We start from the raw sequence: 57,671 nt of genomic DNA on the forward strand, positions 1-57,671 counted from the left end.
AAAAAAGCGATGAGCGCTGCGCACTCAAGCGGGAGCAAGCTCCCTCGCCACAAAAGCACATCCGACTGCCTGAAAAACCCATCCAAGGGAACATCAATCTGTCACGCCGGTCGGTTACATCATGAGCTGTCGCGGGCCGCACGACGGATGTGTGCAAAAACGCGACATTTTTAGTTGATCTCAGGCCCCTCACGCCCTAAAGTTCGCGCCGAACGTCCATGCTGGAAACGATCCATCCGGCTCAAGTACTGACGACGAGACAGCAAGGCCAAGGGAATCACGCATCCCGTGGCCTTTTTTGCTTTCGGCGACATGCCTTGGGAAGTAGGCGAACCAAAGTGGGGATACGGAGGACGTTCACGAGGGCTGCTTGCCCTCACACCCATTGATCCTGATGTTTGCCAGTAGGAGTCCCAAGTATGTCGATCCAGGTCGAAGATTATTTCGCGCGCGAAACTTTCCAGAAAATGAAAGCGTTCGCCGACAAGCAGGAAACCCCGTTCGTGGTGATCGACACCGCGATGATCGCCCAGGCCTATGATGACCTGCGCGCCGGTTTCGAATTCGCCAAGGTGTATTACGCCGTCAAGGCCAACCCGGCGGTGGAAATCATCGACCTGCTCAAGGATAAAGGCTCGAACTTCGACATCGCCTCGATCTATGAGCTGGATAAGGTCATGAGCCGTGGCGTCGGCCCGGACCAGATCAGCTACGGCAACACCATCAAGAAATCCCGCGACATTCGCTACTTCTACGAGAAGGGCGTGCGCCTGTATGCCACCGACTCCGAAGCCGACCTGCGCAACATCGCCAAGGCCGCGCCGGGCTCGAAAGTCTATGTACGGATCCTCACCGAAGGCTCGACCACCGCTGACTGGCCGTTGTCGCGCAAGTTCGGCTGCCAGACCGACATGGCCATGGACCTGCTGATCCTGGCCCGCGACCTGGGCCTGGTGCCGTACGGCATTTCGTTCCACGTCGGCTCGCAACAGCGCGACATCAGCGTTTGGGACGCGGCGATCGCCAAGGTCAAAGTGATCTTCGAGCGCCTGAAAGAAGAAGACGGCATCGTCCTGAAGCTGATCAACATGGGTGGCGGCTTCCCGGCCAACTACATCACCCGCACCAACAGCCTGGAAACCTACGCCGAGGAAATCATCCGTTTCCTCAAGGAAGACTTCGGCGACGACCTGCCGGAAATCATCCTGGAGCCGGGCCGTTCGTTGATCGCCAACGCCGGCATCCTGGTCAGCGAAGTGGTGCTGGTGGCGCGTAAATCGCGTACCGCCGTCGAGCGTTGGGTGTACACGGACGTGGGCAAGTTCTCCGGCCTGATCGAAACCATGGACGAAGCCATCAAGTTCCCGATCTGGACCGAGAAGAAAGGCGAGATGGAAGAAGTGGTCATCGCCGGCCCGACCTGCGACAGCGCCGACATCATGTATGAAAACTACAAGTATGGTTTGCCGTTGAACCTGGCTATTGGGGATCGCCTGTATTGGCTGTCGACCGGGGCCTATACCACTAGCTACAGCGCGGTGGAATTCAATGGTTTTCCGCCGCTGAAATCGTTCTACGTGTGATGTGTTCGGGCGCTTGAACGTCCATCGTTCCGGCCCTGTCGCGTAATAAAAAACGGCGTTTTCCAGAAATGGAAAGCGCCGTTTTTTTGTTTTTATTCTTGATAAGACCGAGTTCCCCCTGTGGGACTTTGCCGCTCACCTCATCACTGTTCGGCAACTTTTGGGTGTGTTTATGAATGCTTCTCGATAACACACGGCATAATGCACGCCTTGATGAACAGTAAATGAACAAGGCGAGCGACGTGTTGAAGAAAACCCTGTTCCAGTTGCACTGGTTTTTCGGCATCAGTGCCGGGCTGGTCCTGGCGTTGATGGGCGTTACCGGGGCGGTGGTGTCGTTCCAGGATGAAATCCTGCGGGCCTTGAACCCGCAAGTGCTGATGGTCGAGAAACAACCGGCCGGCGTCCTGCCGCCCGCCGAACTGGTGGAACAGATCGAGGCTGCCTCCGGCAAGACCGTCGCCATGCTCTGGGTCGAGACCGACAGCGGCAACGCCGCGCGGGTGATCTTCGCGGCGCCGCCTGGGGAAAAACGTGGCGCCATGCGCTATTTCAACCCTTACAACGGGCAGTTCATGGGCGATGTGACGGGCCAGGACTTCTTCGGCTTGATGCTCAGGTTGCACCGCGTCCTGACCCTGGATGATGTCGGTCGGCAAATCACTGGTGCCTGCACGCTGATCCTGGTGTTTTTCTGCCTGTCCGGGCTGTACCTGCGTTGGCCGCGCCAATGGAAAAGCTGGCGCGCCTGGCTGACCCTCGACTGGGGGAAAAAGGGCCGGAGCTTCAATTGGGACCTGCATTCGGTGGCGGGCACCTGGTGCCTGGCGTTCTATCTACTGGCGGCACTGACCGGGCTGACCTGGTCCTACGACTGGTACAACAAAGGCGTGACCCGCCTGCTTTCCGATTCACCGAAAGAGGAACGGGTGCGCAATCGCGGCCCGGCACCCAGCGGCCCATTGCCCGTGGCCGATTACCGGGCCATGTGGAGCAGCATCTACAGCGCCGCCGGCCCGGGCCTGTCCACCTACAACGTGCGCATGCCGCCCGTGGCCGGGCAGCCGGCGACCGTGTTCTACCTGCTGAAAAACTCACCTCACGACCGGGCGCTGAACCAGCTCATCCTCGACCCAGCCACCGGCGTCATCAGCCGGCATAGCCGCTACAGCGACAAGAGCCTCAAGGCGCAGTTGCTGACCAGTGTCTATGCCCTGCATATCGGCAGCTACTTCGGCCTGGTCGGGCGGATCCTGGTGACCGTCGCCGCGCTGGCCATGCCGCTGTTCTTCATCACCGGCTGGTTGCTGTACCTGGACCGCCGCCGCAAGAAACACCAGGCCAGAAACGCCCGCCAGGCCCTGAGCGCCAACCCGACCGATGCGCCGGCCTGGCTGATCGGCTTCGCCAGCCAAAGCGGTTTCGCCGAGCGACTGGCCTGGCAGACCGCCGGCCAACTCCAGGCCGCCGGCTTGCCGGTGAAGGTCCAGCCATTGGCCGGTGTGCGTGAGCAGGACCTGAACGACGCCACCCACGCGCTGTTTGTCGTCAGCACCTTTGGCGACGGCGAAGGGCCGGACAGTGCCCGCGGCTTCGAACGCAAGGTGCTGGGCCAGGCCTTGAGCCTGGAGCGCCTGCAGTATTCGGTGCTGGGCCTGGGTGACCGGCAATATGAACACTTCTGCGGTTTCGCCCGGCGCCTGCATGCCTGGCTGGCGGAACACGGCGGCAAGACACTGTTCGCGCCGGTGGAAGTCGACAGCGGCGACCCTTACGCCCTGCGTCACTGGCAACAACAATTGGCGGAGCTGACCGGCCAAGCCCCGTTGGACACTTGGCAGGCGCCAAGCTTCGAAAACTGGACGCTCAGCCAGCGCACCCTGCTCAACCCCGACAGCAGCGGCTCGGGGGTATACCTGCTGGGCTTCACCGCACCCGGCCCAAGCAGTTGGCTGGCCGGTGACCTGGTGGAAATCCTGCCGCGCAATGACCTGTCGGCCATCGAGCACTTCCTCGACGGGCTCGGCCTCTCCGGCCACGCGCGCGTGCAAATCGATGGCCTGTCCCAGAGCCTCGACCAGGCCCTGGCGACCCGCCAACTCCCGGAAAACCGCGCCCACCTGGTCGGCCTGCATGCCCAGGCACTGGTGGATGCCCTGGCACCGCTGGCGATACGCGAGTATTCCATCGCCTCGATACCGGCCGACGGTGTACTGGAACTGATCGTGCGTCAGGAACGTCACGCCGACGGCAACCTGGGCGTCGGTTCCGGCTGGCTGACCGAACACGCACCACTGGGCAGCGCCGTCAGCCTGCGGCTGCGCCGCAACAGCAGCTTCCACCTGCCGGCCCAGGGTGTGCCGCTGATCCTGCTGGGCAACGGCACCGGCCTGGCCGGCCTGCGCAGCCTGCTCAAGGCGCGCGTCACCGAGGGCATGCAGCGCAACTGGCTGCTGTTTGGCGAGCGCAACCGCGAACACGACTTCCACTGCCGCGATGACTTGCAGGAATGGGTGACCTCCGGCGACCTGGAACGCCTGGACCTGGCCTTCTCCCGGGATCAGAAGCAGAAAATCTACGTCCAGGACCGTCTGCTGGAATCGGCCGCGCTGCTCAAGCAATGGGTGGCCGACGGCGCGGCGATCTATGTTTGCGGCAGCTTGCAGGGCATGGCATCCGGGGTGGATCACGTGCTCAACAACGTGCTGGGGCGCGAGGAAGTGGAGCGCCTGATCGAGCAGGGGCGGTATCGGCGGGATGTCTACTGATCCTGACCGCAACATCAACCCTGTGGGAGCAAGCTCGCTCCCACATGGGTTTTGTGGCGGGCTTTAGATTCAAACCGGCTGCAACTTCTTCTCGAACACCGCCACCCCTTCCAGATCCCGCAACACCACACTCATCTCCCCGCTCGGTCCATCGATGTTCACCTCGCCAAAGAATTGATACCCGGCGAACGGCGAGGTGTTCTGGGTCGGGGGCGCTTTCTGGAACACCACCTCAGGACCGAAGGTCTTGTCCAGGGTGTTGGGCCCGAAGCTGCCGGCGTTCAATGGCCCGGCGACGAACTCCCAGAATGGTTCGAAATCCTGGAACGCGGCATGTTCGGGGTGGTAGTGATGAGCGGCGCAATAGTGGACGTCGGCGGTGAGCCAGACATAGTTGCGCACCTGATGCTTGCGCAGATAACCCAGCAATTCGGCGATCTCCACTTCCCGCCCCTGGGCAGCGCCCGGATCACCGTTGGCGACCGCTTCCCAACGCGGCACCCCGGGGCTGACCTCGCCATCCGGCACCCCCAGGCCGATGGGCATGTCGGCGGCGATGACTTTCCACTGGGCACGGGATTGCTTCAATTCGCGCTTGAGCCAATTCAACTGCTCACGCCCCAGGAACGGCTTGGCCGCGCCGAGATTGGCGTCGTTGGCTTCGCGGTAACTGCGCATGTCCAGCACGAACACATCCAGCAGCGGCCCATAACCGAGCTTGCGGTAGATCCGCCCGCCGCCGTCGGCTTTCTGCCGGCGCATCGGTGCGTATTCCAGCCAGGCCTGTCGCGCACGTCCCACGAGGCTGTGGATATCCTTGGTCTGGTAGCGCTCGTCCAGTTGCTTGCCCGGCGACCAGTTGTTGACCACCTCATGGTCGTCCCACTGCCAGATCTGCGGCACTTCGGCGTTGAAGCGGCGAACGTTTTCATCCATCAGGTTGTAGCGATAGTTGCCACGATACTCATCCAGGGTTTCGGCGACCTTGCTCTTGGCGTCTGTGGTGAGGTTGCGCCAGATGCGCCCACCCTCGACGGTGATTTGCGCCGGCACCGGGCCGTCGGCGTAGATGGTGTCGCCACTGTGGATAAAGAAATCCGGCAGGCGCAGGCGCATCGCTTCGTAGATGCGCATGCCGCCGATGTCCGGGTTGATGCCGAAGCCCTGGCCGACGGTGTCGCCGCTCCAGACAAAACGAATGTTGCGCTTGAACTGTGGCACGCTGCGCAGGTGACCCAGCCAAGGTTCGCTGGCAACCCCGCTTTGGGCGTCTTCGAAATGCACCCGGTAGAAAATCGCCTGGTCGCGGGGCAGCCCGGTGAGTTCGACCCGGGCGGTGAAATCGCTGCGAGCGTCGGCCAGGGGCGAGACGAAGCGGCGGGGATTGCTGAACTGGCTGCGAGTGTCCCACTCCACCACCATCCGCGCCGGACGGTCGCTGCGGCTCCAGATCATCGCCCGGTCGCCCTGCAAGTCGCCGGACTGCACACCGTCGGTGAGCACCGGACGATCCTTGACCGAAGCCATCACCGCCGGCGCCAGCCCCGGCAACAACAACCCCGCGCCCACGGCTTGCATCACACGACGACGGCCCAGGTCGAATTCGCTCATGGTGTTCTCCCTTGAAATGGGAAAACTTAAGCATGGCTGTGTGAAGTGGGTGTGACAGGGATCTTGTGCGCCCCCCCGCTCCCACAGGTAATGCTGTTCACTTAAGGCCATCGACAAACCCGTGGCGAGGGAGCTTGCTCCCGCTGGGCTGCGAAGCGGCCCCTAAACCCGCCAAACGCGCAGCATCAGACACACCGCACCCGCCGGTTTACGACTGCTTCGCAGCCCAGCGGTAGCAAGCTCCCTCGCCACAGGTCCACCATTTTCTCAAGTGAACAGCATTAGGCTCCCACTGGGGGATTTCATGGCTTCAAAGGAGTCTCAGGCCTTCGCCGGCTCCAACGCCATCTCCACCACCTCAGGCCGCTTGAGCAGCGCATACGCCACCCCCGTCAGCAGGCTCCCCGCCACGATCGCCAGCAAGTACAACAGCGCGTGGTTGATGGCGTTGGGAATCAGCATCACGAACAGGCCGCCGTGGGGGGCCATGAGCTTGCAACCGAAGTACATCGACAGCGCACCGGTCAGCGCGCCGCCGGCGATGCTCGCCGGGATCACCCGCAACGGATCCTTGGCGGCGAACGGAATCGCGCCTTCGGAAATGAAGCACAGCCCCAACACCAGCGCCGCTTTACCGGCCTCGCGCTCGGTCTGGGCGAATTTGCGCCGGGCGATGAAGGTGGCGATGCCCAGGCCAATCGGCGGCACCATACCGGCGGCCATGGTCGCGGCCATCGGTGCATAACTCTGGGAAGCCAGCAGCCCCACCGAAAACGCGTAGGCGGCCTTGTTGATCGGCCCACCGAGGTCGACGCACATCATCGCCCCCAGCAGCACGCCCAGCAGGATCGCGTTGGTGGTACCCATGCTGTCGAGGAAGTGGGTCAAGGCTTCGAGCATGCCCGCTACCGGCTTGCCGACGATGTAGATCATCACCAGGCCGGTAATCAGGCTCGCCAGCAGCGGGATGATCAGGATCGGCTTAAGCGCTTCCAGGCTCTGGGGCAGACGCGCGTAGCGGTTTATCGCCTTGGCCACGTAACCGGCCAGGAAACCAGCGATAATCCCGCCAATGAAGCCGGCGCCCAGGGTGCTCGCCAGCATCCCGCCGATCATCCCCGGCGCCAGGCCCGGACGGTCGGCGATGGAATAGGCGATGTAGCCGGCCAGCAGCGGCACCATCAATTTGAACGCGGTGTCGCCGCCGATCTGCATCAGCGCGGCCGCCAGCGTGCCGGGTTCCTTGAAGGCGGTGATGCCGAATACAAACGACAAGGCGATCAACAGACCACCGGCCACCACCATCGGCAGCATGAACGACACGCCCGTCAGCAGGTGCTTGTAGACGCCGGTCTTCTCCGACTTGGCCGGAGCGCTGGCACCGCTCGACGCGCTTTCCTGGCGACCTTCGACCAGTGCTTTGTTCAGTGTCGCTTCGGCCTGTTTCAAGGCGATGCCCGTGCTGCAGCGGTAGATCTTCTTGCCGGCAAAACGCTCGGTGGCGACTTCGATGTCAGTCGCCAGCAACACCACGTCTGCCTCGGCGATGGCCTCGGCGCTCAACGGATTGCGTGCACCGACCGAGCCCTGGGTTTCCACTTGCAGGTCGTAGCCGAGCTTCGTCGCCGCCTGCTGCAAGGCTTCGGCGGCCATGAAGGTGTGGGCAACGCCCGTTGGGCATGCGGTGATGGCAACCAGGCGCGGCGCACGGTCGGTCGACACCGCGGGGGCCTGCTCCACGACATCCGAGGCGAGAAAAACCTCGGCCTCTTCGGCGCCACGCCGCAGCACCGAATCGACGTCTTGCAGGGCCAGGGCCGGGGTGCTGCGGAACAGGCGTTTGCCGACGAACCGCGACATGTCCACCGGGCCGCTGGCAACCAGCAAGACCCACTCGGCTGCTTCGAGGGTCGCCGCCGACAACTGGCGTTCCGGATGGGCAGCGTCGTGGACTTCAACACTGGTGCTCCAACCCTGGCGCTGCGCCGCGGCGTCCAACAGGCGGGCGCACAACACACTGGTGACCATGCCGTTGGGGCAGGCCGTCACAATGGCTAGTTTCATTCTTGCTAACCCTCTTATTGTTCTGTCAGGGGGCGCACGCGCACGCCCTGTTCAAGCGACGCCAGCAACGCGGTGTCGTGGATGCCAAAACCGATCTGCGTGACCGCCATGGCAGCGATGGCCGTAGCAGTGCGCAGCGTCTGTTCCGGGGTGTCGGCGCTGAGCAGGCCGTGCAGCATGCCCGCCAGCAGCGAATCCCCGGCACCCACGGTGCTGGCGACGCTGACCTTGGGTGGCGAAGCATGCAGCGCCGCACCGACGCTGAACCAATTCACGCCATCGGCGCCGTGGGAAATCACCACATGTTCGACACCCTGGGCATGCAGGTGCTGCGCCGCTTGCGCCTGGGCCGCTTCGCTCACCACCTCGCAACCCAGCGCGTCGGCCAGCTCCTCGGTGTTCGGCTTGATCAGCCACGGCCCCGCCGCCAGGGCGACGCGCAAGGCTTCGCCACTGGTGTCGAGGGCCACGTTCAGACCGAGTGTTTTCAAGCGCGTGATCAACGCCTGCAACCACTGCGGGCTGACGCCCCGGGGCAAGCTGCCCGCCACCACAACCACGTCGTGACCGGGGGCGATTTGCTCAAGACGCGCCAGCAAAGCCTGCTGTGCGGCTTCATCAACCACCGGGCCCGGGCCGTTGAGGTCAGTGATGCGTCCGTCCTGCTCAGCCAGTTTGATATTGCTGCGAGTTTCGCCGGGAACACGGATAAAAGCATCGACAAATCCACGCTGGGCAAACAGCGTCTCGAACACCTGGGCATTGTCTTCGCCCAGAAAACCACTGACCGTCAGCGTATGGCCGAGATCGGCCAACACCTGAGCCACGTTCACGCCCTTGCCGGCGGCGTGGGCGTGCATGCCGTCGCTGCGGTTGACCTGGCCCGGCTCCAGGCGCGTCAACTCCACCGTGAGGTCGAGCGCCGGGTTGAGGGTCAGGGTAAGAATCTTCGCCATTACAGCGCCTCCACTAATGCGCGCACGTCATCGGCGCTGCCCACGGCCAAGGCCTCTTGGGCCAGGTTTTGTACTTGCGCCAGGCTCAGTTCGCGAACCCGCGCCTTGACCTCGGCGATGCTGCGGGCCGAGACACTCAGTTCGTCCACGCCCAGACCCACCAGCACCGGCACCGCCAGTGGGTCGGCCGCCAATTCACCACACACACCAACCCATTTGCCATGGGCATGGGCAGCGCGCACGGTGATGTCGATCAGTTGCAGCACCGCCGGGTGCAAGCCATCGGCCTGGGCCGAAAGGGTCGGGTGACCCCGGTCGATGGCCAGGGTGTATTGCGTCAGGTCGTTGGTGCCGACGCTGAAGAAGTCGACTTCCTTGGCCAGCACGGGCGCGAGCAACGCAGCGGACGGCACTTCGATCATGATCCCCAGTTGCAGGTCCGCCACGGGGATTTCCTGGCGCAGGCGCTCGGTCATGGCCCGGGCCTGGCGCCACTCATCGACACTGCCCACCATCGGGAACATGATCCGCAACGGACGGTTGTCCGCCGAACGCAACAGGGCACGCAGTTGCGCTTCCATGACCTGCGGGCGCTGCAAGGTCAGGCGAATGCCACGCACGCCGAGGAACGGGTTTTCTTCTTTCGCGATCGGCCAGTACGGCAGCGGCTTGTCGCCGCCGACATCGAGGGTGCGCACCACCAGCGGTCGACCGGCCAGGCCGTCGAGCACCTTGCGGTATTCGGCTTCCTGGGTCGCTTCGTCCGGCGCCTGGCTGTGGGCCATGAAAATCAGTTCGGTGCGCAACAGGCCGATGCCTTCGGCGCCCTGCTCCACCGCACCGGCGACACCGGCGCTTTCGCCAATGTTGGCAAACACTTCCACGGCATGACCGTCACGGGTCAGCGCCGGTTCGTGACGCTGCTCGGCGGCGACCTTGAGACGCTGTTCGCGGGTATCGCGTTCTTCCTTGGCACGCTGCAACGTGGCGGCGTCAGGGTCCACGTGCAGGCGACCGCGCTGGCCATCCAGCAGCAAGGACGTGCCCGGCGCCAGCAGCAACACCGCCGCACCGGCGCCCACCAGCGCCGGAATGCCCAAGGCCCGGGCGACGATGGCGCTGTGGGCAGTGGCGCCGCCACGGGCGGTGAGAATCCCCGCCACCCGGGTCGGGTCCAGGCGGGCCACGTCGGACGGGCCGACTTCGTCCATCACCAGGATGTAGGGTTGATCGGGTTCGTTCGGGGTTTCGACACCGCACAGTTGCGCCAGCACGCGACGGCCGACGTCTCGCAGATCGGCGGCACGTTCGGCCAGCAGGGCGTCCTGCAAGGCTTCCTGTTCTTTCGCGGCGGCTTCAACCACCCCCATCCAGGCCGCTTGCGCACTCTCGCCCAGCTTCAAGCGAGTGTCGACTTCGTCGCTCAGCTCCGGGTCGTCGAGCATTTCCTGGTGGGTGATGAAGATCTCGCGGATGGCCTTGGCCTTGGCGCGTTCAATCAAGCCTTGGATATCGCGGCGCACCTGGCTCAAGGCGTTTTGCAGGCGCTCGCGCTCGATGGCCGCCGATTCACCGCGCAACGGGTAGTCGATGGCCTGCAGTACCTGGATATGGGCCGGGCCGATGGCGATGCCCGGGGCGGCGGCGACAGCCTGGATCAGGCTGCCGGATTCGGGCGCCAGCATGACGGTCGCGACCTCGGCCATCACGGTTTCCCGTGGCGCACTCGGTGGCGGTAGCGGTTCGACCTCTTCGCCCAGGCCTTCTTCGATGGCAGCCAGCAATGCCGGCAACGCGTCGTTGGCAATGCTCGGTTCGGCAATGAACTCCAGGACCTGGCCGCGACGGGCACCCAGGCTCAACAGCTTGCTCAGGCTCTTGGCCGACACGGCGCTGTCCTGGCCGTCGACGATGCGCACACGGATTTCGCCTTCGAAGCTTTTCGCCAACTGGGCGAGGATCTTCGCCGGGCGTGCATGCAGGCCATGGGCATTGGCCAGGCCGATGCGCGCGCTGGGCCAGTCGGCGGGCAGTTCACCGCCGAGCACTTCCAGCACCTTGCGGCTGCTGGTGGCGCGACCGAGCTCGTGACCGCGGCCTTCGATCAGCAAGGCGCAGAGCCTTTCCAGCAGAGCCTGGTGAGCTTCGCCGAGGCTGGCGAGGCAGAACAGCCCGCTCAACGGTTGGCCCAGGTAACGGATGGGCTTGTCCGGGGTGACGAACGCCAGGCCCGGACGCTTGACGGTCTGTTCGCTGTGCAGCCACCACAAGCCATCGCCCAGGGGCAGCGCATCGACTTGCTGCAACACCCCGGCAAAGCCATTGCTCACGCAATCGGCTTGACGCAACAGCCGCGCGCCGCGCCATACCAGTTCTTCAAAGTCGTCAGCCGACACACCGAGGCCGATCATCTGGGCATCCAGGGCCAGTTCCTGCGGTGCGCCTTGCAGCAGCTTCAGCAACGCTTCGGCGGAACCGGCCCGGCGCAGAGCCTGGCCCAGGTCAGTCTCGCCGAGGGCGCGGGTCAGCAGTTGCAGCAAGCGCAGGTGTTCGTCGGACTTGGCCGCAATGCCGATCGCCAGGTAGACGATCTGACCATCGCCCCAATCCACGCCCTCAGGGAATTGCAGCAGGCGCACGCCGGTCGAATGCACCAGGTCGCGGGTCTGCGGGGTGCCGTGGGGGATGGCAATACCTTGGCCAAGAAAGGTCGAGCCCTGGGCTTCGCGAGCCTGCAAGCCGGCGAGGTAACCCTCAGCCACCAAGCCATCGGCCACCAGTTTGTCGGCGAGCAGTTGCAGTGCAGCGTCTTTATCCACAGCCGTCTGAGCCATGGATATCTGCTCTAGAGTGAGCTCGAGCATGCTTTCTCCTTTTTGGCGTCCGGTTGGCGCCAGGTATTGTTTTGAATGAATCAGCTTAGCGTTGCAGGATGATTTTTGGCGTGATCGCGGCAGAAGGGCCAAAAATCCTGCTAGCCTTGAAAATACGCTTGCTGAAACGTTTAATCTAGAAAGATTGGCACGTTACTCGATAATCTCTCATCCTTGAAGTGCAACTTGTCGTAAGCGCGTGGACGGTGACCGTCAGCTTGAATCGGGTAGGATGGCCCTTATCGTCGGGGCTAACTCGAAAAAACAAGGAAAACCGGGTTGAAACTCAGTGATATTGCCCAACTGGCCGGTGTGTCCGTGACCACCGCCAGCTATGTCATCAACGGCAAGGCCGAACAGCAACGCATCAGCAGCGCCACCGTCGAACGGGTGCGGGCGGTGGTCCAGGAACACGGCTTCACGCCCAATCCCCAGGCCGCCGGGCTGCGCAGCCGCCACACCCGTACCCTGGGCTTCATCCTGCCTGACCTGGAAAACCCCAGTTACGCACGCATCGCCAAGCTGCTGGAGCAGGGGGCGCGGGAACGGGGCTATCAGTTGCTGATCGCCAGTTCCGACGACGCACCTGACAGCGAACGGCAACTCCTGCAGTTGTTCCGCGCCCGGCGCTGCGATGCACTGATCGTCGCCAGTTGCCTGCCGGCCGGCGACGACAGCTACCTGCAGTTGCAGGCCAAGGGCATTCCGATCATCGCCATCGACCGGGTCATGGACCCTGCGCGGTTCTGCTCGGTGATCAGCGATGATCGCCAGGCCAGCCTGCAACTGACGCGCAGCCTGCTGGAAACCCATCCGCGACAAATCGCGCTGATCAGTGCCCGCCCCGAGCTGAGCATCAGCCAGGAACGGACCGCTGGTTTCAACGAGGCGTTGGCCGGTTTCGAAGGCCAGGTGCTGATCGAGCACGGCGAATCGTTCAGCCGTGAATGCGGCCGTCAATTGATGGATGAAATGCTCGCGCGCCTGGGGCACTTGCCCGATGCGTTGATCACTACCTCCTATGTACTGCTGCAAGGGGTGTTCGACGCCCTGCACGACTTCCCGCTCAAGTCGCGGCCGCTGCGCCTGGGCACGTTCGGTGACACGCAGTTGCTGGACTTCCTGCCGCTGCCGGTCAACGCCATGTCCCAACAACATCAACTGATCGCCGACAAGGCCTTGGAACTGGCGCTGGCAGCCATCGAAAACGATGATTACCAGCCAGGCGTGCAGGCCATCGCGCGGACGTTCAAGCAGCGTATTCACCAGAGCTGAAGCTTCTTCAGGATTGATGCATGGAGTTGATCGATACCCACACCCACCTGGATTTTCCAGATTTTGACGCGGACCGCCCGGCCCTGCTGGCCGAAAGCCGCGCCTTGGGCGTGCGGCAAATGGTGGTACTGGGCGTTTACCGGGACAACTGGCAGCGGGTCTGGGACCTGGTGCAAAGCGACCCGGACCTGCATGCCGCCCTGGGCCTGCACCCGGTGTATCTTGATCAGCACCGCCCCGACGACGTGGCGCTACTGCGCGAGTGGCTGAGCCGCCTGGCCGGGCATCGGCAATTGTGTGCCGTGGGGGAAATCGGCCTCGACTACTACATCGAAACCCTCGACCGTGAGCGCCAACAAACGCTGTTCGAGGCGCAACTACAGCTGGCCGCGGAATTCGAACTGCCGGCACTGATCCACGTGCGCCGCAGCCATGCCGCCGTGATCGCCACCCTCAAGCGCTTCGGCCTGAAACGCACGGGGATCATCCACGCGTTCGCCGGCAGCCTTGAGGAGGCCCGCGAGTACATCAAGCTCGGCTTCAAGCTCGGCCTGGGCGGCGCCGCGACCTGGCCCCAGGCCCTGCGCATGCACCGGGTGCTGGCGAAATTGCCGCTGGACGCGGTGGTGCTGGAAACCGATTCCCCGGACATGGCCCCGGCGATGTTCCCGGGCCAGCGCAACAGCCCGGCGCATTTACCGGCCATCTGCGAGGCACTGGCGCAGATCATGACCGTCAGACCAGAACAACTGGCTGAGGCCAGCACCACCAACGCCCGCGATTTGTTTGGTTGGTAGGATCATCTGCGGCGGACTTAGCAATCACACCCGAAACGCATTGATCAACTGCTTGAGCTGCACCACCTGGGCGGACAATTCGCGGCTGGCGTCTTCGGTCTGATGGGCACCTTCGGCGGTGCGTTCGCCGGCGCGGTTGATCTGGACGATGTTCTGGTCGATGTCATGGGCCACCGCCGTCTGCTGCTCTACCGCGGCGGCGATCTGCTGGTTCTGATCGACGATCATGCCGACGGCACCAAGGATATTTTCCAGGGCCTGCTGGACCTTTTCCGATTGGCTGACCGTGCCGTTGGCCATCTCATGGCTGGTGCCCATCGCCTTGACCGCAGCGCCGACACCACTGTGCAGGCGGGTGATCATCGCTTCGATTTCTTCGGTCGATTGCTGGGTTCGCTTGGCCAGGGTCCGCACTTCATCGGCCACCACCGCAAAACCGCGCCCCTGCTCACCGGCCCGGGCTGCTTCAATGGCGGCGTTGAGGGCCAGCAGGTTGGTCTGCTCGGCGATGCTCTTGATCACATCCAGCACACGACTGATGGCCTGGCTGTCGGTCGCCAATTGGTTGATCACCTGCACCGACTGATCGATCTCACTGGCCAAGCGGACGATGCTACCCTGCTGGGACTCCACCAGCCCACGCCCGCTGAGGGTCTCGTCGTTCACGCTGTGGGCACTGCTCACCGCTGCAGCGGCACTGCGGGCCACTTCCTGGGCCGTGGCCGACATCTGGTTCATCGCCGTCGCCACCAGTTCGATCTGGGTGCGCTGGCCGGCGACGGCCTGATTGCTCCGGGCCGATACCGTTTCCACCTGCCCGGCCTGGCGTTCGACCTCGGCAACAGTACGGCCGACCTGTTCGATCAGGTCATGGATCTTCGCCACCGTACCGTTGAACACTTCACCCAATTCGCCCAGCTCGTCCTTGCTGCGGGCAACAAAATTGACCGTCATGTCCCCCGCCGCCACCTTGTCCATCATCTGGCCCAGATGCTGGAGCGTGGTACGGGTCGAGGCGTAGAACCCGGCGTACAGGTAAAAAATCAACAGAAACACCAGCACCAGCGCCACGGCTTGCAGCACCATGTGGCTGCGGTTCTGCTCCAGACGCTGCTGCAACTGCACCCCCAGGAAGCCCTGGGTCGCCTCGTTCAGCCGGTAGGTCTGCTCCATCAGGCCACTGACGTGCTCATAAAATGCCGGCCATGGCGCATCGAGAGTGTCAGCCATCACCACCTGCTCTTCAATCAGTTCACTGGCCTTCTTGAGGGTGCTCTTGCTGCCATTGGCCTGATCGGCAAGGGCCTGCCCGGCGGCCTTGCTGGAGCCCAAGGCATCCTGCAGTTTCAAGTCATATTCACCCTGGAGCCTTTCGATCTGCGCCAGCAACTCGTCGAAGCGGGTGCTCGACGCTGAATTGAGAAACCCCAGCCCCAACGAGGATGCGCCCAGCGCCCGGCCTTCGCCGAGGATCTGGGTGACCTTGGGGGTCGTGCCGATAATCAACTCGCTGAGCTGGCGGATATCGCTCTGGTTATCGCGACTCAGCCCCGCCTGGCTGGCGATGATCTGGCTGAACACCTGGGCGCTGTTGAGCAACTTGCCGATCAGCGCACTTTTGCTCTGCAGGGAGCTTTCAGCCTGCTGGGTCTTGAAAGCACCGATCATTTCGTCGCGCTTGGCCTCGAAGGCACTGATCTGTTCAGGCTCGATGACCACGGGGGTCATGCCTTGCAGCCGCGCGAGGACCTGTTGTTCCAGGCTGCCGATCTTCGCTTCGACATCACCGGCCTTGCCGGACTGGCCCAGGCTGGCGTTGATCTGCACCAGGTTATTGAGGGTTTCCAGGTCCCGCCGCAGGACCAGGCTGCTGCCCAGCAGGTCGAGGCTTTGCAGCTCCACTTGCGTGCCCTGGAATTCCCGATAGGAATCGCGCACCAGAAAGAAGTTGGTCACCAGCATCGGCAGCAGGAACAGCACGCTGATCAGGCTGAACTTCATACCGAAGCTCAGGCGGTTCATCAGCGCGACGGCGGGCCAGAGCAAACTCTTCACAAGGAAGTCTCCCGGTAGGTTTTTATTTTTATAGGCAGGCGCACAGAGACAGCAGAAAGCCACTATTCGGGCGCTGCTCTTGTATAGCCTAAATCGGCGGGGAGATTTGTAACTTAAGGTTAACGAGCCTGGTCGTGACTCAGTCCCTTGTGGCGAGGGAGCTTGCTCCCGCTGGCCTGCGAAGCAGGCCTCCGAGAGCCTTCAGGAAAATCGCTTGCCCAGGTTTTCGGTTGCTGCGCAACCGAGCGGGAGCAAGCTCCCTCGCCACAAAAGCGCCTGGCCACAACCCTGCTTACGTTGATCAGGCCAACACCGTCCACAACGCAAACCCGGCATACCAGAGCACTGCCGCACGCAGCAGCAATTCCCAGAGACGGTCCAGGCTGTTGATGCCGTCCGGTCCGGCGACGGGCCGGGGGATCTCGCCTGCCACCAGGCCGACCTTGTCGATAAGGTCGGCGGCGCTGATGTTCCAGTTCAGCAGTTCATGCAACATGACCCGGCTGACCGCGACGAAATTCCCCACCAGGGCGAAGCTTGCCGCCAGCAACCGCACCGGCACCCAATCGAAGGCATGGCGCATTTGTGCGGCCCGCTCGGCCACACCGGGGTTCTGGCTGTTCTCGGCGGCCAGCGCCAGCAGCCGATAGCTCAAGGCCGCGACCGGGCCCAACACGAAGTACCAGAAAATCACCGCAAAGAAGCTCTGGTAGGCCTGCCACAACAAATGCCCCTGGACACGCTCCAGCAACTGCTCACCGTCATTGGCTTCAATGTCCAGGTCGCGCTTGGCGACATGGGCCGCCGCTTGCAGGTCTTCCCGACGCCACGCATCGCGAAACGGCCCGAGGCCGGCCAGCAGATCACCGCGCCCCAGGCTGTAAATCACCACCAGCAAATGCACTGGCAGCGCCAACAGACCGTAGGCCACCGGCTCCAGCACCCAGAGCAGCAACGCCAGCAGCGCCACGGGTAGCAAAACCATCACCGTCAGCACCAGCCAGGGTCGGTTGACCCAACGTGGGCTCGCCTCGAGCTTGTTCAGCTCGTGCAGCCAACCGCCGTCACGCTGGACCCGCTGGCGCAAGGCCGAGAACTTCTCGATCCAGACGGCCAGCAGCAACACCAGAAAACTCATTGTCCTTCCCCTTCTGTCAGGGCCGCGCGATAGCGCACCCAGTCGAATGCCGGTCCCGGATCGGTCTTGCGCCCCGGGGCGATGTCGCTGTGCCCGCAGATACGCTGCACAGTGATCGCCCTGAACGCCGCTTGCAACTGCCGGGTCAGGTCCACCAATGCGACATATTGCGCGTCGGTGAACGGCAGATCATCCGTGCCTTCGAGCTCGATGCCCAGGGAAAAATCATTACAGGCCTCACGCCCCTCGAAGCACGAGACCCCCGCATGCCACGCGCGATCCAGACAAGAGACAAATTGGGTCACGGCGCCGTCACGCTCGATCAGGAAATGCGCAGAAACCCGCAGATCGGCGATACCGACAAAGTAGGGATGTTCCGTGACATCCAGACGATTCTGGAAGAATTCCTGCACCTTGCCCGTGGCGAATTGTGCCGGTGGCAGGCTGATGTTGTGGATCACCAGCAGGGAGATTTCGCCCTCGGGGCGCGCATTGAAGTTGGGCGATGGGCAATGACGCACCCCCTCGCACCAACCGCTCGCGGAGTCCAACTGCATACAGGTTCCTTCGATGACGACGGTGAATGCCGCCAGTATGCCGTGATCGGACCGGGCCGCGCGATCACTTGCCGCGATTGAGCTGACGCAGATTGCCCAGCACCGACTCCAGCGCGCGGTCGAACAACAGGGTGTCGTCCAGCAGCCGCGCCGCGCCACGGCGAAACTCCAGGGCCAGGCTGGTGCGGCTGTGCTCCAATACCTTGAGGCCGGTGCGATTGACGAAGACGTATTTGCCGGTGGCCTCGATGATCGCCGCCAGCTTGCAACGCAGGGTGTTGTCATCGTCCTCCTGGAACTCGACCCAGCTTCCCAGGTGCAACTGGTCGACCTGCAGCAGACCCACGTCATCGGCCGGCAAATGCACCGCCACGCTCTCCCCCGCCGACTTTTGAGGGGGCCGCAAGACGATTTTCTCCAGCACCTCGACCATGACCGGTGAAGTGAACGACTCGGCCTGTTCCGTCGCTTGGCCGGTGCGCTCGAGCGCCTGCACATGCAGGGCTTCCAGCTCACTGAAAAATTCGCTGGTGGCGAACGGATCGAACGCCGAGCGACTCAAGCCTTCACGCAGGGCCTTGAGCAGTTCGGGCACTATCGCCAACAAACGCAGGCCGGCATCGGGTTCATCATGAGGCTGGACGCTCCAGATCAATTGCTCCAGGGTCAAGACGTCGGCCTGCCACTCGGCGGAATACTTGCCATGCTTGAAGCACGTCAGCAGCAACACCTGGCTCCAGGCGTGTTGCACGAACTCCACCACCGCTTGTGGCAGGACTTTGCCCAACATCACCTGGTTCAGCGCCCCTTCGACGCGCTGGCGCGCCAGTTCGGCCTTGGCCCGGCCCTCTTCGGCATCGCGGATGCGCTGTTCGAGCAGCTCACTGCGGCGCCGCTCGTCACTGGTGAAGGCCAGGAAGTCGGCCAGCAACTCGGAGAAAATCGCCGGGTCATCGACAAAATCATTCAATAAGCGCTGCACCACCTGCTCGATGCGCAGGTAGAGGCTGTCGCGCTGATGATCGTCGCAATCACCCCAGCCCATGGCCGCAGCCGCGATTTCGTTAAGCAGTCGCCGGGCCGGATGATTGCCGCGGCTGAAGAAACTCTTGTCCTGCACCGCGACCTTGAGCATCGGGATTTGCAGGCGGCCGATCAGGGCCTTGAAAGAGTCTGGCAGGTTGTGATCGTCGAGGATGAATTCGAACATCATCGAGATCAGGTTGATCACGTCCTCATCGGCACCTTCGACCACGCGAGACTTGCCACTCCTGACGCTGACCCGGGTCAACAGTTGTTCGAGCTGGCTACGCAAATCGAACTCGTCGTGAACGGCAGGCGCCGGCACGTATTGCTGTAAATGAGAGAGCAGCCGCAGCAGGTCACGGGTAGAAATCGGCTGGGGCGGCGCGCTGAGCTCCAAGGTCGGCGCCACAGTACCACGCACCTGCATCAACAGTTTCTGCAAGGCGGCAAACACTTCCTGCACGCTGTCATCCACCTCGGCATCGCTGGGCTTGGCAGCTATCTCGGCGTTGGGCCTGGGGTTATCCTCGGTGCGATCCGACGCCCGGCGCGCCAGCGTGACCTTGAGCTCTGGCAGGATGCCGGTGGCGGCCAGCAACTGGTTGGCCTCGGTATAGAGTTGGTCGCAATCGCTGAGCACATAACGCTCGAACAGCTTGAGCAGGATCAGCTTGACCTTGATTCCCACGCCCAGGTTGCGCCCGGCCTGCAGGAACTTCTCGCACAGCAATGCCGGGCTCAGGGGATTGTGCTGATTGGCCAGCGGTCGGGCCAGCAGCACACTGAGCCGGGCCGTCAGTTGTTCCAGCGACACGCCATCGCGCCTGAGCACCCGAGTGACCATCGCCTCGACCGCCAGATGCCGCTCCAGGTCGTCCTGGGAGCGCTGGATTTGGCTGTCTGGCGCCAGGCTGGCGTGAGTCAGGTCGTATTGGGCGAGGCTGACGAAGGTCTCGAAAAACTGCTCGATGAATTCACGCTCGATGCTTTTACGCTTCAGGCGCAAGTCCCGCATGGCCTCGAAGTACAGGTTCTGCTCGACGTCGTCGCGCGCCCGGTCGGCCATTTCAAACAAGGTGTCGTCGGCATTATCGAACAACCCTTGCAAGCCCAGGCGCAACTGCTGGGCGGCCTTGTCGCGAACCTGAAGCAGAATCACAGGCAGGCGGGCGAGCGGCGAGGGGCTCGCCTGATCGGTAGCGACCTTGTGCAAAGGCACTACATTCCCGTCGTTGTGCATCCTGGCCTCCTGAAACGGCTTTCTGCGGCTCGTAACGTCAAAGCTATGACGTCAATCGAAAGGCGGATTATCGGGTAAAACAGCCCTGTCGTACCAGCACACTCTGTGATCCATCTCGAAATACGGCGCAATAAGTGACCTGGGAAATAAGGAAATGTTGCGAGGACGCGACCAAATGCAGGTTTCGACACCCTATAATCAGGCCACTTTGTTTGTGGAGCCCGTTATGCCGAATCTACGCCTCGCCGATCTGACCGCCGAAATCGAAGCCAACGTGCGCCGTGCGTTGCTTGAAGACATCGGCAGCGGCGACATCACCGCGCAACTGATCCCCGCCGAACGCCTGGCCAAGGCCACCATCATCACCCGCGACGCGGCAATCATCAGTGGCACGGCCTGGGTCGATGCCGTGTTCCGGCAACTGGACCCGCGTGTCGCGGTACATTGGCAAGTGCACGACGGCGACCGGGTCAACCCCGATCAAGTGCTGTTCCACCTGGAAGGCCCGGCCCGCTCGCTGCTGACCGGCGAACGCAGCGCGCTGAACTTCCTGCAAATGCTCTCGGGCGTCGCCACGCGGGCCCGTTACCTGGCCGACTTTGTCGCAGGCACGCAGGTCAAGCTGCTGGACACCCGCAAGACCCTGCCCGGCCTGCGCCTGGCCCAGAAGTACGCGGTCACCTGCGGTGGCTGCCATAACCACCGCATCGGCCTGTACGATGCGTTCCTGATCAAGGAAAACCACATCGCTGCCTGCGGCGGGATCGCCCAGGCCATCGCTGCCGCCCACAAGATCGCACCGGGCAAACCGGTGGAAGTCGAAGTGGAAAGCCTGGCGGAATTGAAAGAAGCGCTTGCGGCCGACGCCGACATCATCATGCTCGACGAACTGAGCCTGGACGACATGCGTGAAGCCGTACGCCTCAATGGCGGCAAGGCGAAGCTGGAGGCCAGCGGCGGGATCAACGAAAGCACGTTGCGCCCGATTGCCGAGACTGGGGTGGACTACATCTCGATCGGCGCGATGACCAAGGATGTGAAGGCAGTGGATCTATCGATGCGGCTCAGTCTCTGAGCAGCTTCGAGCCGCAAGCTACAAGCTTCAAGCTGTTCCGCGCTTGTCTTGTAGCTTGTAGCTTGTAGCTGCCGTTAAACCACCAGATTGTTCATCTCGCAGTACTCATCCCACTCCACACCCAACACCTCGGCCGCTTCCTTGTGCAACGCAAGGCGCTGCGCCTCGAATTCCTCAGGCGTACTGGTGTACTTGAGCGTCAACTCCCAAGGCTGCAGCCCCTGGGCTTCGGCCTCGTCCTCGAATGCCCATTGGATCTGGTCTTTCTGATCGTCGGCGGGCAAGTCCTTGATCTCTTCCAGCAACTGGGGCGCGTCCAGTACGTATTTTTTCAGCGCTTCTTCGTGCCTGGCTTCTTGGGTCAATGCTTTAACGGTCATGGCGTTCTCGCTGATCTGGGGAATGGAAGATGGATCTGGATCATCAAGGATCTCTCTGACGCAAAAAACCGTGTGAAGCCCGGTTTATCTGGCCTTCAGAACCATTCGGGGATCATCTGAAAACAAAGGTGTTTGACTTTTTGGGACAAGGAATCCTAACAGAGACGCAAGCCAGTGCAACAACCGGAATCGAGTGGAGGAACGAGATATGCGTCCGGTTACAGTTTCTCGTTTCCATGGGCGGGGATTCAGCCCTTATAAATATTCCATTACTTCAGCACTGAGGCTCAATGACCAAAGCCTTCTCATTGACCGCCCTGACGCCTGCAACTATATTCAGTCGCAACGAAAAGCGCTTATGTCAAAAAATGAAAAAAACCTCGCAAAGCTGCTCAATGAACAAGGCTCATTTACTTGGCCGCAACTCATCACCCTATTACGTCGCCTGGGTTACTCCCAACTGGAAGGCTCTGGCAGTCGAGTTAAATTCGATAATGGCGACCCAGGTGCAATGATCAGCTTACACAAGCCGCATCCAGGTAATGAGCTCAAAATGTACGTAAGACGCCAGATTATTGAGCAATTGAAAACAGGAGGCCTGATCCCATGAGCACCCAGCTGCACTACAAGGGCTACGTCGGCTCGATTGAAGCGAGCACCGAAGATAAATGCCTGTTCGGAAAGCTCTTATTCATACAGGCGCTGGTGAGCTATGAGGGACAAACGGTGGCCGAATTGGAAACGGCTTTTCGCGAATCCGTAGATGATTATCTACAGACCTGCCAGCAGCTAGGCCAGAAGCCAGAAATACCCTGCAAAGGATCGTTCAATGTTCGCATCGGTCACGATCTACATTTGGCAGCGGCTTTGGCTGCGACTCGTCAAAATGTATCGCTGAACGACCTGACACGCCAAGCACTGAACGAATATCTACAGCATCACGCATAAAAGCGTGGGCGAAAAAATTTTTGCCCGAGACAGGAATCGAACCTGCGACCTTCGCGTTACGAGTGCGCTGCTCTACCGACTGAGCTACACGGGCGGTGGCTAAACCTAGCATCGTCCCCTGCGGCCAGGCAACCCGCGACACAGGGATTTTCGTCACACAGCAAAACGCCCCGAACCAGTCGGGGCGCTTGCTTGTTCAGCGGTTAGGCGATGGGGTGATTAAACGCCCGATGCCTTGGCTGCTGCGACGTCCTTGATGGACAGCTTGATACGGCCGCGGTTGTCCACGTCCAGTACCAGCACTTCCACTTCCTGGCCTTCCTTGAGGATGTCGGTCACCTTCTCGACGCGAGCATCGCTCAGCATGGAGATGTGAACCAGACCGTCCTTGCCCGGCAGGATGTTGACGAACGCGCCGAAGTCGACGATGCGCTCAACCTTGCCGACGTAGATCTTGCCGATCTCGGCTTCGGCAGTGATGCCCAGGACGCGCTGGCGTGCCGCTTCTGCCGCTTCCTTGGTTTCACCGAAGATCTTGATCGAACCGTCGTCTTCGATGTCGATCGAAGCCTTGGTTTCTTCACAGATCGCACGGATGGTCGCGCCGCCTTTACCGATGACATCACGGATTTTGTCGGTGTCGATTTTCATCGCGATCATGGTCGGAGCGTTTTCCGACAGCTCGGTACGGGACTGACCGATGATCTGGTTCATCTGACCGAGGATGTTCAGGCGCGCTTCCAGGGCCTGGCCCAGGGCGATTTCCATGATCTCTTCGGTGATGCCCTTGATCTTGATGTCCATCTGCAGTGCGGTGACGCCTTTGGCGGTACCGGCCACTTTGAAGTCCATGTCGCCCAGGTGGTCTTCGTCACCCAGGATGTCGGTCAGGACGGCGAATTTCTCGCCCTCTTTGACCAGACCCATGGCGATACCGGCAACCGGTGCCTTCATCGGCACACCGGCGTCCATCAGGGCCAGGGAAGCGCCGCAGACCGAAGCCATCGAGCTCGAACCGTTGGACTCGGTGATTTCCGATACCACGCGAATGGTGTACGGGAACACGTCAGCGGCAGGCAGCATGGCCTGGACCGAACGACGGGCCAGACGGCCGTGACCGATTTCGCGACGACCGGCGCCACCCATGCGACCACACTCGCCCACCGAGAACGGCGGGAAGTTGTAGTGCAGCATGAACGGGTCTTTCTTTTCGCCTTCCAGGGTGTCCAGCAGTTGCGCGTCACGGGCGGTGCCCAGTGTTGCAACGACCAGCGCCTGGGTTTCGCCACGGGTGAACAGTGCCGAACCGTGGGTCTTTGGCAGAACGCCGACTTCGATGTTCAGCGGACGTACGGTGCGGGTGTCGCGACCGTCGATACGCGGCTTGCCGTTGACGATGTTTTCGCGAACGGTGCGGTATTCGATTTCACCGAAAGCGGCTTTGACGTCGCTGGCCGATGGCTGGCCTTCTTCGCCGGACAGCTTGGCAACGACCTGGTCTTTCAGCTCGCCCAGGCGTGCATAACGGTCGGCCTTGACGGTGATGGTGTAGGCCTGGGAGATCGCTTCGCCGAACTCGGCACGGATCGCGCCCAGCAACTCGGTGGCTTCGGCTTGCGGAGCCCAGGTCCAGGTTGGCTTGGCGGCTTCGGCGGCCAGTTCCTTGACGGCGTTGATCACCACCTGGAACTCGTCGTGGGCGAACAGTACGGCGCCCAGCATCTGGTCTTCGGTCAGTTCCTTGGCTTCGGATTCAACCATCAGCACGGCTTCGGAAGTACCGGCCACGACCATGTCCAGGCTCGAGGCTTTCAGTTGCTCGTAGGTCGGGTTCAGCAGGTAGCCGGTGCTTTCGTGGAACGCAACGCGGGCAGCGCCGATCGGGCCATCGAAAGGAATACCGGAGATGGCCAGGGCAGCCGAGGTACCGATCATCGCAGCGATGTCCGGATCGGTTTTCTTGCTGGTGGACACGACGGTGCAGACGACCTGCACTTCGTTCATGAAGCCTTCTGGGAACAGCGGACGGATCGGACGGTCGATCAGTCGGGAAGTCAGGGTTTCTTTCTCGGAAGGACGGCCTTCGCGCTTGAAGAAACCGCCAGGGATCTTACCGGCAGCGTAAGTCTTTTCCTGGTAGTGAACAGACAGAGGGAAGAAGCCCTTGCCTGGATCGGCTTGCTTGGCACCGACAACGGTCACCAATACGCTGACGTCGTCGTCAACGGTGACCAGCACTGCGCCGGAGGCCTGACGGGCGATACGGCCAGTCTCGAGGGTAACGGTCGACTGACCGAACTGGAATTTTTTGATTACCGGGTTCACGGTGTCCTACCTTCTTTGTGGCTCTTGGGGAACTTGTCTTCTTGCGAAATTCTTGGGCAATGACGGGAATCGGCCCGACGTTTGTCCAGGGTAAAGCGTGTATCCAGATAAAACTTGAGGCTGGGAGCCTGCCATGCGCCAGCGGGAAACCCACTGACGTACGACAGACCACCAACCTCTAGCGCAATCGCTGATTAGCGACGCAGACCCAGGCGAGCGATCAGAGCGCTGTAACGGCTCACGTCCTTGCCTTTCAGGTAGTCCAGCAGCTTACGACGCTGGTTTACCATGCGGATCAGACCACGACGGGAGTGGTGATCCTTACCGTTGGCCTTGAAGTGACCTTGCAGTTTGTTGATGTTGGCGGTCAGCAGTGCAACTTGCACTTCTGGCGAACCAGTGTCACCAACAGCTTGCTGGTAGTCAGCTACGATTTGAGCTTTTTCTTGAACGTCGAGAGCCATGAGGCAATCCTTTTAGTCAGGAAACTGTTCCGAGGAAACAGCTTCAACAGGCCAGGGACAAATCCCTGTATCTATAAATGAGTAGTGACCGTGCCTGTTAACAGCCACACTCGCCAACCTGCTGTTACGCAGGCTGGTTCCGGTCATTCCGACCGAATCAGTCGACGCGGCGCAATGCGCCCGTCTTCGCTCACTTCACCTATACCGATGAAGCGACCATTATGATCCTGTACCCGGACCATGCCGAACTTCGGCGCATCCGGGGCACGTACCGGCTGGCCATTGAGCCAGTAGAACGCGCTGTGTTCCGAGAACTGCAACAGCGGCCAATCCAGCAACCCGCTGTCCGATGGCATCAGGAAACGGTCGACCGCTTCGTTGCCGCCTTCGGCATGGACCGCTTCAAGCTCTTCCAGCGTGACCGTCTGGGCCAACGTGAAAGGCCCGGCCTGGGTCCGTCGCAATTCTGCCACGTACGCACCACAGCCGAGCTGTTCACCAATATCCTCCACCAGGGTCCGGATATAGGTGCCCTTGCTGCAATCCACGGCCAGCCGCACAGTATTACCGTCAAAGGCCAGCAATTCCAAGCGCGCAATAGTAACAGAACGCGGTTCACGCTCCACTACTTCGCCTGCACGAGCCAGTTTATACAGCGGTTGGCCATCACGCTTCAGAGCCGAGTACATCGGCGGTATCTGACTGATTTGCCCGCGAAATTTCGGCAACACCGCTTCGATATCGGCCTGACCAACGGTCACCGGGCGCTCAAGCAAAACCTCACCTTCGGCATCCGCCGTGGTGGTTGTCTTGCCCAGTTGCGCCAGGGTTTCATAACCCTTGTCGGAATCGAGCAGGTACTGGGAAAACTTGGTCGCCTCGCCAAAGCACAGCGGCAGCACGCCGGTGGCCAGCGGATCGAGGCTACCGGTGTGCCCGGCCTTTTCAGCATTGAGCAGCCAGCGAACCTTCTGCAACGCCGCGTTGGACGTGAACCCCAACGGTTTGTCGAGCAGGATGATGCCGCTGACGTTACGACGGATACGTTTGACCTGAGCCACCGAATTACTCCTTGGTGTCTTCAGGTTCAGCCGCAACCGGGTGCTGACTGTCTTCAGCCACGGCGCGTTCGATCAACGCCGACAGATGCGCTCCCCGCACGACGCTTTCGTCGTAGTGGAAGTGCAACTGTGGGACGCTGCGCAGTTTCATCTCCCGGGCCAGCTGCATACGCAGGAAGCCGGCGGCCGAGTTGAGCACCTTGATGCTCTGGGCGATTTCTTCGGCGCTGTCCTGGCCCATCACGGTGATGAAAATCTTCGCATGACCAACGTCACGGCTGACTTCCACTGCGGTAATGGTGACCAGGCCGACGCGCGGGTCTTTGACTTCGCGACGGATCAGCTGGGCCAGCTCGCGCTGCATCTGATCGCCGATTCGTTGGGTACGGCTGTATTCTTTTGCCATGTCTTGTTACCTGTTACTGCCCCACGGTGAAACCCGCGAGGTCTGAAAGCGGCAAACGCCCGGCCTGGCAAAAGCCAGACCGGGCGTTGCATTTAGAGTCCGCCAACCAGGCAGTGCATGTTCATGCGGCTGCCCGGTGCGGCTCTTGAAGTGCGCGAGTCAGAGGCTGCGAGCAACCTGGACCTTCTCGAAGACTTCGATCTTGTCGCCGACCTTGACGTCGTTGTAGCTCTTGACGCCAATACCGCACTCCATGCCGGCACGTACTTCGGAAGCGTCATCCTTGAAGCGGCGCAAGGATTCCAGCTCGCCTTCGAAGATCACGATGTCTTCACGCAGTACACGGATCGGACGGTTACGGTGAACAACACCCTCGATCACCATGCAACCGGCGATGGCACCAAACTTCGGCGAACGGAACACGTCGCGAACTTCGGCAACACCCAGGATGTTCTCCCGCACGTCGCTGCCCAGCATACCGGTCAACGCTTTCTTGACGTCTTCGATGATGTCGTAGATCACGTTGTAGTAACGCATATCCAGGCCTTCCTGCTCGACGATCTTGCGAGCGCCGGCATCGGCACGCACGTTGAAGCCGAACAGTACAGCGTTGGAGGCCAGTGCCAGGTTGGCGTCGGATTCGGTGATACCACCGACACCGCCACCGACCACACGCACTTGCACTTCGTCGTTACCCAGGCCGTTCAAGGCACCGTTCAACGCTTCGAGCGAACCACGGACGTCGGATTTGAGGACGATGTTGAGCGTCTTCTTCTCTTCCTGACCCATGTTCTCGAAGATGTTTTCCAGCTTGCCAGCGTGAGCACGAGCCAGTTTGACTTCGCGGAACTTGCCTTGACGGAACAGAGCCACTTCACGGGCTTTCTTCTCGTCAGCCACAACGCTCATCTCGTCGCCAGCATCCGGGGTGCCGTCCAGGCCGAGGATCTCGACCGGGATAGCCGGGCCGGCTTCCTTGATGGACTTGCCGTTCTCGTCGAGCATGGCACGTACACGGCCGTAGTTCGAACCGACCAGCACCATGTCGCCTTGGCGCAGGGTACCGTCTTGAACCAGGACGGTCGCAACCGGACCACGGCCCTTGTCGAGGCGCGATTCAACGACCACACCACGGCCTGGAGCCGAAGGTGTAGCGGTCAGTTCCAGAACCTCGGCTTGCAACAGAACGGCTTCGAGCAGTTCGTCAACGCCGGTACCCATCTTCGCCGAGACCGGAACGAATGGAGTGTCGCCACCCCACTCTTCGGAGGTCACGCCGTGGACCGACAGTTCGCTGCGGATGCGATCGAGATCGGCGCCCGGCTTGTCGATCTTGTTCACTGCAACCACCAGCGGCACGCCAGCTGCCTGGGCATGCTGAACGGCTTCGATGGTTTGCGGCATCACGCCGTCGTCCGCTGCAACCACCAGGATCACGATGTCGGTCGCCTTGGCACCACGGGCACGCATCGCGGTAAACGCGGCGTGACCCGGGGTGTCGAGGAACGTCACCATGCCGCGGTCGGTTTCAACGTGGTAGGCGCCGATGTGCTGGGTAATACCGCCAGCCTCACCTGCCGCAACCTTCGCACGACGAATATAGTCGAGCAGGGACGTTTTACCGTGGTCAACGTGGCCCATGACGGTCACGACCGGTGCACGGGAAACCGCCTCACCTTCAAACTTCAGGGACTCGGCCAGGGAATCTTCCAGGGCAGTGTCGCTGACCAGGGTCACTTTGTGGCCCAGCTCTTCAGCAACCAGTTGGGCAGTTTCCTGGTCCAGTACCTGGTTGATGGTGGCTGGCGTACCCAGCTTGAACATGAACTTGATGATTTCAGCAGCCTTGACCGACATCTGCTGGGCCAGATCGCCCACAGTGATGGTCTCGCCGATCTTCACTTCACGCACGACAGGGCCGGTAGGGCTCTGGAAACCGTGGGCGTTGCGTTTCTTCAGCTTGGCCTTGCCGCGACCGCCACGACGGAAACCGTCGCTTTCTTCGTCGGTGGTACGTGGCGCAACGCGTGGCGCTGGTGCCTTTTCCTTGACCGAAGCACGATGAGGCGCGTTCTTGCGCTCGCCATCGCCACTGCCACGACGGTTGTCGTCGGCACGTGGCTTGTCGGGACGACGCTGTTCGTCGCGCTTGCGAGTGTCGGCTGGAGCCGGAGCCGCAGCCACGACTGGAGCGGCTTCGCGCACAGGCTCGGCTACCGGGGCAACAGCCTCGACGGCTTCTACCGGAGCAGCTTGCGCAGCAGCAGGCTGGCGACGCGCTTCTTCTTCGGCGCGACGCTTGGCTTCTTCTTCAGCCTTCTGACGAGCAGCATTTTCTACTGCGCGACGTTCTTCCTGTTCGCGTTTGCGCTCGGCTTCGATTTCTTCCGGGCTGCGCTGTACGAAGACTTTCTTCTTGCGTACTTCAACGCTGATGCTTTTGCTACCGGCAACACGCAGGGTGCTGGTGGTTTTACGCTGCAGAGTGATCTTGCGCGGTTCTTCCACTTTCGCCTTGTGACTGCTCTTCAGGTGAGTCAGCAGGGACTGCTTCTCACTGTCGGTCACATGTTCCTCGGCGGCGGTGTGCGGCAGACCTGCCTCACGCATCTGCTGCAACAGGCGCTCTACCGGTGTTTTGACCTCATCGGCCAGTTGTTTCACCGTGACTTGCGTCATGCACTTCTCTCCTCAGGCCGCGCCTAATTACTCGAACCAGTGGGCTCGGGCGGCCATGATCAACTTGCCGGCACGATCATCGTCAATGCCGTCGATGTCGAGCAGATCGTCAATAGACTGCTCGGCCAGGTCTTCGCGGGTAATTACGCCGCGCACCGCCAGTTCCATCGCCAAATCCTTGTCCATGCCCTCAAGCGAGAGCAGGTCTTCGGCCGGATGGGCGTCTGCCAGCTTTTCCTCAGTAGCGATGGCTTTGGTCAACAAACGATCCTTGGCCCGAGCGCGAAGCTCGTTGACGATCTCCTCGTCAAAGCCGTCGATGTTGAGCATTTCCTCCACCGGTACGTAGGCAATCTCTTCCAGGCTGGTAAAACCCTCATCCACCAGCACCTGCGCCAGCTCTTCATCGACTTCAAGCTCTTCGATGAAGTTGCGCAGGATGTCGCCGGTTTCAGCTTGCTGTTTAGCCTGGATGTCCGATTCGGTCATCACGTTCAGGGTCCAGCCAGTCAACTGGCTGGCCAGACGTACGTTCTGACCACCGCGACCGATGGCCTGAGCCAGATTGTCTGCGCCAACGGCGATGTCCATGGCGTGGGCATCTTCGTCGACGATAATTGCCGCCACTTCAGCAGGCGACATGGCATTGATCACGAACTGAGCCGGGTTGTCGTCCCACAGGACGATGTCCACACGCTCGCCGCCCAACTCGCCGGATACGGCCTGGACACGCGAACCACGCATGCCGATGCAGGCACCTTGCGGGTCGATGCGCTTGTCCTTGGAGCGGACCGCGATCTTGGCACGCGAACCCGGATCACGGGAGGCGGCCATCACTTCGATCAGGCCTTCGGCAATTTCCGGCACTTCGATGCGGAACAACTCGATCAGCATTTCCGGCGCGGTACGCGACAGGATCAACTGTGGGCCGCGGTTCTCGGTGCGGATTTCCTTGAGCAGCGCACGCAAACGCACGCCGACCCGGAAAGTTTCGCGAGAGATGATGTCTTCGCGAGCCAGCAACGCTTCGGCGTTGTTGCCCAGGTCGACGATCACGTTGTCGCGGGTCACTTTTTTCACGGTGCCGGAGATGATTTCCCCCAGGCGCTCGCGATAAGCGTCGACGACTTGCGCGCGCTCGGCTTCGCGAACTTTCTGCACAATAACCTGCTTGGCAGTCTGTGCAGCGATGCGACCGAACTCAATGGACTCGATTTTTTCTTCTACTACATCACCGACCTTGGCGCCCGGATGCGTTTCTGCAACCTTGCTCGGCCAGGTTTCGATAGCCGGATCATCCAGGTCGGCTTCCTCGACCACCGTCCAGCGACGGAAAGTCTCGTAGGCACCGGTGTGGCGATTGATTTCCACACGCAAATCAACTTCGTCTTCAAACCGCTTCTTGGTAGCAGTGGCCAGAGCCAGCTCCAGCGCTTCAAAAATAACGTTAGCCGGTACGCCCTTTTCATTGGATACCGACTCAACAACCAGCAGTACTTCTTTGCTCATCGTACGCCTCGCCTTTCGCAAGCCATTGGATCCGCGGGATCCGCAGTATCTGGCACGTATCAGTCAAAACTGGGAATAATGTTGGCCTTGTCGATCATATCGATCGGCAACAGGAACTCATGGTCATCTACCTGCACCACGACGTCCTGCTCTTCTACACCGCGCAGAAGGCCTTGGAAGTTGCGTCGACCTTCGAAAGGCGAGCGCAGCTTGATCTTCACTTGTTCACCGGCAAACGAAGCGAACTGTTCAAGTGTGAACAGGGGGCGCTCCATGCCTGGCGAGGAAACTTCAAGGGTGTATTCGGAGGTGATTGGATCTTCAACATCCAGTACACCGCTGATCTGACGGCTGACGATGGCGCAATCATCCACCAACACGCCGCCTTCCTTATCGATATAAACGCGCAACAGTGAGTGGCGACCTTGAGCCGAGAACTCAATACCCCAGCATTCATAGCCAAGGGCCACGACCACCGGGGCCAACAAGGCCTGCAACTGTTCTAGCTTGCTCGACACCTGAACCCCCTCGTGCATGTTTGTGCATGCTGTGCAAATAAAAAAAAATGGGCGAATCGCCCATCCCTGAAACGCCGTCGAACAGCGGCGTTATAAAGTGTCCAGCTAACAAAAAGCCCCTTGGAAGGGGCCCCTGAAACTGGTTGCGGGAGCCGGATTTGAACCGACGACCTTCGGGTTATGAGCCCGACGAGCTACCAGACTGCTCCATCCCGCGACAAAGCTGGGGCGGAAGTATACGACCGATCCCTTACAGGGTCAATGTAACCCTTCCACCTACAAGAAAGCCCGCAATCGCGGGCTCTCCTGATAATTGGTACCGAGAAGGGGACTCGAACCCCTACACCCTATGGGCACAACCACCTCAAGGTTGCGTGTCTACCAATTCCACCACCTCGGCAATACAGCGTTTGAAACCTTCTTACTTCTGCTCTTGAGCTGGAGGTACGTCAGTCGCCGGGTTGGCCGACTTTTGCTCTTGAAGCACCGGGACATCATCAGAAGCCGGTTGTTGCTTAGGCGCTTCCAGTACCGCTGGGTTTGGCAAACCTACTTGAGTCAGCTCATGAGCTTTCTCTTTAGCAAAGTAACCTAACCCTAAGCTGGTCATGAAGAAACCGGCGGCAAGTATAGCAGTAAACTTACTAAGAAAGGTAGAGGAACCTTGGCTTCCGAACACAGTATTTGAAGCACCTGCACCGAAAGACGCACCAGCATCCGCACCTTTACCCTGCTGCAGCAATACGAGGGCAACTACACCCAGTGCACCCAGCAGATGAAAAACGACTACGACTGTTTCCAGCATTTTTTCAGTTTCCCGCGGCGCGACAGATCGCACCGAACTCATCTGCATTCAGGGACGCTCCACCAATGAGCCCCCCATCGATATCCGGCATGCCGAACAGTTCGGCCGCATTGGCCGCCTTCACGCTGCCGCCGTATAGAAGCCGCACACCTCGTGCCACTTCAGAATTCTCTGCCGCCAACTGCGCGCGGATGGCGGCGTGCACATCCTGCGCCTGTTGCGGCGAAGCCGTCAGCCCGGTGCCAATGGCCCAGACCGGCTCGTAGGCAATGACTGCCTTTGCAAAAGCATCGACACCCAACTCTTCGATGATGCCACCCAGCTGACGCCCGACAACTTCAAGAGTCTTTCCGGCCTCGCGCTGCTCCCGGGTTTCCCCTACACACAGCACCGGGATCAGACCACAGGCCTGGGCCGCAGAAAATTTGCGAATCAGGGCCTTATCCTGCTCGCCCATGATCTGGCGACGCTCGGAATGTCCAATCAGGACCAGGGAACAACCCGCATCCACCAACTGACTCGGCGCAATCTCACCGGTCAACGCACCCTGCATGGATTCCACCGCAGAGTTCTGCGCGCCGACCGAAATCGACTTACCTTTCAAGCCATCAACCACTTGATTGATATACAAGCAAGGCGGGAACACCGCGACATCAACACCGCTAGGCAAGGCCAGATGACGAAGGCCCTTGATCAGCTCAGCGACGCTGGCGCGGGTACCGTGCATCTTCCAGTTACCAGCTACCATAGGGCGACGCATGCTGTACCTCGTCGGTCAAAGTGGGCGCAGATGTTACCCAACCGATTCATGACTGGCAAGCCGAATTCAGGCAGAAACTTCAGTAACCAGTTTTGCCAGCTCTTCGGCATAACCGCGAACTTGCGCTTCATCCTCTCCTTCAACCATGACGCGCACCAAAGGCTCTGTGCCGGACTTGCGCAACAACACGCGCCCACGCCCCGCCATCGCCTGCGTCACATGCTCACTGGCCTGCTTGACCTTCGCATGCTCGAGAGGATTCACACCGCCACCGAAACGCACGTTGATCAACACTTGCGGGCATTTGCGCAATGCCTGGCGCGACTGTGCGAGCCCTTCGTTACGCGCCTTGAGCGCCATCAGCACCTGCAAGGCTGCAATGATCGCATCACCCGTGGTGGTATGGTCGAAGCATACGATGTGGCCGGAGTTCTCACCCCCGATCACCCAGTTACGCTCCAGCAGCTCCGAGATCACGTAGCGGTCACCCACGTTAGCCCGCACGAACGGGATATCCAGGTCCGCCAGGGCCAGTTCAAGCCCGAGGTTGCTCATCAACGTACCAACCACGCCGCCCTGCAGCTTGCCGCGTCCATGCAGGTCACGGGCGATGATGAACAGCAGCTCGTCACCATCGACAACCGTGCCGGTGTGATCGACCATCAGGACCCGATCGCCGTCGCCATCGAAGGCGATCCCGAGATCGGCCTGCTCAGCCAGTACCGCAGCCTGCAACGCCTCGGTATGGGTGGAGCCACAGTTATGATTGATGTTCAGGCCATTAGGCTGGGCGGAAAGCACCACCACCTCGGCGCCCAACTCGCGAAAGACGCTCGGCGCAACTTTATAGGTTGCCCCATGGGCGCAATCGACGACGATTTTCAGGCCGGAAAAACTGGTACCGGTCGGCACACTGCCTTTGCAGAACTCGATGTAGCGACCCGACGCATCGTTGATCCGCGACACTTTGCCGATTTTGCTCGACTCAACCACAGTCATCGGCGTGTCCAGCAGCTCTTCGATCATCAGCTCGATATCATCCGGCAGCTTGGTACCCTGGCCGGAGAAGAACTTGATGCCGTTGTCATCATGAGGGTTGTGCGAGGCGCTGATCACGATGCCTGCCTGGGCCTGGAACGTACGCGTCAGGTAGGCAATGGCTGGCGTCGGCATCGGGCCAAGCAGCATCACATCGGCGCCCGCCGATGTCAGGCCGGCCTCGAGTGCCGATTCGAACATGTAGCCGGAAATTCGCGTGTCCTTGCCGACCAGCACCTTGCACGCGCCCATTTTGCGAAATGCCATGCCGGCCGCCCAGCCGAGCTTGAGCATGAAATCAGGGGTAATAGGGTATTCGCCGACCCGACCACGAATACCGTCGGTGCCAAAGTATTTCTTGCTCATAAGTGCTCCGTCATTCTTATTCGGCTGAATCCACAGCTGCGATCATCCGCACGACATCCATCGTTTCGGCTACATCGTGCACGCGCAATATGCGTGCACCTTTGGCAAGGGCCAAGGCCGCAAGAGCGAGACCGCCATACAGGCGCTCACCCACCGGGCGGCCCAAGGCATTGCCTATCATGCTCTTTCGCGAGACCCCAACCAACAGGGGCCGCCCCAGGGCATGCAAAGCTTCCATATGTTTGAACAAGCTCAGGTTGTGAGCCAGGGTCTTGGCAAAGCCGAACCCGGGGTCAAGAATGATCCGCTCGGCGGGAATGCCCGCGGCGGCGCACCGATCCAGACGCTCCACCAGGAACTCACCTACCTCCCTGGTCACATCCTCATAGTGCGGGTCATTCTGCATGGTCCCCGGCTCGCCAAGCATATGCATCAGGCACACCGGCAACCCGGTGGCCGCCGCCGCGTCCAGGGCACCATCGCGCCGCAAGGACCGAACATCGTTGATCAGGCCCGCCCCCAGCCGCGCAGTCTCACGCATGACCGCAGGCGTGGACGTATCGACCGAGATAATGACATCAAGTTCGCGATGGATGCGCTCGACAATCGGCGCCACTCGCTCCAGCTCTTCAGTAGGCGAGACCGCACGCGCGCCCGGCCGGGTCGATTCACCACCCACATCGATCAGCGTTGCGCCCTCGGCCACCATGGCCTCGGCATGTCGCAGCGCAGCATCGAGCTGGTTGAATCGACCACCATCGGAAAAGGAATCAGGCGTGACATTGAGAATACCCATGACATGCGCATGGGCCAAATCAAGAACCCGGTTGCCGCAAGGCAACCGGGTCGAGGACTGAACAGAAGTCATTTCAAGCCTTAGACATCAGCGGCCGGACCGCCAATCGGTGTCTCCGGACGCTCACCCTGTACTGCCGGAGGTGTACCGGAGGTGCCAGTACCACCCGACCAGTCACGAGGCTCGCGAGGTACGCGACCCGCCATGATGTCGTCGATCTGCTCGGCATCGATGGTTTCGTACTTCATCAGGGCATCGGCCATGGCATCGAGCTTGTCACGGTTGTCCGTGAGAATCTGCCGGGCTGTGCCGTAGCACTGGTCGATGATGCTGCGCACTTCGGAATCGATCAGCTTGGCCGTTTCGCCAGAGAAGCTTGCATGCTGGCCACTGCCACCACGACCGAGGAACACTTCCCCTTCTTCTTCGGCATACATCAGCGGCCCCAGTTTCTCGGACAGGCCCCACTTGGTGACCATGTTCCGAGCGATCTGACTGGCGCGCATGATGTCGTTGGATGCCCCGGTGGTCACGCCATCGAAGCCCAACGTCATCTCTTCGGCGATACGACCGCCGTACAACGAACAGATCTGGCTGATCAATGCACGCTTGGACAGGCTGTAGCGATCCTCTTCCGGCAGGAACATGGTCACGCCCAGGGCGCGACCGCGCGGGATGATCGAGACCTTGTAGACCGGATCGTGCTCGGGCACGACACGACCGACGATCGCGTGACCCGCCTCGTGATACGCGGTGTTCTGCTTTTCTTTCTCCGACATGACCATGGATTTGCGCTCAGCGCCCATCATGATCTTGTCCTTGGCCAGTTCGAATTCCTTCATTTCCACGACGCGCTTGCCGGTACGAGCGGCGAACAGCGACGCTTCGTTGACCAGGTTCGCCAGGTCGGCACCGGAAAAGCCCGGCGTACCACGCGCGATGACTGCAGGAGCGACGTCGTCACCCATTGGCACCTTGCGCATATGGACCTTGAGGATCTGCTCGCGACCACGAATGTCCGGCAGCCCCACCACGACCTGGCGGTCGAAGCGACCTGGACGCAACAGCGCAGGGTCGAGCACGTCAGGACGGTTGGTGGCGGCAATCACGATGATGCCGTCGTTCATTTCGAAACCGTCCATCTCGACCAGCAACTGGTTGAGGGTCTGTTCACGCTCATCGTGACCGCCACCCATGCCGGCGCCACGATGGCGACCAACGGCGTCGATCTCGTCGATGAAGATGATGCACGGCGCGTGTTTTTTGGCCTGTTCGAACATGTCGCGAACACGACTGGCGCCCACGCCGACGAACATTTCGACGAAGTCGGAACCGGAAATCGTGAAGAACGGCACCTTGGCTTCACCGGCGATCGCTTTGGCCAGCAAGGTTTTACCCGTACCCGGCGGGCCCACCATCAGTACGCCGCGCGGGATACGACCGCCCAGGCGTTGGAACTTGCCCGGATCACGCAGGAACTCGACCAGCTCGCCGACTTCTTCCTTGGCTTCGTCGCAACCCGCGACGTCGGCCAGGGTGGTTTTCACCTGGTCTTCGGAAAGCAGCCGGGCCTTGCTCTTGCCAAAGCTCATCGGCCCGCCCTTGCCTCCTCCGCCGCCCTGCATCTGGCGCATGAAGAACATGAACACGGCGATGATCACCAGGATCGGGAAGCTGGCGACCAGGAGCTGGGTCCAGATGCTTTGCTGCTCAGGCTGCTTGCCTTCGACCACGACATGGTTGTCCACCAGGTCGCCGATCAGGCCATTGTCCTGGATTGCCGGACGAATGGTCTTGAAGCTGTCGCCATCGGTGCGCTTACCGGTAATCACATAGCCATCAACGGCTACGCGCTCGACCTTGCCATCCTTGACCTGCTGGATGAAGTCGGAATAGTTGAGGGTCTGCGGCTCGTTAGGGCTGGAGAAGTTGTTCATCACGGTCACCAGGACAGCGGCGATGATCAACCACAGGATCAGATTCTTTGCCATATCGTTCAATTAACTACCCTCTGAAGCAAGCTCCGCTACTGGCGCGCGCTTCGCATGATATTCACCGGCCTAACTTACTACATTACCTACGACTCTGGCAGGCGCCGTCTGTAACCCTTTGTGAAACTTTGGCCGGGTAATTTTCGTTACACGGCTTTTTCAACGCGAGACAAAAAAAACTATCGCCTTCTATCAAAGACGCTCATCACTGGCCGCACCTTCAACACCACGAAAGCCCCGCGCGAGCAGATACTGTTCGCGAGAACGGTCACGGGATGACAATGGCTTGCGCATCTGCACCTTGTCGAACAATTTGCGGATGCCCTTGTGGTATTCGTCGAAGCCTTCACCCTGGAAGACCTTGATCAAAAAATCACCACCTGGCCGCAAAACCCGCCCGGCAAGATCCAGGGCCAGCTCGCTGAGGAACATTGCACGAGGCATGTCGACAGCCGCCAATCCACTCATATTGGGGGCCATATCGGAAATCACAAGGTCAACCTGCGTATTTCCGACGGCCTCCAGGATTTTCGCCAACACGGCGTCTTCCGTGAAATCGCCCTGGATAAAGGTCACATCAGGGATGCTGTCCATTTCCAGGATATCGGAAGCGATCAAGCGGCCCTGACCGCCAATCAGACGACTGGTCACCTGGGACCAACCGCCCGGTGCCGCGCCGAGATCGATCACGGTCATGCCTGGACGGATCAGGCGATCCTTTTCCTGGATCTCCAGCAATTTATAGCTGGCGCGAGAGCGATAGCCGTCTTTTTGCGCCATTTTGACGTACGGATCGTTGAAATGCTCTCTGAGCCAGTTCTGGCTAGTCTTGGAACGGGCCACGGGCCACCTCTAAAAATAAAACGGGTCGTGATTAAGTGGGCGGTCCCGGACTTGCTCGGGTAAACTGGCCGCCGCTTTTTACAAGATCAGACGCAGGGGTCAGATTATGCCGCTCACTCAAGAGCAGAAGAAACAATACAAATCCATTGGCCACCATCTGAAACCGGTTTTGACTGTGGCTGACAACGGTTTGACTGAAGGTGTACTCGCCGAACTGGAGCGCGCCTTGAGCGATCACGAGCTGATCAAGATCAAGCTCAACATCCTCGACCGCGAAGCCCGCCTGGCTGCCGTTGCCGAACTGTGCAAGACCGGCAAGGCCGACCTGGTGCAGGTCATCGGCAAGATGGCGCTGATTTATCGCAAGAATTTCAGCGTCAACAAGCAACTGTCGAACGTTCACCGCTTCAAGTGATGCCAAAGGGTCAAGGGTGTGCCTCGCACACCCTGCCACTCCACCCGGGAACCGGCTGCAACACCAGCACCAACCCGGAAAAACCCAGCACCAGGTAACTGAATGCCTGCCACTGGCTCGCATCCGGCCAGCCGAGACGCACCGCGAAGAACATCCCGCACGCGTACAACGACATGAGCAACAATTGCCCACGAATGTCGCGCCATAGACTGGCAAGGCCCTCGGCCTGAACCAGCACCAAAGCCTGAAATATTACGCACGCCGCGGAGAAACCCACCAGCAGCGCCGTCAGCATGCCTGCGATTTCATCGATGAGCAGCGGTGCCAGGCCGACTCGACCCAGCACCGGCAGCAAACCGACATGCAACAACCAGACGCCGCCCACCCACAACATCTGGGTGAGCTGCCAGATCATGGCGCCCGCTCGCAGCGGGCGCCTTCGTTCAGATGTGACGGACTTCGACAATCTCATACTCGATGACACCACCCGGCGTCTTCACCACCACCACATCGCCCTCTTCCTTGGCAATCAAGGCGCGAGCGATGGGCGAACCAACGGAAATCTTGCCGAGCTTGATGTCTGCCTCGTCCTCACCAACGATCTGGTAAGTGACGCTTTCATCGGTCTCGACGTTGGCGATTTCCACGGTAGTGCCAAAGATCACCTTGCCAGTGTGCGGAATCGTCGTGACATCGATGATCACCGCATTCTGCATGCGACCTTCGATGTCACGGACACGCGCCTCGACCATCCCCTGCTCCTCTCGGGCAGCGTGGTATTCGGCGTTTTCCTTGAGATCGCCCAGCTCACGCGCTTCACCAATAGCCTGGCTCAAGCGCGGGCGCTCGACCTTGGTCAGGAAAGCGTGTTCTTCTTCCAGGGCCTTCGCGCCCTGAACTGTCATCGGGTACTTGGTTATGCTCATGCCTTCAATCCTGCATGTAGATCCTGCAAGCGACGCACGGTCTTCTCGGGACCGAACTTGAGCGCTTCGCAGATCGCTTCGCCCGCAGCAATGGTCGTGGTGCAGTAGATCTTGTGCTGCAGCGCATTGCGACGAATGGAGTAGGAATCGGCGATCGACTGGCGACCTTCGGTGGTGTTGATGATCAGCGTGACTTCGTCATTCTTGATCATGTCGACCACGTGCGGACGCCCCTCGGTCACCTTGTTCACGCGGCGCACTTTCAGGCCTGCCGCTTCGATCAGCCTGGCAGTACCGGCAGTGGCGACCACTTCGAAGCCCAAGTTGATCAGATCACGGGCTACGCCTGCAACCAGTGGCTTGTCGTCATCACGCACGCTGATGAACGCCGTGCCGCCAGTCGGCAACACTTCGCTCGCGCCCATCTGGGCCTTGGCAAAGGCTTCACCGAAGGTATCGCCCACGCCCATCACTTCACCGGTGGACTTCATCTCAGGGCCGAGGATCGGGTCGACGCCAGGGAACTTGGCGAACGGGAACACCGCCTCTTTCACGCTGTAGAAGTTCGGAATGATTTCCTTGGTGAAATTCAGTTCCTTCAGGGTTTTGCCCGCCATGACCCGTGCAGCGATCATCGCCAGGGAAACACCGATGCACTTGGAGACAAATGGCACGGTCCGGGAAGCGCGCGGGTTGACTTCGATGACGTAGATGTCTTCGCCCTGCAGGGCCAGCTGCACGTTCATCAGACCGACAACGCCCAGCTCCAGGGCCATTTTCTTGACCTGCTCGCGCATCTCGTCCTGGATGTGCGCCGGCAGCGAGTAAGGCGGCAGCGAGCAAGCGGAATCACCGGAGTGAACACCGGCCTGCTCGATGTGCTGCATGATCGCGCCAATTACCACGTCTTTGCCGTCGCTGACCGCGTCCACGTCCATTTCGATGGCGCAGTTGAGGAAGTGGTCCAGCAGCACCGGGCTGTCGTTGGACACCTGGACCGCTTCACGCAGGTAGCGCTTGAGCTCGTCTTCTTGATAGACGATTTCCATCGCACGACCGCCCAGCACATAGGACGGACGCACCACCAGCGGGTAACCGATCTTGGCCGCGGCACGAATCGCTTCGTCTTCGCTGCGCACGGTGGCGTTTGGCGGCTGGCGCAGGTTCAGGCGCTCGACCATCTGCTGGAAGCGCTCACGGTCTTCGGCGCGGTCGATCGCATCCGGGCTGGTACCGATGATCGGCACGCCAGCGGCTTCAAGGGCACGGGCCAGTTTCAGCGGAGTCTGGCCGCCGTACTGGACGATCACGCCTTTTGGCTTCTCGACGCGGACGATTTCCAGCACGTCTTCCAGGGTCACTGGCTCGAAGTACAGGCGATCGGAGGTGTCGTAGTCGGTGGACACGGTTTCCGGGTTGCAGTTGACCATGATGGTCTCGTAACCGTCGTCGCGCAGGGCCAATGCCGCGTGTACGCAGCAGTAGTCGAACTCGATGCCCTGGCCGATCCGGTTAGGACCGCCACCCAGGATCATGATCTTGTCGCGGGTCGATGGCGCGGCTTCGCACTCTTCTTCGTACGTGGAGTACAGGTAGGCGGTGTCAGTGGCGAACTCGGCCGCGCAGGTGTCGACGCGCTTGTAGACCGGGAACACTTCCAGCTTGTGGCGATGCGCGCGCAAGCTCTTCTCGGTCACACCCAGCAGCTTGGCCAGGCGCATGTCGGAGAAGCCTTTGCGCTTGAGGCGGAACATGGTGTCGCGGTCGATGCTGGACATGCCCAGGGTCTTGACCTTCTCTTCTTCCTTGATCAGATCTTCGATCTGTACCAGGAACCAAGGGTCGATCATGTTCATGCCAAAGATCTGCTCGACGGTCATGCCGGCACGGAAGGCATCGGCCACGTACCAGATACGCTCGGCGCCCGGCACGGTCAGCTCGCGCTTGAGCACGCTCATGCTTTCCGGGTCGGCCAGGTCCAGCTTCGGATCAAGACCGCAGACGCCCACTTCCAGGCCGCGAAGGGCTTTCTGCAAGGACTCCTGGAAAGTCCGGCCAATGGCCATGACTTCACCGACCGACTTCATTTGAGTCGTCAGGCGGGCATCAGCCTTGGCGAACTTCTCGAAGGCGAAGCGTGGCAGCTTGGTGACGACGTAGTCGATGGACGGTTCGAAGGATGCCGGGGTCTTGCCGCCGGTGATGTCGTTCGACAGCTCGTCCAGGGTGTAGCCCACGGCCAGCTTGGCAGCGACCTTGGCAATCGGGAAACCGGTGGCCTTGGAAGCCAGGGCCGACGAACGGGATACCCGCGGGTTCATCTCGATGACCACCATGCGACCGGTGTTCGGGCAGATGCCGAACTGGACATTGGAGCCGCCGGTTTCCACGCCGATCTCGCGCAGTACCGCCAGGGAGGCGTTACGCAGGATCTGGTATTCCTTGTCGGTCAGGGTCTGGGCTGGCGCGACGGTGATCGAGTCACCAGTGTGCACGCCCATCGGGTCGAAGTTTTCGATGGAGCAGACGATGATGCAGTTGTCCTTTTTGTCGCGGACAACTTCCATTTCATATTCTTTCCAACCGATCAGGGATTCGTCGATCAGCAGTTCCTTGGTCGGCGACAAGTCGAGACCACGAGCGCAGATTTCTTCGAACTCTTCACGGTTGTAGGCGATGCCGCCACCAGTGCCGCCCATGGTGAAGGACGGACGGATGATGCACGGGAAGCCAAGGCGTTCCAGGACGGCGTTGGCCTCTTCCATGCTGTGGGCGATGCCCGAGCGTGGGCAGTCCAGGCCGATGGATTTCATCGCCTTGTCGAAGCGCGAACGGTCTTCGGCCTTGTCGATGGTGTCGGCGTTGGCGCCGATCATTTCCACACCGAACTTCTCCAGGACGCCTTCGCGCTCCAGGTCCAGGGCGCAGTTCAACGCGGTCTGGCCACCCATGGTCGGCAGCAGCGCGTCCGGGCGTTCCTTCTCGATGATCTTGGCAACGGTCTGCCACTTGATCGGTTCGATGTAGGTGGCGTCGGCCATGGCCGGGTCGGTCATGATGGTGGCCGGGTTGGAGTTCACCAGGATGACGCGGTAACCCTCTTCGCGCAGGGCTTTACAGGCCTGGGCGCCGGAGTAGTCGAATTCGCAGGCCTGGCCGATCACGATCGGGCCAGCGCCGAGAATCAGGATGCTTTTTATGTCTGTACGTTTTGGCATGGGTTTGTCACTCAAATCCGCAGGTCAGTCGGCTAGGCCGTCGAACAATCTTTGAAGCGCCCGAAGGGGCCGCCGCGCTCGGGGCCGCCCTCGGGCTTCTCGCGGTCAGCGTCGCTTGGCCATCTCGCTGATGAAGCGATCGAACAGCGGGGCCACATCGTTCGGGCCCGGGCTCGCTTCAGGGTGGCCCTGGAAGCTGAACGCGCTCTTGTCGGTACGCTCGATACCTTGCAGCGTGCCGTCGAACAGCGACTTGTGAATCGCGCGCACATTGGCCGGCAGAGTGGCTTCGTCCACCGCGAAACCGTGGTTCTGGCTGGTGATCATCACCACGCCGGTATCCAGGTCCTGCACGGGGTGGTTGGCACCGTGGTGGCCGTGGCCCATCTTCAAGGTCTTGGCGCCCGAAGCCAGAGCCAGCAGTTGGTGACCGAGGCAGATACCGAATACCGGGATCTCGGTTTCCAGCACGTCTTTGATCGCCTGGATCGCATAGTCGCAAGGCTCCGGGTCACCCGGGCCGTTGGACAGGAACACACCGTCGGGCTTGAGGGCCAGGACGTCGGCGGCCGGGGTTTGGGCCGGCACCACGGTGACGCGGCAACCACGCTCGACCAGCATGCGCAGGATGTTCAGCTTGACGCCGTAGTCGTAGGCCACGACGTGGTAAGGCAGCTCGGAAGCCTCGATCGTCGCGTGACTGTCGGTCTTCAGGTCCCAGACCGTGGAGCGCCATTCGTACTGTTTCTTGGTGCTGACGACTTTCGCCAGGTCCATGCCCTTGAGACCAGGGAAGCCCTGGGCAGCGGCAATGGCGGCTTCTTCGGAAATGTTGTCGCCGGCCATGATGCAGCCGTTTTGCGCGCCTTTTTCCCGAAGGATGCGGGTCAGGCGACGGGTGTCGATACCGGCGATCGCCACGACGTTGTTGGCTTTCAGGTAATCGGACAGGGACATCGTGTTACGCCAGTTGCTCGCTACCAGCGGCAAGTCACGGATGACCAGGCCGGCGGACCAGACACGATCAGACTCGGCGTCTTCCGGCGTAGTGCCGGTGTTGCCGATGTGCGGGTAAGTCAGGGTAACGATTTGTTGGGCGTAGGAAGGATCGGTAAGAATTTCCTGATAGCCGGTCATTGCGGTGTTAAACACCACCTCACCAACGGTCTGACCGTCGGCTCCAATGGCTTCGCCGCGAAAAATGCTGCCATCAGCAAGGGCGAGTATGGCTGGCTTAGTCAAGAAGACCTCCCGTAAATAAAGCCTGAAAGGGCGATCGCAGGTTGTAAAAAAGCGGAGTGACGTATGGACACGTCACCCCGCTTGTTCACTGAATTATTCTGCGCGCTTTTAGTGGACACACTAAAGCTGTAGCTTACAGAAAAAGGCTTTTTTGGTCCACCGCTAATGAGCCTTGAAGGCAGGGGAATGCGACAGGCCGTCGCGAAGCGGTGTAAAACGGGGCTCAGTATAACCTGAACCCCGCACCTAGGGGCATCAACGCAGGTCGAGAACGTCCTGCATGTCGTACAAACCAGGCTCGCGGCCATCCAGCCACAGTGCCGCGCGAACGGCCCCCTTGGCGAAAGTCATCCGGCTTGATGCCTTGTGGGTGATCTCCAGGCGCTCGCCTTCAGTGGCGAACAGCACAGTGTGGTCGCCCACCACATCACCGCCGCGCACAGTGGCGAAACCGATGGTGCTGCGCTCACGAGCACCGGTGTGCCCCTGACGCCCATACACTGCCACTTCCTGCAGATCGCGACCCAACGCATCGGCAATCACCTCACCCATGCGCAAGGCCGTTCCCGAAGGCGCGTCGATCTTGTGCCGGTGATGCGCCTCGATGATTTCGATATCCGCATCGTCACCCAAGACCCGGGCCGCCATGTCCAGCAGCTTCAGCGACAGGTTCACGCCCACGCTGAAGTTCGCGGCAAACACGATCGGAATGTCCTTGCCCGCTTCGGCCAGCAATTGCTTTTGCGCAGCATCCAGCCCCGTCGTACCGATCACCATGGCCTTGCCGTGCTTGCGGCAGATCGCGAGGTTTTTCAGCATCACTTCCGGCAAGGTGAAATCAATCAGTACATCGAACTCGTCGAGCACTTTCTCCAGGCCACCGGACATCGGCACGCCGATACGCCCCAGTGAGGCCAACTCGCCCGCATCGGCACCTACCAGCGTGCTGTCGGGCCGAACGATGGCCGCCGTCAGGCCGGAAAGCGGCGAGCGCTGCTGCACCGCCTCGACCAGCGCCTTGCCCATGCGCCCCGCAGCGCCCATCACAGCTATACGTCGCATGCGAACTCCTTACAGGTCGCCGAAGAAGCGTTTTACACCTTCGAACCAACCGGTGGTTTTCGGAGAGTGACTGTTGTCATCCGCCAGCGAGTTGCGGAACTCTTCCAACAGCTCACGCTGACGCCGCCCCAGGTTGACCGGAGTCTCCACCGCCACGCGGCACATCAGGTCGCCCGCACCACCGCCACGCACTGGCGCGACACCTTTGCCGCGGATCCGGAACTGCTTGCCGGTCTGCGTGCCCTCGGGGATTTTCAGCTTGACGCGACCGTCGAGGGTCGGGATCTCAAGCTCACCACCCAAGGCCGCATCAACGAAGCTGATCGGCACTTCGCAGAACAGGTGCTTGCCGTCGCGCTGGAAAATCGCATGCTCGCGCACATTGATGACCACATACAGATCACCAGTCGGGCCGCCCTGGGCACCTGCCTCGCCTTCGCCGGACAGGCGAATGCGGTCACCGGTGTCGACACCGGCCGGCACTTTGACCGACAGCGTCTTGTACTCTTCGACACGCCCTTCACCGTGGCAGGAGTCGCACGGATCGGAAATGATCTTGCCTTGGCCATGGCAACGCGGGCAGGTCTGCTGCACCGAGAAAAAGCCCTGCTGCATGCGAACCTGGCCGATGCCGCCACAGGTCGGGCACGTAACGGGCGAGGAGCCCTTCTTGGCGCCCGAGCCATCGCATGGCTTGCAATTGACCAGCGTTGGAACACGGATATTGACGGTAGTACCGCGCACCGCTTCTTCCAGGTTCAACTCCAACGTGTAGCGCAAATCGCTGCCACGCTGAGCGCCGCCACGGGCACCGCCGCGACCGCCACCGAAGAAATCGCTGAACACATCACCGAAAATATCGGAAAAGTTCTGACCGCCGAAACCGGCACCGCCGCCACCCATGCTTGGGTCGACGCCGGCATGACCGTACTGATCGTAAGCCGCGCGCTTGCTCGAATCGGACAGCACTTCGTAGGCCTCGTTGGCCTCCTTGAACATCTCTTCCGACGCTTTGTCGCCGGGATTACGGTCCGGGTGGTGCTTCATCGCCAGGCGACGATAGGCCTTTTTCAGGTCCGCCTCGCTGGCCCCCCGCTCGACACCCAATACTTCGTAAAAGTCACGCTTTGCCATTAGTCTTTGCACTCTTATAGGACGTCCGGCAAACCTCTCCTGAACCTTGCCAAACTCGTTGAGCCCCAATACAGGCCCGGACCCAACTCACGTCGATTCAACGATCCTGGTCTTAAGTTTTTCAGCCAGGGACCCGGCCAAAACGCGGTGTCCGCCGCTCGGAAAGCAGGAGCATTCCCGATCACACCGCCAGCATCCGAGCGTTGTCGCATGCTGTAAAAATTCATTGACTCCAGACACGCCAACGCGGGAGCAAGCTCCCGCGCGGCGACATCCTACCAGCCACCGCACAAATGCAGTCAACCGGCCGACCAACAAGCGATTACTTGTGGTCTTTCACTTCTTCGAACTCGGCGTCAACGACGTCGTCGGCTTTCTCGGCCGATTCGCCCTGCGCAGCCGCGCCTTCTGCAGGCTGAGCCTGTTCGGCGTACATTTTCTGAGCCACTGGCGCAGAGACCTTGGACAGCTCTTCGATTTTCGCTTCGATGGCGGCCTTGTCGTCGCCTTTGACGGCAGCTTCCAGGGCAACCACGGCCGCTTCGATGGCGGTTTTCTCTTCCGCGGTCACTTTTTCGCCAGCATCAGCGATCATTTTGCGAGTCGAGTGCACCAAGGCATCGCCCTGGTTACGAGCGCTGGCCAGTTCTTCGAACTTGCGGTCTTCCTCGGCGTTGACTTCAGCATCACGAACCATCTGCTGAATTTCTTCCTCGGACAGACCGGAGTTGGCCTTGATCACGATCGACTGAGTCTTGCCGGTAGCCTTGTCTTTCGCGCCGACGTGCAGGATGCCGTTGGCGTCGATGTCGAAGGTCACTTCGATTTGTGGCACGCCACGCGGTGCTGGTGGAATCTCGGCCAGGTCGAACTTGCCCAGGGACTTGTTCTGCGCGGCTTGCTTACGCTCACCTTGCAGCACGTGAATGGTCACTGCGCCCTGGTTGTCGTCGGCAGTCGAGAACACCTGGGATTTCTTGGTAGGAATCGTGGTGTTTTTCTCGATCAGCGCGGTCATTACGCCGCCCATGGTTTCGATACCCAGAGTCAGCGGGCTGACGTCGAGCAGCAGAACGTCTTTCACGTCACCAGCCAATACCGCGCCCTGGATAGCAGCACCCATGGCAACAGCTTCGTCAGGATTGACGTCTTTACGTGCTTCTTTACCGAAGAAATCGGTCACCAACTTCTGAACCAGTGGCATACGGGTCTGACCGCCAACCAGGATCACGTCGTTGATCGAACCAACGTCGATACCGGCGTCTTTCATAGCGATGCGGCAAGGTTCGATGGTGCGCTGAACCAGGTCTTCCACCAGCGCTTCGAGCTTGGCGCGGGAGATTTTTACGTTCAGGTGCTTAGGACCGGTGGCGTCTGCGGTGATGTACGGCAGGTTCACGTCGGTCGACTGGCTCGAGGACAGTTCGATCTTGGCTTTTTCAGCGGCTTCTTTCAGGCGCTGCATGGCCAGCGGGTCACCCTTGAGGTTCATGCCGCTTTCTTTCTTGAACTCGTCGACGAGGTAGTCGATCAGGCGGATGTCGAAGTCTTCACCACCGAGGAATGTGTCACCGTTGGTTGCCAATACTTCGAACTGGTGCTCGCCGTCGACTTCAGCGATCTCGATCACGGAAACGTCGAAGGTACCGCCACCCAGGTCATAAACGATCACGGTGTGATCGCCCTTGGCCTTGTCCATACCGTAGGCCAGAGCGGCCGCAGTCGGTTCGTTGATGATACGTTTTACGTCCAGGCCCGCGATGCGGCCAGCGTCTTTAGTCGCCTGGCGCTGGCTGTCGTTGAAATAGGCAGGCACAGTAATGACCGCCTCAGTCACCGCTTCGCCGAGGTAATCTTCGGCGGTTTTCTTCATTTTCTTGAGGATTTCAGCCGAGATCTGTGGCGGCGCCATTTTCTGGCCGTTCACTTCAACCCAGGCATCGCCGTTGTCAGCCTTGGCGATTTTGTAAGGCACCATCTTGATGTCTTTCTGGACGACTTCTTCGTCGAACTTGCGACCGATCAGACGCTTCACCGCGTACAGGGTGTTATGCGGATTGGTCACTGCCTGACGCTTGGCCGATTGGCCAACCAGAATCTCGCCATCATTGGCGTAAGCGATGATCGACGGCGTAGTACGCGCGCCTTCAGCGTTTTCGATGACCTTGGCCTTGCCGTTTTCCAGCACGGAGACGCACGAGTTGGTGGTCCCCAGGTCGATACCGATAATCTTGCCCATGTTAACTCTCCCGGAACTTGGATTTTGTTGCCGCAGCAGTGGTGGCTAACTGCGGTAGCACTTAAACGCTTGACATATAGATGGGGCCGCTACGACCGATTTCAAGCCTGCTCATCAATAGAAGGCGAAACCGGCGCTGGCGTCTTGCTGACCACGACCATGGCCGGACGCAGCAGGCGCCCATTGAGCAGATAGCCCTTCTGGAAAACCTTCAGCACACTGTTTGGCTCGACGTCGGCACTTTCCTGCATCGCCATGGCCTGGTGGTGCTCGGCGTTGAAGGGTTCGCCATGGGGATCAAGGGTTTCGAGCTGATAACGCTTGAGGGTGTCCTGGAACATCTTCAGGGTCAGCTCGATGCCTTCACGCATCGGACGAATGTTTTCGTCATCCGGGTTGGACAGTTCCAGGCCACGCTCCAGGCTGTCGATGATCGGCAACAGGTCGCCGGCGAAACGCTCCAGGGCGAATTTATGAGCCTTCTCTACATCTTGCTCGGCGCGACGGCGGACATTCTGCAGGTCGGCTGCTACACGCAACGCCTGATCCTGCGCACCGGCCAGTTGCTCCTCGAGCACTTGTACACGTGCCGCCAGGTCTTCACCGGAATCCTGGGAAGCCTGATTGGCGTCTAGATTTTGCGTGTCCTGCGTCTGTTCGTCAGCCATAGATTTCTCCTCTCAACTTCGTCCGCGAGCTCAACTCGCGCTTCTGCCCCGGTATATGGGGTCGGGTTTTGCAGCTTCAAGGGCCATCTGACGAATTAACCTTACAAAAAACAGCTGCATAACCATTCCCCGCCGCGCTAAGAAAATCATTTATCCAAGCAAATCGAGCTAAGCAAAGGCATTGTCAGGCCAAAACAAAACACTGTATAAATAACCAGACCTAAAGCCTGGGAGCGGCCTTATGCTGGTGCACCTGTCCGTACACAACTACGCCATCGTCGAACACCTCGACCTCGAACTTGATCGAGGCATGAGTGTGATCACCGGTGAAACCGGCGCAGGCAAGTCGATCATGCTCGATGCCCTGGGCCTGACGCTGGGCGACCGCGCCGACAGTGGCGTAGTGCGCCCCGGAGCGGACAAGGCCGACATCCTGGCGACGTTCGACCTGGTCGACATCCCCGAGGCCAGCGCCTGGCTGGCCGAACGCGACCTGGACACCGACGGCCTGTGCATCCTGCGCCGGGTCATCACCGCCGAAGGACGCTCCCGCGGCTACATCAATGGCACGCCCTGCCCCTTGGGCGACCTCAAGGCCCTCGGCGAGCTGCTGATCGACATTCACAGCCAGCATGAACACCAATCCCTGCTCAAGACCGACACCCATCGCCGCTTGCTGGATGAATACGCCGGCGCCACCGACCTGGCCCGACAGGTCCAACTGGCGGCCCAACGCTGGCGCCAAACCCGGCAGGAACTGGATCGACTCTCCAACTCCGGCGACGAACAGCGCGCCCGTCACCAGTTGCTGAGCTATCAGCTCGAAGAGCTGGAGAACCTGGCTCTGGGTGAAAATGAACTGGCAGAGCTGGAGCAGGAACACAAGAACCTGACCAACGCCGAAACCCTGCTGGGCATTTGCCGGCAAGTGGTCGAACAATGCAGCGAGAGCGATTCGGGCAATGTGCTCAATGCGCTGACAGCGAGCTTGAACCGACTCTCCAGTGTGAACAATTCGGTGGGCGCCCTGAACGAAGCGACGAACCTGCTGACGAGCGCGCAGATCCAGGTCGAAGAAGCCGTCGGGGAGCTGAATCGGTTCCTCGATCATTTCGATGCCGACCCGGCCCGCCTGCAGTACCTGGAAGAGCGCCTGGACACCATCTATACACTGGCGCGCAAGCACCGCATCCAGCCGGCCGACGTTGCCGAACTCCAGCAGCGGCTGCTGGAAGAACTGGAAACCCTGAACGCCAACGATGAATCCATCGAGCGCCTGGGGGACGAACTGGCTTCTTATGCCCGTCATTATCAGGAAAAGGCCAAGGAGCTCAGTGAACTGCGGCAGCACGCCGCAACAGGGCTGGCCAGCGCCGTGGAGCAGGAGATCCAGCGCCTGGGCATGCCCGGCGGGCGCTTCACCATCGAATTGCGCCCCAACGCTGGCGGCGAGCTCCAGCCCAACGGGCTGGAGCAAGTGGAACTGCTGGTCAGCGCCAACCCAGGGCAACCGCTCAAGGCCCTGGCCAAAGTCGCGTCCGGCGGCGAACTGTCACGAATCAGCCTGGCCATCCAGGTCATCACCGCGCAGACTTCTCGCGTGCCGACGCTGGTATTCGACGAAGTGGACGTGGGCATCGGTGGCCCAACCGCGGAAATTGTCGGCCAGTTGCTGCGCCGACTGGGGGAACGCGGCCAGGTACTGACGGTGACTCACCTGCCCCAGGTCGCCGCCCAGGGACACCAGCATCTATTTGTGCATAAGGTACGCGGCGAGGATGCCACTCGCACCGCCGTGTCCAAGCTCAACAAAAACGAGCGCGTAGAAGAAGTGGCGCGAATGCTCGGGGGCATCGACCTCACCAAGGAATCCCTGGCCCACGCGAAAAAAATGGTCGTTACCGCGAAAATCTGAGAACGGCAGAAAGCACGAAGGCGACCCTGGGGTCGCCTTCGTTCGTTTCGCGAACCGTAATAGTCCGCGCGACATGCTTACTTTTTCTTGCGTACGTACAGCACAAGATTGTGATCAACCATCTCGAAGCCATACTTGTCGACGATTGCTTTCTGCAGCCGCTCGATTTCTTCGTCGAAGAATTCGATCACTTCACTGGTCTCGACGTTGACCATATGGTCGTGATGCTTGCCGTCGTCCAGCTCGAAGACCGCATGGCCTCCGTCGAAGTTGTGCCGCACCACCAAGCCAGCTGCCTCGAACTGGGTCAGAACACGGTAAACCGTGGCCAGACCGACGTCCTCACCAGCCTCCATAAGCGCCTTATAGACATCTTCAGCACTCATGTGGCGTTGCTCGGCGGAATCGAGCATTTGTAGAATCTTGACCCGTGGCAGGGTCACTTTGAGGCCGGCTTTGCGTAGTTCGCTATTTTCAACCATGGTCAGCTTTCTCGCGATGCTGCTTCGCAGCTTCTCTTAATGCGGGTATGATCGGCGTTTACGTTGTCCCAGCCAAGATAGTGGAAGTCGCCCACCGATGCAAAACACCAAGCTCTTGCTAACCAGTTTCACCTTTGTGGGACTGCTCGCACTCGCCGGTTGTTCATTCCCCGGGGTTTACAAAATCGACATCCAGCAGGGCAATGTCGTCACGCAGGACATGATAGACCAGTTACGCCCGGGAATGACCCGCCGGCAAGTACGGTTTATCATGGGTAACCCTCTGCTGACCGACACGTTCCATGCCGATCGCTGGGATTATCTGTACAGCTTGCAGCCAGGCGGCGGTGAGCGCCAGCAGGAACGCATCAGCGTTATCTTCAGCCCCAACGACCAACTCGTCAGCCTGTCAGGCGATTTCATGCCTGGCGTGAGCCGTGACGAAGCCATCTTGGGCAAGGACAGCGACAACACCGTTACCGACCCGACCCAGAAAGCCGAACAGCCAAAACCGGAAAAACCGGCCAAGCCAGGTTCGTTGCTGGACCAGATCCAGAAGGATGTGGACAAAGTCGAGACCGTACCAGTCCCGACGCCAGAGCCCCTGGACACATCGCCGCAATAAATGGCGGCATAAAAAAACCCGGCATGCCGGGTTTTTTATTGCCTGTCATTCAAGCCAGGTTATTGCTCCGATTGGCGTGCCTGGGCAGCCTTGGCCGCGCGCAGGCGCCGAATTTCCTTCGGATCGGCCAACAACGGGCGATAAATCTCCAGTCGATCGGCCGCCTGCACCACCTGATGCTCTGGATCGACAACCAGCTTGCCAAAAATCCCCACCGGGCAAGTCATCAGATCCAGCTCCGGAAACACATCGGCAATACCGGATGCCGCCAGTGCGGCGCGAACACTCGCGCCCTCCTGCACCATGCAGGTGCGCAAGACCTGACGCTCCGCTGAGGCATACACCACTTCTATCTCAATCAACGCTTGAGCTCTGCATTCTGCTTGGCCCGCTGGCAGAACGCATCGACCAGGGTATTGGCGGCCTGATTGAACAGCGGCCCCAGCGTCGCCCGCACCAGAGGACCGGCGTAGTCGAACGACAGGTCCAGGCTGATCTTGCAGGCCTTTTCACCCAGCGGCTTGAACACCCAGACACCGTGGAGCTGATTGAAAGGCCCTTCCTCCAGATTCATCTCGATGGACTGTCCCGGCACCAGCGTATTGCGCGTGACGAAGCGCTGGCTCAAGCCGCTCTTGGCAATGTTGAGGCTGGCGCGCATATGGGTTTCAGAGCTTTCCAGCACCTCGGCCGACGAGCACCACGGCAAGAACTCCGGGTAGCTCGCCACATCGTTGACCAGGTCATACAGCGCCTGCGCCGGGTAGGGCAGCAAGGCCGAGCGTTGAATATGTGTCGTCATGTAAGCGTCACTTCCACAGCTGGGCGGCAAACACTACAAGAATGCCGATGGGCGCCACATAGCGCATCAAGAACAGGCTCAAGCCGAACAATACCGGGCTACGCAGCGACAGCTCATCACGCACTGCTTCACGCCCCATGATCCATCCTGCAAACACTACGAAACACAAACCACCCAATGGCAGCATGATCCGTGAGGTGAAGAAATCAATCACGCCGAAGAAATCCAGCCCTCCGGTTGCGCCCCACTGGTAGAGATGGAACAGCCCGTCTTCGTTCACGAAAAACTTCGCCTGCTTCCATATATTGAAGGAAAACACCGTGCCCAGGCCGACAAACCAACAGGTGAAGGCCAGCCAGAAGGTTACCCAGGCACGACTGAGCCGGGTCCGTTCAACCAGGTAAGCCACCATGGGTTCCAGCAGGGAGATGGCCGAACTCCAGGCCGCGATGGCCACCAGGAGAAAAAACACCACGCCCATCACCTGGCCGAACGCCATGCTGCCAAAGGCAAAGGGCAGGCTGACGAACATCAACCCTGGCCCCTCGCTCGGATTCAGGCCGGCAGCGAACACAATCGGAAACAATGCCACGCCCGCCAGCAGCGACACGAAGGTGTCCAGCAGTGCAACGCCGACCACAGTTCGGGTCAGGGAGGCATTCTTGGGCATGTAGGCGCCATAGATCATGATCGAACCGACCCCGACGCTCAGGGAGAAAAACGCATGCCCCATGGCCGGCAGCAGGCCGTCCAGGACTTTCTCCGGCTGGAAGTCGAACATGAAATGCACGCCTTCCATGAAATGCCCGGTGGTCATGCTGTAGCCCAGCAGCACCAGGATCATCACGAACAGCAACGGCATCATGATCCGCAGGCTGCGCTCAAGCCCGGCCACCACGCCCCGGGCAATTACCACCGCCGAGAGCACCATGAAAATCGTGTGCCAGAGGGTCAGCCTCCAGGGATCGGCGATCACATTGCCGAAGTAGGCGCCCACCTGATCCGGCGTGGCCCCTTGGAAATCCCCGCGCCCCATGTCGATGATGTAGTCCAGGGACCAGCCACCGACCACGCTATAGAAAGACAGGATCAACAGCGCCGTGATCATCCCGGCGAAGGCGCCCCACGACCACTTGGTCGAATGGCCAGCCTCTACCGCCAGTACCTTCAGGGCATTGGCCGGGCTTTGCCGGGCCCGACGTCCGATCAGGGTTTCGGCCAGCATCACCGGTGCGCCGATCAGCGCGATGCACGCCAGGAACATCAATACGAAGGCGCCGCCACCGTAGACGCCGACCATGTACGGAAACTTCCAGATACTACCCAGCCCCACGGCAGAACCAGTCGCCGCGAGTATGAAGACCCAGCGGCTAGCCCAACTGCCGTGGACAGAAACCTTGTCTGTCGACATCGTGATCACGCCCAAGCATTCAAAAAAGAGGCCGCATTGTCCGGGATTCACTCAACGTGCTCAAGCACGCTGCTTCACCGTAGCCGACACGCGCGCAACTGCCTATAATGCCGCCCCTATGGCTAAACAGAAGAAACACCCCACAGGGACCATCGCGCAAAATAAAAAGGCGCGACACGATTACTTCATCGAACAACGTTTCGAGGCTGGCATGGTCCTGGCCGGCTGGGAAGTAAAGAGCTTGCGTGCCGGCAAGGCGCAACTGGTCGACAGCTATGTGCTGCTCAAGGACGGCGAAGCCTGGCTGCTGGGCAGTCATATCACGCCGCTGACCACCGCCAGCACCCACGTGATTGCCGACCCGGTGCGCTCGCGCAAATTGCTGCTCAACAAACGCGAGCTGGAAAAACTTTTCGCCTCGGTGCAACAGAAGGGTTACACCTGCGTCTGCACGTCGTTGTACTGGAGCAAGCACTTGATCAAGTGCGAAATTGCCCTGGGCAAGGGCAAGAAGGAATACGACAAGCGCGATACCGAGCGTGAACGTGATGCCGGCCGCGAGCTGCAGCGTGCAGTGCGCAACAAGGGCAAGGAAGACTGAGTCTTTCGTCCTTGAGACCGCTATCGCGAGCAAGCTCGCTCCCACATAGGATCTTTTGCGAACACAGAATATGTGTACAACAGTGAGCCCGTGTGGGAGCGGGCTTGCTCGCGAATACAGAAGCCCAATCGCCACCGAACTCGCGACCTACATCCCCTTGCGCCGCTCCGCCCGCGCCACCCGCTGCACCTCCTGACGCACCTCTTCCAAGACTTCCTGCACATACAAGATATGCCGGCTGGACACTTCCCGCGCCTGTTCGGCGTGCCCGTCCATGATGGCCTGGTACAACTCCCGGTGCTGGCTGATCAGCATGTCGCGGGTTTCACTGCGCTGCTTGTACATGCCGCCGATGTTGGTCACCACGTTGCGCTTGAGCAAATCGAACAAGCCGCGAATCGTGTGCAGCAACACGGCGTTATGACTGGCCTCGGCGATCGCCAAGTGAAACCGGGCATCCGCCGCGCCCTCCTCCGCCCGGCTGACCTCGTCGTGGCGCGAGTAACAATCCAGCAGCTCGTCGAATGCCGCCGTCAGCCGCTCGCGGTCCACATCCGTGGCCCGCTGCGCCGCGTAATAAGCACAGGACGCTTCCAAGGTGTGACGGAACTCCAGCAAGTCACGCTGCGCTTCGGGATTGCTTTCCAAAAGCTGCAGCAGCGGATCACTGAACGTCGAGCCCAGCGACTCCACCACATAGTTGCCGCCGCCCTGGCGACTGACCAACAAGCCTTTGGCCGCCAGCTTCTGGATCGCCTCGCGCAACGAAGGGCGTGACACACCGAACTGCTCAGCCAGGGTCCGTTCGGCCGGCAGCCGCTCACCGGACTTGAGCGTGCCCTCAAGGATCATGCCTTCAAGCCGCTCGACAATATCGTCAGACAAACGGCGCTGACGAATCTGATCAAACCCCATAACTCAATTCTCCACGATCCCGACCGCTCGCCGGGCCCTCTATTCTGGCCCATCCGGGCTTTATCCACACCCCGTAAAAGCCGCTTCTACCAACGGATCAGATGCCATCTGCACCGCTTATTCGACGAAAGTTTCAGGGCGGCAAATTGACACACGACAACCAAGGCTTTTACCCTAGCCAACAGCGATTGTAAATTGGTATTACCAATTAACCAAATCCGCTGGCAGTGCCTGACCAACAACAATTAGGGGCCCACCCATGATGCAAACCTGGCAACAGCTCTACAGCCCGCTCGGCAGCCTCGGCTTGTCCGCACTCGCGGCCGTCATTCCCATCGTATTTTTCTTCCTGGCCCTGGCGGTGTTTCGCCTCAAGGGACATGTGGCCGGCAGCATTACCTTGGCCCTGGCGATCGCTGTGGCGATTTTCGCGTTCAATATGCCCGCCGACATGGCCTTCGCAGCCGCCGGCTATGGCTTTGCCTACGGTCTGTGGCCCATCGCCTGGATCATCGTCGCCGCCGTATTCCTCTACAAACTGACGGTCAAGAGCGGCCAGTTCGAGGTGATTCGCAGCTCAGTGCTGTCGATTACCGATGACCAACGCCTGCAAGTGCTGCTGATCGGCTTTTGCTTCGGCGCGTTCCTGGAAGGGGCCGCCGGTTTCGGTGCCCCGGTGGCGATCACTGCCGCCCTGCTGGTCGGCCTGGGCTTCAACCCCCTGTATGCCGCGGGCCTGTGCCTGATCGCCAACACCGCCCCGGTCGCGTTCGGCGCGTTGGGCATTCCGATCATCGTGGCCGGTCAGGTTACCGGGATCGACGCCTTCAAGATCGGCGCCATGACCGGTCGCCAACTGCCCCTGCTGTCGCTGTTCGTGCCGTTCTGGCTGGTGTTCATGATGGACGGTCTGCGCGGCGTGCGGGAAACCTGGCCAGCAGCGCTGGTGGCCGGCTTGAGCTTCGCCATCACCCAGTACTTCACCTCCAACTTCATCGGCCCGGAACTGCCGGACATCACCTCCGCCCTGGCCAGCCTGATTTCCCTGACGCTGTTCCTGAAAGTCTGGCAGCCCAAGCGCACCGCCGGCGCCCAGATTGCCGGCGCCACCTCCAGCGCAACGGTCACCGCCAGCGTCGGCGGTTTCGGCCAACCGCGCAGCACGGTGGCTTCGCCCTACAGCCTGGGAGAAATCATCAAAGCCTGGTCGCCGTTCCTGATCCTGACCGTATTGGTGACGATCTGGACCCTTAAGCCGTTCAAGGCAATGTTCGCTGCGGGCGGTTCGATGTACGGCTGGGTGTTCAACTTCGCCATCCCGCACCTGGACCAGATGGTGATCAAGGTCGCGCCCATCGTGATCAACCCCACTGCCATTCCGGCCGTGTTCAAGCTTGATCCGATTTCCGCCACCGGCACGGCGATTTTCTTCTCCGCATTGATCTCGATGCTGGTACTGAAGATCAATATCAAAACTGGTCTTACCACTTTTAAAGAGACACTTTTCGAGCTGCGCTGGCCGATCCTGTCCATCGGCATGGTGCTGGCATTCGCCTTCGTCACCAACTACTCGGGCATGTCGTCGACCATGGCCCTGGTACTGGCCGGCACGGGCGCGGCGTTCCCGTTCTTCTCGCCGTTCCTGGGTTGGCTGGGCGTGTTCCTGACCGGTTCCGATACGTCGTCCAACGCGTTGTTCAGCTCGCTGCAAGCCACCACCGCGCACCAGCTCGGCGTCAACGACACCTTGCTCGTGGCGGCCAATACCAGCGGCGGCGTGACCGGCAAGATGATTTCGCCACAATCGATCGCGGTGGCCTGCGCGGCGACCGGGCTGGTGGGCAAGGAATCGGATCTGTTCCGTTTCACCCTCAAACACAGCCTATTCTTTGCAACGATTGTCGGCCTGATCACGTTGGCCCAGGCCTACTGGTTTACCGGCATGCTGGTTCATTAAGTCCTACACGCAACACTGAAAAAACCGACGCCGAACCGTGATTCGGCGTCTGCTATTCACCACCGGGTCTGCAAGGCTGCTGAAAGATTTCCTGTCTATATTCAGCAGCCTCAGCGGACGGATAACCGGGACCACCCGGAGACACGCCTGAT

The 57,671-nt window shown here is 60.5% G+C and carries 48 protein-coding genes, 3 tRNA genes and 1 pseudogene (1 of these 52 cut by a window edge); 13 read left to right on the forward strand and 39 right to left on the reverse strand.

The window, feature by feature from the left end; genetic code table 11:
• The first annotated feature begins 419 nt into the window (after window positions 1–419).
• Together BLT00_RS19870 and BLT00_RS19875 are read left to right on the forward strand one after the other, a co-directional pair.
• Window positions 420–1,583, forward strand: a complete 1,164-nt coding sequence (locus BLT00_RS19870) for a type III PLP-dependent enzyme (RefSeq protein WP_072341133.1) — start codon at window positions 420–422, stop codon at window positions 1,581–1,583.
• A gap of 242 nt (window positions 1,584–1,825) precedes the next feature.
• Complete coding sequence (locus BLT00_RS19875) at window positions 1,826–4,351, forward strand: PepSY domain-containing protein (protein ID WP_175456233.1); 2,526 nt, start codon at window positions 1,826–1,828, stop codon at window positions 4,349–4,351.
• Between the two features lie 69 nt (window positions 4,352–4,420).
• Here the strand turns inward: BLT00_RS19875 and BLT00_RS19880 are convergent, their stop codons facing one another.
• The 4 genes from BLT00_RS19880 to ptsP form a co-directional block, all read right to left on the reverse strand.
• Window positions 4,421–5,962: an alkaline phosphatase D family protein gene (locus BLT00_RS19880; RefSeq protein WP_092146097.1), complete on the reverse strand. Its 1,542-nt coding sequence runs from the start codon at window positions 5,960–5,962 to the stop codon at window positions 4,421–4,423.
• 321 nt (window positions 5,963–6,283) lie between these two features.
• The gene (locus BLT00_RS19885; protein WP_092146099.1) at window positions 6,284–8,026 is read right to left on the reverse strand and encodes a PTS fructose-like transporter subunit IIB; all 1,743 of its coding nucleotides are present in this window, start codon (window positions 8,024–8,026) and stop codon (window positions 6,284–6,286) included.
• Between the two features lie 14 nt (window positions 8,027–8,040).
• Window positions 8,041–8,982 (reverse strand): 1-phosphofructokinase, encoded by a 942-nt coding sequence (gene pfkB / locus BLT00_RS19890; protein WP_063322970.1) that lies wholly within the window; start codon window positions 8,980–8,982, stop codon window positions 8,041–8,043.
• Complete coding sequence (gene ptsP, locus BLT00_RS19895) at window positions 8,982–11,846, reverse strand: phosphoenolpyruvate--protein phosphotransferase (protein WP_092146100.1); 2,865 nt, start codon at window positions 11,844–11,846, stop codon at window positions 8,982–8,984. The genes pfkB and ptsP overlap by 1 nt, the downstream gene beginning before the upstream one ends.
• Before the next feature lie 288 nt (window positions 11,847–12,134).
• On the opposite strand from ptsP, the gene cra reads away from it, so the two are divergent.
• Both cra and BLT00_RS19905 read left to right on the forward strand, forming a co-directional pair.
• Window positions 12,135–13,130 (forward strand): catabolite repressor/activator, encoded by a 996-nt coding sequence (cra, locus tag BLT00_RS19900; protein ID WP_092146102.1) that lies wholly within the window; start codon window positions 12,135–12,137, stop codon window positions 13,128–13,130.
• A gap of 20 nt (window positions 13,131–13,150) precedes the next feature.
• Window positions 13,151–13,927, forward strand: coding sequence for a TatD family hydrolase (locus BLT00_RS19905; RefSeq protein ID WP_063322973.1), 777 nt, complete (start codon window positions 13,151–13,153; stop codon window positions 13,925–13,927).
• A 24-nt stretch (window positions 13,928–13,951) separates the two neighbouring features.
• Here the strand turns inward: BLT00_RS19905 and BLT00_RS32570 are convergent, their stop codons facing one another.
• From BLT00_RS32570 to BLT00_RS19925, 5 genes and pseudogenes are all read right to left on the reverse strand, one after another.
• Window positions 13,952–14,881 carry a methyl-accepting chemotaxis protein gene (locus tag BLT00_RS32570; protein WP_371856953.1) on the reverse strand — a complete coding sequence of 310 codons (930 nt, stop codon included), beginning with the start codon at window positions 14,879–14,881 and terminating at the stop codon, window positions 13,952–13,954.
• Window positions 14,858–15,949 (reverse strand): annotated as a pseudogene (locus BLT00_RS32575) (methyl-accepting chemotaxis protein); the annotation flags it as partial. The gene BLT00_RS32570 and the pseudogene BLT00_RS32575, both read right to left, overlap by 24 nt.
• Window positions 15,950–16,283: 334 nt before the next feature.
• Window positions 16,284–17,120 (reverse strand): regulatory signaling modulator protein AmpE, encoded by an 837-nt coding sequence (ampE, locus tag BLT00_RS19915; RefSeq protein ID WP_092146106.1) that lies wholly within the window; start codon window positions 17,118–17,120, stop codon window positions 16,284–16,286.
• On the reverse strand, window positions 17,117–17,677 hold the full coding sequence (gene ampD / locus BLT00_RS19920) for a 1,6-anhydro-N-acetylmuramyl-L-alanine amidase AmpD (RefSeq protein WP_063322976.1): 561 nt from the start codon (window positions 17,675–17,677) through the stop codon (window positions 17,117–17,119). The genes ampE and ampD overlap by 4 nt, the downstream gene beginning before the upstream one ends.
• A gap of 64 nt (window positions 17,678–17,741) precedes the next feature.
• Window positions 17,742–19,943, reverse strand: a complete 2,202-nt coding sequence (locus tag BLT00_RS19925; protein WP_092146108.1) for a DUF1631 domain-containing protein — start codon at window positions 19,941–19,943, stop codon at window positions 17,742–17,744.
• A 226-nt stretch (window positions 19,944–20,169) separates the two neighbouring features.
• Between BLT00_RS19925 and nadC the strand changes: the two genes are divergently transcribed.
• Complete coding sequence (gene nadC, locus BLT00_RS19930) at window positions 20,170–21,018, forward strand: carboxylating nicotinate-nucleotide diphosphorylase (RefSeq protein WP_092146110.1); 849 nt, start codon at window positions 20,170–20,172, stop codon at window positions 21,016–21,018.
• Window positions 21,019–21,092: 74 nt separating this feature from the next.
• Here the strand turns inward: nadC and BLT00_RS19935 are convergent, their stop codons facing one another.
• The gene (locus BLT00_RS19935; protein WP_053213286.1) at window positions 21,093–21,398 is read right to left on the reverse strand and encodes a DUF6388 family protein; all 306 of its coding nucleotides are present in this window, start codon (window positions 21,396–21,398) and stop codon (window positions 21,093–21,095) included.
• Between the two features lie 358 nt (window positions 21,399–21,756).
• Between BLT00_RS19935 and BLT00_RS19940 the strand changes: the two genes are divergently transcribed.
• Window positions 21,757–22,008 carry a type II toxin-antitoxin system HicA family toxin gene (locus BLT00_RS19940; protein WP_092146112.1) on the forward strand — a complete coding sequence of 84 codons (252 nt, stop codon included), beginning with the start codon at window positions 21,757–21,759 and terminating at the stop codon, window positions 22,006–22,008.
• Window positions 22,005–22,346 (forward strand): type II toxin-antitoxin system HicB family antitoxin, encoded by a 342-nt coding sequence (locus BLT00_RS19945; RefSeq protein ID WP_092146114.1) that lies wholly within the window; start codon window positions 22,005–22,007, stop codon window positions 22,344–22,346. The genes BLT00_RS19940 and BLT00_RS19945 overlap by 4 nt, the downstream gene beginning before the upstream one ends.
• Before the next feature lie 21 nt (window positions 22,347–22,367).
• Here BLT00_RS19945 and BLT00_RS19950 read toward each other — a convergent pair.
• The 16 genes from BLT00_RS19950 to rlmE all read right to left on the reverse strand — a co-directional run bounded on the left by BLT00_RS19950 (window position 22,368) and on the right by rlmE (window position 37,907).
• A tRNA-Thr gene (locus BLT00_RS19950) sits at window positions 22,368–22,440 on the reverse strand.
• A 125-nt stretch (window positions 22,441–22,565) separates the two neighbouring features.
• Window positions 22,566–24,671: a polyribonucleotide nucleotidyltransferase gene (pnp, locus tag BLT00_RS19955; protein WP_003197725.1), complete on the reverse strand. Its 2,106-nt coding sequence runs from the start codon at window positions 24,669–24,671 to the stop codon at window positions 22,566–22,568.
• Between the two features lie 194 nt (window positions 24,672–24,865).
• A complete protein-coding gene (rpsO, locus tag BLT00_RS19960; RefSeq protein WP_011332409.1) occupies window positions 24,866–25,135 on the reverse strand; it encodes a 30S ribosomal protein S15 in 270 nt (89 codons plus the stop codon).
• A gap of 143 nt (window positions 25,136–25,278) precedes the next feature.
• Window positions 25,279–26,196: a tRNA pseudouridine(55) synthase TruB gene (gene truB, locus BLT00_RS19965; RefSeq protein ID WP_063322980.1), complete on the reverse strand. Its 918-nt coding sequence runs from the start codon at window positions 26,194–26,196 to the stop codon at window positions 25,279–25,281.
• Window positions 26,197–26,200: 4 nt separating this feature from the next.
• On the reverse strand, window positions 26,201–26,602 hold the full coding sequence (rbfA, locus tag BLT00_RS19970) for a 30S ribosome-binding factor RbfA (protein WP_003177871.1): 402 nt from the start codon (window positions 26,600–26,602) through the stop codon (window positions 26,201–26,203).
• A 159-nt stretch (window positions 26,603–26,761) separates the two neighbouring features.
• Complete coding sequence (gene infB / locus BLT00_RS19975) at window positions 26,762–29,281, reverse strand: translation initiation factor IF-2 (protein WP_063322981.1); 2,520 nt, start codon at window positions 29,279–29,281, stop codon at window positions 26,762–26,764.
• Between the two features lie 27 nt (window positions 29,282–29,308).
• A complete protein-coding gene (gene nusA / locus BLT00_RS19980) occupies window positions 29,309–30,790 on the reverse strand; it encodes a transcription termination factor NusA (protein ID WP_003177868.1) in 1,482 nt (493 codons plus the stop codon).
• Between the two features lie 59 nt (window positions 30,791–30,849).
• The gene (gene rimP, locus BLT00_RS19985) at window positions 30,850–31,308 is read right to left on the reverse strand and encodes a ribosome maturation factor RimP (protein ID WP_013692254.1); all 459 of its coding nucleotides are present in this window, start codon (window positions 31,306–31,308) and stop codon (window positions 30,850–30,852) included.
• Window positions 31,309–31,448: 140 nt separating this feature from the next.
• Window positions 31,449–31,525: transfer RNA gene (locus tag BLT00_RS19990), tRNA-Met, on the reverse strand.
• Between the two features lie 97 nt (window positions 31,526–31,622).
• Window positions 31,623–31,708 (reverse strand) — tRNA-Leu (locus tag BLT00_RS19995).
• A 21-nt stretch (window positions 31,709–31,729) separates the two neighbouring features.
• A complete protein-coding gene (gene secG / locus BLT00_RS20000; protein WP_003197714.1) occupies window positions 31,730–32,113 on the reverse strand; it encodes a preprotein translocase subunit SecG in 384 nt (127 codons plus the stop codon).
• 4 nt (window positions 32,114–32,117) lie between these two features.
• Window positions 32,118–32,873, reverse strand: a complete 756-nt coding sequence (gene tpiA, locus BLT00_RS20005; protein ID WP_063322982.1) for a triose-phosphate isomerase — start codon at window positions 32,871–32,873, stop codon at window positions 32,118–32,120.
• A 66-nt stretch (window positions 32,874–32,939) separates the two neighbouring features.
• Window positions 32,940–34,277 carry a phosphoglucosamine mutase gene (gene glmM / locus BLT00_RS20010; protein ID WP_063322983.1) on the reverse strand — a complete coding sequence of 446 codons (1,338 nt, stop codon included), beginning with the start codon at window positions 34,275–34,277 and terminating at the stop codon, window positions 32,940–32,942.
• Between the two features lie 16 nt (window positions 34,278–34,293).
• A complete protein-coding gene (gene folP / locus BLT00_RS20015) occupies window positions 34,294–35,145 on the reverse strand; it encodes a dihydropteroate synthase (protein ID WP_092146116.1) in 852 nt (283 codons plus the stop codon).
• A gap of 8 nt (window positions 35,146–35,153) precedes the next feature.
• A complete protein-coding gene (ftsH, locus tag BLT00_RS20020) occupies window positions 35,154–37,064 on the reverse strand; it encodes an ATP-dependent zinc metalloprotease FtsH (protein ID WP_072341069.1) in 1,911 nt (636 codons plus the stop codon).
• A gap of 192 nt (window positions 37,065–37,256) precedes the next feature.
• The gene (gene rlmE / locus BLT00_RS20025; RefSeq protein WP_060739222.1) at window positions 37,257–37,907 is read right to left on the reverse strand and encodes a 23S rRNA (uridine(2552)-2'-O)-methyltransferase RlmE; all 651 of its coding nucleotides are present in this window, start codon (window positions 37,905–37,907) and stop codon (window positions 37,257–37,259) included.
• A gap of 106 nt (window positions 37,908–38,013) precedes the next feature.
• Here rlmE and BLT00_RS20030 point away from each other — a divergent pair, with 106 nt between their 5' ends.
• A complete protein-coding gene (locus BLT00_RS20030; protein WP_003197704.1) occupies window positions 38,014–38,322 on the forward strand; it encodes a YhbY family RNA-binding protein in 309 nt (102 codons plus the stop codon).
• A gap of 10 nt (window positions 38,323–38,332) precedes the next feature.
• Here the strand turns inward: BLT00_RS20030 and BLT00_RS20035 are convergent, their stop codons facing one another.
• The 8 genes from BLT00_RS20035 to grpE all read right to left on the reverse strand — a co-directional run bounded on the left by BLT00_RS20035 (window position 38,333) and on the right by grpE (window position 48,811).
• The gene (locus tag BLT00_RS20035) at window positions 38,333–38,737 is read right to left on the reverse strand and encodes a hypothetical protein (protein WP_063322987.1); all 405 of its coding nucleotides are present in this window, start codon (window positions 38,735–38,737) and stop codon (window positions 38,333–38,335) included.
• A gap of 28 nt (window positions 38,738–38,765) precedes the next feature.
• Window positions 38,766–39,242, reverse strand: coding sequence for a transcription elongation factor GreA (gene greA, locus BLT00_RS20040; RefSeq protein ID WP_027911987.1), 477 nt, complete (start codon window positions 39,240–39,242; stop codon window positions 38,766–38,768).
• Between the two features lie 2 nt (window positions 39,243–39,244).
• Window positions 39,245–42,466, reverse strand: coding sequence for a carbamoyl-phosphate synthase large subunit (carB, locus tag BLT00_RS20045; RefSeq protein ID WP_063322988.1), 3,222 nt, complete (start codon window positions 42,464–42,466; stop codon window positions 39,245–39,247).
• 105 nt (window positions 42,467–42,571) lie between these two features.
• Window positions 42,572–43,708 carry a glutamine-hydrolyzing carbamoyl-phosphate synthase small subunit gene (gene carA, locus BLT00_RS20050; protein ID WP_063322989.1) on the reverse strand — a complete coding sequence of 379 codons (1,137 nt, stop codon included), beginning with the start codon at window positions 43,706–43,708 and terminating at the stop codon, window positions 42,572–42,574.
• Between the two features lie 255 nt (window positions 43,709–43,963).
• The gene (gene dapB, locus BLT00_RS20055) at window positions 43,964–44,770 is read right to left on the reverse strand and encodes a 4-hydroxy-tetrahydrodipicolinate reductase (protein ID WP_092146118.1); all 807 of its coding nucleotides are present in this window, start codon (window positions 44,768–44,770) and stop codon (window positions 43,964–43,966) included.
• Between the two features lie 9 nt (window positions 44,771–44,779).
• On the reverse strand, window positions 44,780–45,904 hold the full coding sequence (dnaJ, locus tag BLT00_RS20060; RefSeq protein ID WP_003197693.1) for a molecular chaperone DnaJ: 1,125 nt from the start codon (window positions 45,902–45,904) through the stop codon (window positions 44,780–44,782).
• Between the two features lie 322 nt (window positions 45,905–46,226).
• Window positions 46,227–48,143, reverse strand: coding sequence for a molecular chaperone DnaK (dnaK, locus tag BLT00_RS20065; protein ID WP_014336568.1), 1,917 nt, complete (start codon window positions 48,141–48,143; stop codon window positions 46,227–46,229).
• 101 nt (window positions 48,144–48,244) lie between these two features.
• Window positions 48,245–48,811, reverse strand: a complete 567-nt coding sequence (gene grpE / locus BLT00_RS20070) for a nucleotide exchange factor GrpE (protein WP_013692249.1) — start codon at window positions 48,809–48,811, stop codon at window positions 48,245–48,247.
• 241 nt (window positions 48,812–49,052) lie between these two features.
• Between grpE and recN the strand changes: the two genes are divergently transcribed.
• Window positions 49,053–50,726, forward strand: a complete 1,674-nt coding sequence (gene recN, locus BLT00_RS20075; protein ID WP_092146120.1) for a DNA repair protein RecN — start codon at window positions 49,053–49,055, stop codon at window positions 50,724–50,726.
• A gap of 77 nt (window positions 50,727–50,803) precedes the next feature.
• Here the strand turns inward: recN and fur are convergent, their stop codons facing one another.
• Entirely contained in the window at window positions 50,804–51,208 is a 405-nt protein-coding gene (fur, locus tag BLT00_RS20080) for a ferric iron uptake transcriptional regulator (RefSeq protein WP_003197684.1), read from the reverse strand.
• A gap of 97 nt (window positions 51,209–51,305) precedes the next feature.
• Between fur and BLT00_RS20085 the strand changes: the two genes are divergently transcribed.
• The gene (locus BLT00_RS20085; RefSeq protein WP_072341055.1) at window positions 51,306–51,833 is read left to right on the forward strand and encodes an outer membrane protein assembly factor BamE; all 528 of its coding nucleotides are present in this window, start codon (window positions 51,306–51,308) and stop codon (window positions 51,831–51,833) included.
• A 59-nt stretch (window positions 51,834–51,892) separates the two neighbouring features.
• Here BLT00_RS20085 and BLT00_RS20090 read toward each other — a convergent pair whose 3' ends face one another.
• The 3 genes from BLT00_RS20090 to BLT00_RS20100 are packed head-to-tail and all read right to left on the reverse strand — an operon-like array spanning window position 51,893 to window position 54,046.
• Window positions 51,893–52,195, reverse strand: coding sequence for an RnfH family protein (locus BLT00_RS20090; protein ID WP_092146122.1), 303 nt, complete (start codon window positions 52,193–52,195; stop codon window positions 51,893–51,895).
• Window positions 52,192–52,635, reverse strand: coding sequence for a type II toxin-antitoxin system RatA family toxin (locus BLT00_RS20095; RefSeq protein ID WP_024617726.1), 444 nt, complete (start codon window positions 52,633–52,635; stop codon window positions 52,192–52,194). Before BLT00_RS20095 ends, BLT00_RS20090 begins: the two co-directional genes overlap by 4 nt.
• 7 nt (window positions 52,636–52,642) lie before the next feature.
• The gene (locus BLT00_RS20100) at window positions 52,643–54,046 is read right to left on the reverse strand and encodes a sodium-dependent transporter (protein ID WP_092146259.1); all 1,404 of its coding nucleotides are present in this window, start codon (window positions 54,044–54,046) and stop codon (window positions 52,643–52,645) included.
• A gap of 118 nt (window positions 54,047–54,164) precedes the next feature.
• On the opposite strand from BLT00_RS20100, the gene smpB reads away from it, so the two are divergent.
• Window positions 54,165–54,647, forward strand: coding sequence for an SsrA-binding protein SmpB (gene smpB / locus BLT00_RS20105; protein WP_042730880.1), 483 nt, complete (start codon window positions 54,165–54,167; stop codon window positions 54,645–54,647).
• 147 nt (window positions 54,648–54,794) lie between these two features.
• Here smpB and BLT00_RS20110 read toward each other — a convergent pair whose 3' ends face one another.
• A complete protein-coding gene (locus tag BLT00_RS20110) occupies window positions 54,795–55,562 on the reverse strand; it encodes an FCD domain-containing protein (protein ID WP_092146124.1) in 768 nt (255 codons plus the stop codon).
• 262 nt (window positions 55,563–55,824) lie between these two features.
• Here BLT00_RS20110 and BLT00_RS20115 point away from each other — a divergent pair, with 262 nt between their 5' ends.
• Both BLT00_RS20115 and BLT00_RS20120 read left to right on the forward strand, forming a co-directional pair.
• Window positions 55,825–57,519, forward strand: a complete 1,695-nt coding sequence (locus BLT00_RS20115) for a lactate permease LctP family transporter (RefSeq protein WP_092146261.1) — start codon at window positions 55,825–55,827, stop codon at window positions 57,517–57,519.
• Between the two features lie 150 nt (window positions 57,520–57,669).
• Window positions 57,670–57,671: a 2-nt sliver of a (Fe-S)-binding protein gene (locus tag BLT00_RS20120; RefSeq protein WP_063322994.1), read on the forward strand. It continues 823 nt past the right edge of the window; a 2-nt sliver of its 825-nt coding sequence is all that appears in the window; the start codon is cut by the window's right edge — 2 of its three bases fall inside, at window positions 57,670–57,671; the stop codon falls past the right edge of the window.

Origin of the sequence: Pseudomonas sp. NFACC51 (assembly GCF_900103575.1) — a bacterium.
Taxonomy (GTDB): domain Bacteria; phylum Pseudomonadota; class Gammaproteobacteria; order Pseudomonadales; family Pseudomonadaceae; genus Aquipseudomonas; species Aquipseudomonas fluorescens_Q.

Bases quoted from the DNA above. Each gene is read 5' to 3' on its own strand.
- BLT00_RS19870 (WP_072341133.1), top strand. From the start codon at position 420: ATGTCGATCCAGGTCGAAGATTATTTCGCGCGCGAAACTTTCCAGAAA.
- BLT00_RS19880 (WP_092146097.1), bottom strand. From the start codon at position 5,962: ATGAGCGAATTCGACCTGGGCCGTCGTCGTGTGATGCAAGCCGTGGGC.
- BLT00_RS19885 (WP_092146099.1), bottom strand. From the start codon at position 8,026: ATGAAACTAGCCATTGTGACGGCCTGCCCCAACGGCATGGTCACCAGT.
- pfkB (WP_063322970.1), bottom strand. From the start codon at position 8,982: ATGGCGAAGATTCTTACCCTGACCCTCAACCCGGCGCTCGACCTCACG.
- ptsP (WP_092146100.1), bottom strand. From the start codon at position 11,846: ATGCTCGAGCTCACTCTAGAGCAGATATCCATGGCTCAGACGGCTGTG.
- BLT00_RS19905 (WP_063322973.1), top strand. From the start codon at position 13,151: ATGGAGTTGATCGATACCCACACCCACCTGGATTTTCCAGATTTTGAC.
- BLT00_RS32570 (WP_371856953.1), bottom strand. From the start codon at position 14,881: ATGACGGTCAATTTTGTTGCCCGCAGCAAGGACGAGCTGGGCGAATTG.
- ampE (WP_092146106.1), bottom strand. From the start codon at position 17,120: ATGAGTTTTCTGGTGTTGCTGCTGGCCGTCTGGATCGAGAAGTTCTCG.
- ampD (WP_063322976.1), bottom strand. From the start codon at position 17,677: ATGCAGTTGGACTCCGCGAGCGGTTGGTGCGAGGGGGTGCGTCATTGC.
- BLT00_RS19925 (WP_092146108.1), bottom strand. From the start codon at position 19,943: ATGCACAACGACGGGAATGTAGTGCCTTTGCACAAGGTCGCTACCGAT.
- nadC (WP_092146110.1), top strand. From the start codon at position 20,170: ATGCCGAATCTACGCCTCGCCGATCTGACCGCCGAAATCGAAGCCAAC.
- BLT00_RS19935 (WP_053213286.1), bottom strand. From the start codon at position 21,398: ATGACCGTTAAAGCATTGACCCAAGAAGCCAGGCACGAAGAAGCGCTG.
- BLT00_RS19940 (WP_092146112.1), top strand. From the start codon at position 21,757: ATGTCAAAAAATGAAAAAAACCTCGCAAAGCTGCTCAATGAACAAGGC.
- BLT00_RS19945 (WP_092146114.1), top strand. From the start codon at position 22,005: ATGAGCACCCAGCTGCACTACAAGGGCTACGTCGGCTCGATTGAAGCG.
- rpsO (WP_011332409.1), bottom strand. From the start codon at position 25,135: ATGGCTCTCGACGTTCAAGAAAAAGCTCAAATCGTAGCTGACTACCAG.
- rbfA (WP_003177871.1), bottom strand. From the start codon at position 26,602: ATGGCAAAAGAATACAGCCGTACCCAACGAATCGGCGATCAGATGCAG.
- infB (WP_063322981.1), bottom strand. From the start codon at position 29,281: ATGACGCAAGTCACGGTGAAACAACTGGCCGATGAGGTCAAAACACCG.
- nusA (WP_003177868.1), bottom strand. From the start codon at position 30,790: ATGAGCAAAGAAGTACTGCTGGTTGTTGAGTCGGTATCCAATGAAAAG.
- secG (WP_003197714.1), bottom strand. From the start codon at position 32,113: ATGCTGGAAACAGTCGTAGTCGTTTTTCATCTGCTGGGTGCACTGGGT.
- tpiA (WP_063322982.1), bottom strand. From the start codon at position 32,873: ATGCGTCGCCCTATGGTAGCTGGTAACTGGAAGATGCACGGTACCCGC.
- glmM (WP_063322983.1), bottom strand. From the start codon at position 34,277: ATGAGCAAGAAATACTTTGGCACCGACGGTATTCGTGGTCGGGTCGGC.
- folP (WP_092146116.1), bottom strand. From the start codon at position 35,145: ATGACTTCTGTTCAGTCCTCGACCCGGTTGCCTTGCGGCAACCGGGTT.
- ftsH (WP_072341069.1), bottom strand. From the start codon at position 37,064: ATGGCAAAGAATCTGATCCTGTGGTTGATCATCGCCGCTGTCCTGGTG.
- BLT00_RS20030 (WP_003197704.1), top strand. From the start codon at position 38,014: ATGCCGCTCACTCAAGAGCAGAAGAAACAATACAAATCCATTGGCCAC.
- BLT00_RS20035 (WP_063322987.1), bottom strand. From the start codon at position 38,737: ATGATCTGGCAGCTCACCCAGATGTTGTGGGTGGGCGGCGTCTGGTTG.
- carB (WP_063322988.1), bottom strand. From the start codon at position 42,466: ATGCCAAAACGTACAGACATAAAAAGCATCCTGATTCTCGGCGCTGGC.
- dapB (WP_092146118.1), bottom strand. From the start codon at position 44,770: ATGCGACGTATAGCTGTGATGGGCGCTGCGGGGCGCATGGGCAAGGCG.
- dnaJ (WP_003197693.1), bottom strand. From the start codon at position 45,904: ATGGCAAAGCGTGACTTTTACGAAGTATTGGGTGTCGAGCGGGGGGCC.
- dnaK (WP_014336568.1), bottom strand. From the start codon at position 48,143: ATGGGCAAGATTATCGGTATCGACCTGGGGACCACCAACTCGTGCGTC.
- grpE (WP_013692249.1), bottom strand. From the start codon at position 48,811: ATGGCTGACGAACAGACGCAGGACACGCAAAATCTAGACGCCAATCAG.
- recN (WP_092146120.1), top strand. From the start codon at position 49,053: ATGCTGGTGCACCTGTCCGTACACAACTACGCCATCGTCGAACACCTC.
- fur (WP_003197684.1), bottom strand. From the start codon at position 51,208: ATGGTTGAAAATAGCGAACTACGCAAAGCCGGCCTCAAAGTGACCCTG.
- BLT00_RS20085 (WP_072341055.1), top strand. From the start codon at position 51,306: ATGCAAAACACCAAGCTCTTGCTAACCAGTTTCACCTTTGTGGGACTG.
- BLT00_RS20095 (WP_024617726.1), bottom strand. From the start codon at position 52,635: ATGACGACACATATTCAACGCTCGGCCTTGCTGCCCTACCCGGCGCAG.
- BLT00_RS20100 (WP_092146259.1), bottom strand. From the start codon at position 54,046: ATGTCGACAGACAAGGTTTCTGTCCACGGCAGTTGGGCTAGCCGCTGG.
- smpB (WP_042730880.1), top strand. From the start codon at position 54,165: ATGGCTAAACAGAAGAAACACCCCACAGGGACCATCGCGCAAAATAAA.
- BLT00_RS20110 (WP_092146124.1), bottom strand. From the start codon at position 55,562: ATGGGGTTTGATCAGATTCGTCAGCGCCGTTTGTCTGACGATATTGTC.
- BLT00_RS20115 (WP_092146261.1), top strand. From the start codon at position 55,825: ATGCAAACCTGGCAACAGCTCTACAGCCCGCTCGGCAGCCTCGGCTTG.